This window comes from Brevundimonas sp., from assembly GCF_030682035.1.
Taxonomy (GTDB): Bacteria; Pseudomonadota; Alphaproteobacteria; order Caulobacterales; family Caulobacteraceae; genus Brevundimonas.
Map to the genome: position 1 here is coordinate 1 of NZ_JAUXQZ010000019.1, position 44,820 is coordinate 44,820.

At 67.2% G+C, this 44,820-nt stretch carries 42 protein-coding genes; 9 read left to right on the forward strand and 33 right to left on the reverse strand.

Annotation, left to right across the window (positions count from 1 at the left end):
• Positions 1 to 133: 133 nt before the first annotated feature.
• Positions 134 to 748 (reverse strand): class I SAM-dependent methyltransferase, encoded by a 615-nt coding sequence (locus tag Q8K49_RS04160; protein ID WP_305304293.1) that lies wholly within the window; start codon positions 746 to 748, stop codon positions 134 to 136.
• A 1,103-nt stretch (positions 749 to 1,851) separates the two neighbouring features.
• On the opposite strand from Q8K49_RS04160, the gene Q8K49_RS04165 reads away from it, so the two are divergent.
• Together Q8K49_RS04165 and trpE are read left to right on the forward strand one after the other, a co-directional pair.
• A complete protein-coding gene (locus tag Q8K49_RS04165) occupies positions 1,852 to 3,798 on the forward strand; it encodes a peptidyl-prolyl cis-trans isomerase (RefSeq protein WP_305304294.1) in 1,947 nt (648 codons plus the stop codon).
• A complete protein-coding gene (gene trpE, locus Q8K49_RS04170) occupies positions 3,795 to 5,306 on the forward strand; it encodes an anthranilate synthase component I (RefSeq protein ID WP_305304295.1) in 1,512 nt (503 codons plus the stop codon). Before Q8K49_RS04165 ends, trpE begins: the two co-directional genes overlap by 4 nt.
• A 9-nt stretch (positions 5,307 to 5,315) precedes the next feature.
• Here the strand turns inward: trpE and Q8K49_RS04175 are convergent, their stop codons facing one another.
• Positions 5,316 to 5,498: a peptidoglycan-binding protein gene (locus Q8K49_RS04175; RefSeq protein WP_305304297.1), complete on the reverse strand. Its 183-nt coding sequence runs from the start codon at positions 5,496 to 5,498 to the stop codon at positions 5,316 to 5,318.
• Between the two features lie 105 nt (positions 5,499 to 5,603).
• Between Q8K49_RS04175 and Q8K49_RS04180 the strand changes: the two genes are divergently transcribed.
• The 4 genes from Q8K49_RS04180 to lexA all read left to right on the forward strand — a co-directional run bounded on the left by Q8K49_RS04180 (position 5,604) and on the right by lexA (position 9,372).
• Positions 5,604 to 6,194 carry an aminodeoxychorismate/anthranilate synthase component II gene (locus Q8K49_RS04180; protein WP_305304298.1) on the forward strand — a complete coding sequence of 197 codons (591 nt, stop codon included), beginning with the start codon at positions 5,604 to 5,606 and terminating at the stop codon, positions 6,192 to 6,194.
• Positions 6,194 to 7,225: an anthranilate phosphoribosyltransferase gene (trpD, locus tag Q8K49_RS04185; RefSeq protein ID WP_305304300.1), complete on the forward strand. Its 1,032-nt coding sequence runs from the start codon at positions 6,194 to 6,196 to the stop codon at positions 7,223 to 7,225. The genes Q8K49_RS04180 and trpD overlap by 1 nt, the downstream gene beginning before the upstream one ends.
• A 196-nt stretch (positions 7,226 to 7,421) precedes the next feature.
• Complete coding sequence (gene trpC, locus Q8K49_RS04190; protein ID WP_305304302.1) at positions 7,422 to 8,219, forward strand: indole-3-glycerol phosphate synthase TrpC; 798 nt, start codon at positions 7,422 to 7,424, stop codon at positions 8,217 to 8,219.
• 460 nt (positions 8,220 to 8,679) lie between these two features.
• Complete coding sequence (gene lexA / locus Q8K49_RS04195) at positions 8,680 to 9,372, forward strand: transcriptional repressor LexA (RefSeq protein WP_305304304.1); 693 nt, start codon at positions 8,680 to 8,682, stop codon at positions 9,370 to 9,372.
• Here lexA and Q8K49_RS04200 read toward each other — a convergent pair.
• The gene (locus tag Q8K49_RS04200) at positions 9,353 to 11,503 is read right to left on the reverse strand and encodes a ComEC/Rec2 family competence protein (protein WP_305304306.1); all 2,151 of its coding nucleotides are present in this window, start codon (positions 11,501 to 11,503) and stop codon (positions 9,353 to 9,355) included. The genes lexA and Q8K49_RS04200 overlap by 20 nt on opposite strands.
• On the opposite strand from Q8K49_RS04200, the gene gltX reads away from it, so the two are divergent.
• Positions 11,502 to 12,926: a glutamate--tRNA ligase gene (gltX, locus tag Q8K49_RS04205; protein ID WP_305304307.1), complete on the forward strand. Its 1,425-nt coding sequence runs from the start codon at positions 11,502 to 11,504 to the stop codon at positions 12,924 to 12,926. The genes Q8K49_RS04200 and gltX overlap by 2 nt on opposite strands.
• A gap of 66 nt (positions 12,927 to 12,992) precedes the next feature.
• On the forward strand, positions 12,993 to 14,294 hold the full coding sequence (gltA, locus tag Q8K49_RS04210; RefSeq protein ID WP_305304308.1) for a citrate synthase: 1,302 nt from the start codon (positions 12,993 to 12,995) through the stop codon (positions 14,292 to 14,294).
• A 66-nt stretch (positions 14,295 to 14,360) separates the two neighbouring features.
• Here the strand turns inward: gltA and Q8K49_RS04215 are convergent, their stop codons facing one another.
• From Q8K49_RS04215 to Q8K49_RS04320, 22 genes are all read right to left on the reverse strand, one after another.
• Complete coding sequence (locus tag Q8K49_RS04215; protein WP_305304309.1) at positions 14,361 to 14,921, reverse strand: hypothetical protein; 561 nt, start codon at positions 14,919 to 14,921, stop codon at positions 14,361 to 14,363.
• A gap of 90 nt (positions 14,922 to 15,011) precedes the next feature.
• On the reverse strand, positions 15,012 to 16,178 hold the full coding sequence (lpxB, locus tag Q8K49_RS04220; protein ID WP_305304310.1) for a lipid-A-disaccharide synthase: 1,167 nt from the start codon (positions 16,176 to 16,178) through the stop codon (positions 15,012 to 15,014).
• Positions 16,175 to 17,005, reverse strand: a complete 831-nt coding sequence (locus Q8K49_RS04225) for an LpxI family protein (protein WP_305304312.1) — start codon at positions 17,003 to 17,005, stop codon at positions 16,175 to 16,177. The genes lpxB and Q8K49_RS04225 overlap by 4 nt, the downstream gene beginning before the upstream one ends.
• Positions 17,002 to 17,790 carry an acyl-ACP--UDP-N-acetylglucosamine O-acyltransferase gene (lpxA, locus tag Q8K49_RS04230; protein WP_305304314.1) on the reverse strand — a complete coding sequence of 263 codons (789 nt, stop codon included), beginning with the start codon at positions 17,788 to 17,790 and terminating at the stop codon, positions 17,002 to 17,004. Before lpxA ends, Q8K49_RS04225 begins: the two co-directional genes overlap by 4 nt.
• Positions 17,787 to 18,251 (reverse strand): 3-hydroxyacyl-ACP dehydratase FabZ, encoded by a 465-nt coding sequence (fabZ, locus tag Q8K49_RS04235; protein WP_305304316.1) that lies wholly within the window; start codon positions 18,249 to 18,251, stop codon positions 17,787 to 17,789. The genes lpxA and fabZ overlap by 4 nt, the downstream gene beginning before the upstream one ends.
• 25 nt (positions 18,252 to 18,276) lie before the next feature.
• Positions 18,277 to 19,278, reverse strand: coding sequence for a UDP-3-O-(3-hydroxymyristoyl)glucosamine N-acyltransferase (gene lpxD / locus Q8K49_RS04240; RefSeq protein WP_305304317.1), 1,002 nt, complete (start codon positions 19,276 to 19,278; stop codon positions 18,277 to 18,279).
• Between the two features lie 7 nt (positions 19,279 to 19,285).
• The gene (locus Q8K49_RS04245) at positions 19,286 to 19,864 is read right to left on the reverse strand and encodes an OmpH family outer membrane protein (RefSeq protein ID WP_305304318.1); all 579 of its coding nucleotides are present in this window, start codon (positions 19,862 to 19,864) and stop codon (positions 19,286 to 19,288) included.
• 32 nt (positions 19,865 to 19,896) lie between these two features.
• The gene (gene bamA, locus Q8K49_RS04250; protein WP_305304319.1) at positions 19,897 to 22,335 is read right to left on the reverse strand and encodes an outer membrane protein assembly factor BamA; all 2,439 of its coding nucleotides are present in this window, start codon (positions 22,333 to 22,335) and stop codon (positions 19,897 to 19,899) included.
• 32 nt (positions 22,336 to 22,367) lie between these two features.
• Positions 22,368 to 23,582 carry an RIP metalloprotease gene (locus Q8K49_RS04255; protein ID WP_305304320.1) on the reverse strand — a complete coding sequence of 405 codons (1,215 nt, stop codon included), beginning with the start codon at positions 23,580 to 23,582 and terminating at the stop codon, positions 22,368 to 22,370.
• A 23-nt stretch (positions 23,583 to 23,605) separates the two neighbouring features.
• Complete coding sequence (dxr, locus tag Q8K49_RS04260) at positions 23,606 to 24,802, reverse strand: 1-deoxy-D-xylulose-5-phosphate reductoisomerase (protein ID WP_305304322.1); 1,197 nt, start codon at positions 24,800 to 24,802, stop codon at positions 23,606 to 23,608.
• A complete protein-coding gene (locus Q8K49_RS04265) occupies positions 24,799 to 25,614 on the reverse strand; it encodes a phosphatidate cytidylyltransferase (RefSeq protein WP_305304323.1) in 816 nt (271 codons plus the stop codon). Before Q8K49_RS04265 ends, dxr begins: the two co-directional genes overlap by 4 nt.
• A complete protein-coding gene (uppS, locus tag Q8K49_RS04270) occupies positions 25,614 to 26,396 on the reverse strand; it encodes a polyprenyl diphosphate synthase (RefSeq protein ID WP_305304324.1) in 783 nt (260 codons plus the stop codon). The genes Q8K49_RS04265 and uppS overlap by 1 nt, the downstream gene beginning before the upstream one ends.
• Positions 26,397 to 26,426: 30 nt before the next feature.
• The gene (frr, locus tag Q8K49_RS04275; RefSeq protein WP_305304325.1) at positions 26,427 to 26,984 is read right to left on the reverse strand and encodes a ribosome recycling factor; all 558 of its coding nucleotides are present in this window, start codon (positions 26,982 to 26,984) and stop codon (positions 26,427 to 26,429) included.
• A gap of 35 nt (positions 26,985 to 27,019) precedes the next feature.
• Complete coding sequence (pyrH, locus tag Q8K49_RS04280; protein ID WP_305304327.1) at positions 27,020 to 27,760, reverse strand: UMP kinase; 741 nt, start codon at positions 27,758 to 27,760, stop codon at positions 27,020 to 27,022.
• A 74-nt stretch (positions 27,761 to 27,834) separates the two neighbouring features.
• On the reverse strand, positions 27,835 to 29,511 hold the full coding sequence (locus tag Q8K49_RS04285; RefSeq protein ID WP_305304328.1) for a ribonuclease J: 1,677 nt from the start codon (positions 29,509 to 29,511) through the stop codon (positions 27,835 to 27,837).
• 7 nt (positions 29,512 to 29,518) lie between these two features.
• Positions 29,519 to 30,286: a type III pantothenate kinase gene (locus Q8K49_RS04290; RefSeq protein WP_305304329.1), complete on the reverse strand. Its 768-nt coding sequence runs from the start codon at positions 30,284 to 30,286 to the stop codon at positions 29,519 to 29,521.
• Positions 30,286 to 31,035: a biotin--[acetyl-CoA-carboxylase] ligase gene (locus tag Q8K49_RS04295; RefSeq protein WP_305304330.1), complete on the reverse strand. Its 750-nt coding sequence runs from the start codon at positions 31,033 to 31,035 to the stop codon at positions 30,286 to 30,288. The genes Q8K49_RS04290 and Q8K49_RS04295 overlap by 1 nt, the downstream gene beginning before the upstream one ends.
• Before the next feature lie 6 nt (positions 31,036 to 31,041).
• Positions 31,042 to 32,496: an NADH-quinone oxidoreductase subunit NuoN gene (gene nuoN / locus Q8K49_RS04300; protein WP_305304353.1), complete on the reverse strand. Its 1,455-nt coding sequence runs from the start codon at positions 32,494 to 32,496 to the stop codon at positions 31,042 to 31,044.
• 7 nt (positions 32,497 to 32,503) lie between these two features.
• Positions 32,504 to 33,991 carry an NADH-quinone oxidoreductase subunit M gene (locus tag Q8K49_RS04305; RefSeq protein WP_305304331.1) on the reverse strand — a complete coding sequence of 496 codons (1,488 nt, stop codon included), beginning with the start codon at positions 33,989 to 33,991 and terminating at the stop codon, positions 32,504 to 32,506.
• Positions 33,992 to 33,993: 2 nt separating this feature from the next.
• Positions 33,994 to 36,090, reverse strand: coding sequence for an NADH-quinone oxidoreductase subunit L (gene nuoL, locus Q8K49_RS04310; protein WP_305304332.1), 2,097 nt, complete (start codon positions 36,088 to 36,090; stop codon positions 33,994 to 33,996).
• A gap of 2 nt (positions 36,091 to 36,092) precedes the next feature.
• Entirely contained in the window at positions 36,093 to 36,401 is a 309-nt protein-coding gene (nuoK, locus tag Q8K49_RS04315) for an NADH-quinone oxidoreductase subunit NuoK (RefSeq protein WP_292025854.1), read from the reverse strand.
• Positions 36,401 to 37,030, reverse strand: coding sequence for an NADH-quinone oxidoreductase subunit J (locus Q8K49_RS04320; RefSeq protein ID WP_305304335.1), 630 nt, complete (start codon positions 37,028 to 37,030; stop codon positions 36,401 to 36,403). The genes nuoK and Q8K49_RS04320 overlap by 1 nt, the downstream gene beginning before the upstream one ends.
• 237 nt (positions 37,031 to 37,267) lie before the next feature.
• On the opposite strand from Q8K49_RS04320, the gene Q8K49_RS04325 reads away from it, so the two are divergent.
• The gene (locus Q8K49_RS04325; protein ID WP_305304337.1) at positions 37,268 to 38,083 is read left to right on the forward strand and encodes a methyltransferase domain-containing protein; all 816 of its coding nucleotides are present in this window, start codon (positions 37,268 to 37,270) and stop codon (positions 38,081 to 38,083) included.
• Positions 38,084 to 38,232: 149 nt separating this feature from the next.
• On the opposite strand, the gene nuoI is transcribed toward Q8K49_RS04325, so the two are convergent.
• The 8 genes from nuoI to nuoE form a co-directional block, all read right to left on the reverse strand.
• Positions 38,233 to 38,724, reverse strand: a complete 492-nt coding sequence (gene nuoI / locus Q8K49_RS04330) for an NADH-quinone oxidoreductase subunit NuoI (RefSeq protein WP_305304338.1) — start codon at positions 38,722 to 38,724, stop codon at positions 38,233 to 38,235.
• Complete coding sequence (locus tag Q8K49_RS04335) at positions 38,724 to 38,942, reverse strand: hypothetical protein (RefSeq protein ID WP_305304340.1); 219 nt, start codon at positions 38,940 to 38,942, stop codon at positions 38,724 to 38,726. The genes nuoI and Q8K49_RS04335 overlap by 1 nt, the downstream gene beginning before the upstream one ends.
• Positions 38,939 to 40,009 carry an NADH-quinone oxidoreductase subunit NuoH gene (gene nuoH / locus Q8K49_RS04340; protein WP_305304342.1) on the reverse strand — a complete coding sequence of 357 codons (1,071 nt, stop codon included), beginning with the start codon at positions 40,007 to 40,009 and terminating at the stop codon, positions 38,939 to 38,941. Before nuoH ends, Q8K49_RS04335 begins: the two co-directional genes overlap by 4 nt.
• Positions 40,010 to 40,015: 6 nt before the next feature.
• Positions 40,016 to 42,061: an NADH-quinone oxidoreductase subunit NuoG gene (gene nuoG / locus Q8K49_RS04345; RefSeq protein WP_305304344.1), complete on the reverse strand. Its 2,046-nt coding sequence runs from the start codon at positions 42,059 to 42,061 to the stop codon at positions 40,016 to 40,018.
• A complete protein-coding gene (locus tag Q8K49_RS04350) occupies positions 42,062 to 42,445 on the reverse strand; it encodes a hypothetical protein (RefSeq protein ID WP_305304346.1) in 384 nt (127 codons plus the stop codon).
• Positions 42,446 to 42,577: 132 nt separating this feature from the next.
• Positions 42,578 to 43,885 carry an NADH-quinone oxidoreductase subunit NuoF gene (gene nuoF / locus Q8K49_RS04355; RefSeq protein ID WP_305304348.1) on the reverse strand — a complete coding sequence of 436 codons (1,308 nt, stop codon included), beginning with the start codon at positions 43,883 to 43,885 and terminating at the stop codon, positions 42,578 to 42,580.
• Between the two features lie 13 nt (positions 43,886 to 43,898).
• The gene (locus Q8K49_RS04360) at positions 43,899 to 44,069 is read right to left on the reverse strand and encodes a hypothetical protein (RefSeq protein ID WP_305304350.1); all 171 of its coding nucleotides are present in this window, start codon (positions 44,067 to 44,069) and stop codon (positions 43,899 to 43,901) included.
• A gap of 37 nt (positions 44,070 to 44,106) precedes the next feature.
• Positions 44,107 to 44,718: an NADH-quinone oxidoreductase subunit NuoE gene (gene nuoE, locus Q8K49_RS04365; RefSeq protein ID WP_305304352.1), complete on the reverse strand. Its 612-nt coding sequence runs from the start codon at positions 44,716 to 44,718 to the stop codon at positions 44,107 to 44,109.
• Between the last annotated feature and the right edge of the window lie 102 nt (positions 44,719 to 44,820).

Here is a 44,820-nt window from a genome sequence, read left to right on the forward strand (position 1 = left end):
ATCGAGCGCTGCTTCAACAGGCTCAAGCACTTCCGCCGCTTCGCAACACGCTTCGACCGGCTAGCCAGCCACTACCTGGCCTTCATCCACATCGCCGCCTCCATGCTCTGGATGCGCTGAATGTCGATTCGTCCTAGTCTATCCGGCACAGGCAATACATGAACTGCTGAGGCGTGCCCCAAGGCGTCTCGTGTAACTCTGTGGCGCTATCCAACAAGCGAAAATGCGGTCCGAACTCGCCGTGGAGACTACCGGCGTCGTACCGAACCACGTCCAGTCCGCTGCACTTCTCCGGTCCATCCAGTCCGAAGGTCGCGACAATGACATGACCCCCACGCTTGACGGTGCGGGCAACCTGACGGACGTATGCGACCCTGTCGTCCGCACTCGTCAGGAAGTGGAACACCGCCCGGTCGTGCCAAACATCGTAGCGAGCGGTTTCCAACTCGACTGCGGTAATGTCGCCCGCGACCCAGTGCACGGACGTCGCAGAGCAACCGAGGCGGGCTTTCGCCACCCCTATCGCGGCCGGCGAAATGTCGAGCACGGTCACGTCGCGGTAGTCGTGTGCAAGCAGGTCATCGACCAGGGTAGCTTCGCCGCCACCAACGTCGATGATCGCGCTTGCTCGATCCGGCGCAGCATCTTCGATCAGACGGAGTGAAACCTCGAGGTGAGGTCGATACCAACTCACCTCGTCTACCGCCTTGGTCTGGTAGACGTGTTCCCAATGCGTTTTCGCGCTCATCGTCCCCGCTCCCAGGCCTTCTCGAAGAAGCTGGGCTTGCCTCGTTTGAAATGCCAGAGGCGGCACATCGAATATCCGCCAAGGGTGGTGGGCTCAACTGATCGCCGCAGCACACTCGGCGAAGGTCTCCGCTGGCGTGCGATAGAGCAGGGTCTTTCTGGGCGTTCGTTGAGCTGGCGGGCGATGACGCTGTGCTCACAATCCACCGATTGTCAGCATATCCCGCCCCGCCAACCCGCTGATTCCGTTCCGCTTCCCGAAAATTCAGCGTCCCCAGCCCGCCATAGCAGGGCCCGCTTCCATAATCCCCGTTCCGTCGCAGGGAAGGGTGCAGGGCCTTGCGATCTTGTCGCGGCGGGAACGGGATGAGCGGGAGGGGGTCGCACCTCAACGCAGAGCGGATCGCGAGCGCCTCCGGGCCTCAAGCAGCGAGCCGCCGCGCGGCGGGGGTCAGGCTCCCACAGCCCGGCCTCAAGTCGCGAGCCCCCGTGGGGCGAGCATAGGCCAGGCGTCAAGGGCGACGGGCAGGGAACCCGCGCCGTTCCGGGGTGGAGGAACGGGCGGCGGAGCCGCCCGGACGAACGGTTCGCAAGGCTCCGACCCGCCCGCCGGAGGCCATGTCGGCAGGGCGTCAACAGCGCCGCTGGTCCTGAAAGAGCTCACCACTGCCTTTCAGGCCGACAGCTCCCGGTCAGACATTCCGTGCGGAGCGACGTCGCGAAGCCGAAACACACTCTCCCATGGTCTCCGGGCTTCGCGCCTGGCGCTCCGCCGGCCCTTCCCATCTCAACCGCTTCGCCTGAAGCGGCGATGAGTCATGCGCCAAACCTTCTCCCTCCCCTTCATGGGGAGTGGAGGATGGATTGGCGGAGCCAATCCGACGACGGGCGAGCCTCTGGCGAGCCTGGGTGGGGAACGCCCGTCCCGCACGGACCGCACCCGGCTTCGTCCTTCCCCACCCGGTCGCTTCGCGACCACCCTCCCCACGCGGGGGAGGGAGAAACGACACAGCGGCCCAACAAAGACGCCTTCGTCTTGCCGTGCTGGCCGCTGACACCCTATAGGCCAGACAGCACCCTTGCCGCTGATCGCCAGGACCGACCATGCTCACCGCCTTCCGCACCTTCGCCAAATCGAAATGGGCCATCGGCCTGCTGGTTGTCCTGGCCCTCGGCCTGCTGGTCACGGGCGGATCGCAGATGGATGTTTTGGCCAACCTGGGTCCGAAGCATGTGGTCTCGGCGGGCGACCGCAACCTGAGCCAGACCGAGTTCCGCGGCGAACTGGACCGTATCCGCGAGCAGGCCCAGCAACAGGCCGGCCGCGCGCTCGACTTCGAGGAACTGATCGGTGAAGGTGGCCTGCGTCAGTATCTGGAGCAGAAGTCGCAACAGCTCGGCTTCGTGAACTGGGCCTGGAAGGCCGGCATCCGTCCGGGCGAGGAGCTGGTCCTGCGCCAGATTCGCCAGGCTCCCGCCTTCTTCGACAACGTCACGGGTCAGTTCAGCGAGGAGCAGTACCGCTCCAAACTCGCTGAGGGCAACGCCACGCCCGAAATGTTCGAGGCGCAGCTGCGCGACCAGTATTCCACCCAGCACTACGGCGCCGCCCTCGGCGCCGGCATGCGCCTTCCGCGCGTCTATGGCGCCATCCTGGCCAGCCAGGCGCTTGAGACCCGCGACGCCCGCTGGTTCACCGTGACCCAGGCCATGGCGGGCGCGGCGGGCGTTCCGACCGACGCCCAGCTGACCGCCTTGATGAACCAGAACGCCGACCAGCTGCGTATGCCCGAATCCCGCACCGCCTCGGTGGTGCTGTTCGACGACGGCGCGGCCGCCCCGGCCGAACTGACCGAGGCCCGCATCCAGGAGCGGTTCAACTTCCGCCGCGACGCCCTGTCGCTGCCCGAGAAGCGCTCCTTCGTCACCCTGACCGCACCGAACCGCGCCGCCGCGGACCGTATCGCCAACGCCTTGCGCGGCGGCCAGTCTCCCGCCGACGTCGCCCGCGCCAACAGCATCCAGCCGGCCGAATACGTTGACACCCCGCGCAGCGCCCTGGGCGATCCGGCTGTCGCCGCCGCCGTCTTCGGCCTGGCCGCCAATCAGGTCTCCGCCCCGGTCCAGGCCGGCGTCGGCTTTGTCGTCGCTCGCGTGACCAGCATCCAGCCCGGCCGGGCCGCGACCCTGGCCGACGTCCGCGACCAGGTAATCGCCGAGCTTCGCACCGAGGACGCCCGCGCCTCCGTCTATCGCCGGGTCGAGGCCTATGAGAAGGCCCGCCAGGACGGCAAGACGCTGGACGTCGCCGTGCGCGAGGTCGGCGCCCGGGTGATCCGGATTCCGCCGATTCGTCAGGACGGCAAACTCCGCAACGGCCAGGACATCAACCCGCCCCTGCCGCCGCAACTGATCCAGACCATGTGGAGCCTGGGCAAGGGCGCCGAGAGCGAAGTGGTCGACATGGGCCAGGGCCAGTATTTCGTGGTCCGCCTCGACGACATCATGCCGGCGGCCCTGCCGCCGCTGGCCGGCATCCGCGAGCCGCTGGCCCGGCAATGGGTGCTGCGCGAGAACGCCCGCCTGCTCAGCACGCGCGCCAACGCGCTCGCCGCCCGTGTGCGCGGCGGCGAAGACCTGGCCGCCGTCGCCGCCTCGGTCGGCGCGACCCTGCAGACGGGAACCGGCCTGAACCGCCAGTCCGCCGAACAGAACGGACAGGGCGTCATCGCCGGCGTGTTCAGCAGCGGCCGCGGGGAGCCCTTCTCGCAGCAGAACACGGCCGACACCTTCGTCATCGGTCGCACGGAGCGCATCACCGGGGCGGTGCCGGCCCTGGCCGCTCCGGTCGCTGAACAGTTCCGTCAGCGCATGGCCGGCGACCACGTCAACGCCGTCGGCGAGGTGGCCATCGCCGCCGCCGCCGCCCGCAGCAAGGCCGAATACGACGAGCCCCTGGCCCGGATGTCCCTGGGCCTGCCGGCCGAAGCGCCCGCCGCCCCCGCTTCGCCCGCCGCTCCGGCATCGCCGGGCGCCCCGCCGGCGCGATGACGACCGGCGGCGAAGGCGGTTTCGCCGAATTCGAACGCGGTTGGTCGCGGGACCGCCCGCAGGTGGTCATCCGCAGGCTGGTGGACGACCTCGAGACGCCGGTCTCGGCCTTCCTCAAGGTCGGGCATGGCCGCACCCACGCCTTTCTGCTGGAATCGGTCGAAGGCGGCGCCGTCAACGGCCGCTATTCGATCATCACCCGCGAGCCGGACGTGGTCTGGCGCTGCCGGGGCGGCGCAGCTGAGCTGGCGCGGGGCGACGACATCGCCCCCGGCCGGTTCGAGCCCGAAGCCTCTGACGCCCTGACATCGCTGCGCGCCCTGATGGCGGCGTCGCGGTTCGACCTGCCCGCAGACCTGCCGCCCATGGCCGCGGGCCTGTTCGGGGTCTTCGGCTATGACATGGTGCGGCTGCTGGAGCCGCTCGGCGCGCCCAACCCCGACCCACTGGACCTGCCGGACGCAGTGCTGACCCGCCCCGCCCTGGTCGCCATCTTCGATTCGGTCAGCCACGAGATCGTGCTGGTGTCGGCCGCCTACCCCGACAGCGGGCTCGGCGGCCGGACGGCCTTCGACGCCGCTGTGGCGCGGCTCGACCGGTTCGAGGCCGACCTGCGAAGGCCGCTGCCGGCCCTGCCCGCGCCGGTCGAGACGGAAATCGCCCCGTTCCGTTCAGCCGTCGGCGACGCGGACTTCGCGGCCAAAGTCGCTCAGGCCAAGGACTATATCGCCGCCGGCGACATCTTTCAGGTCGTGCTCAGTCACCGGTTCGCCGCGCCGTGGACGACCGATCCGTTCGCCTTCTACCGCTCGCTGCGGCGGCGGAACCCGTCGCCCTATCTGTTCTACCTCGACTTCGGCGACTTTCAGCTGGCCGGGTCCAGCCCCGAGATTCTGGTCCGGCTCAAGAATGGCCGCGTCACCATCCGTCCGCTCGCCGGCACCCGGCCGCGTGGCGAGACGCCCGAGGCCGACCAGGCGCTGGAGGCCGAACTGCTGGCCGATCCGAAAGAACGGGCCGAGCATCTGATGCTGCTGGACCTCGGCCGCAACGACGTCGGCCGCGTCGCCGCCCCGGGCACGGTCGAGGTGATCGAGAGCTTCCGGGTCGAACGCTACAGCTCGGTGATGCACATCGTCTCCGAGGTCCAGGGCGACGCCCATCCCGACCTCGACGCCGTGGACACCCTGCTCGCCGCCCTGCCCGCCGGCACCCTGTCCGGCGCGCCCAAGGTGCGGGCGATGGAGATCATCGACGAGCTGGAGAGCGTCAAGCGCGGCGTCGGCTACGGCGGCGGCGTCGGCTATATCTCGGCCGGCGGCGAGGCTGACATCTGCATCGTGCTCAGGACTGCCCTGTTCGCCGACGGCAAGATCCACGTCCAGGCCGGCGCGGGCGTCGTCGCCGACAGCAATCCGGCCGCGGAATACGCGGAGACTTTCGCAAAGGCCCGCGCCCCCATGCGCGCCGCCGAGGACGCCTGGCGCTACCCGTTCGGCAATCGCTGAATTCTGGCGCTAGGGCAGGGCCGAGACCACCGGTTCGTCGAACCGCACGCCCGGCCCCAGCACCATGACACCGGCCATCAGCACCGCGGCCATCGCGGCCAGCGCTGCGGCGCCAAGGGCGGCGTAAGGGCTGGGCCGCGCGGCCGATGGCGTCAGCAGCATGCGCGCCTTGGTGATGCTTGTGTACGCCATGAAACCCCCGCGAACTTCAGCGGCAGGTTCGGGCGGGTTCGGTTAACGAAGACTTACCGTCACAGCCGCTTGGCGCGGCCTCGCGCACACCCTAGAAGCCAGACCATGATCCTCGTCGTCGACAACTACGACAGCTTCACCTGGAATCTCGTCCACTACCTCGCGGAGTTGGGCGCGGAGACGCGTGTCGTGCGCAATGACGACCTGACCGCCGCCGAGGCCTGGGCGCTGAAGCCCGAGGCCGTGCTGCTCTCGCCCGGCCCCTGCACGCCCAACGAGGCCGGCATTTGCCTCGCCATCCTTGATACCGCCCCGCTCGACATGCCGATCTTCGGCGTCTGCCTCGGCCATCAGGCCATGGGCCAGGCCTTCGGCGGCGAGGTGATCCGCGCCAAGGCCCTGATGCACGGCAAGACCTCGCCGATCGAGCATGAGGGCCGCAGCGTCTTCAAGGGGCTGCCCTCGCCCTTCACCGCCACCCGCTACCATTCGCTGGCCGTGCGCCGCGAAACCCTGCCCGACGTTCTGGAAGTGACCGCCTGGACCGCCGACGGCGAGATCATGGGCCTCGCCCACCGGACGCGTCCGATCCACGGCGTCCAGTTCCACCCCGAATCCATCGCCACCGAACACGGCCACGACCTGCTGGCGAATTTCCTCGACCTCGCCAACATCAAGCGCCGGGCCATGGTCTGATGGCCGACAACTTCAAACCCCTGCTGGCCAAGCTGGTCGACGGCCGTATCCTGTCGGCCGACGAGGCTCATGCCTTCTTCGCCGCCTGCCTGCGCGGCGAGCCGACCCCGGCCCAGGTCGCCGCCGCCGTCACCGCCCTGCGCATCCGCGGCGAGACGGTCGAGGAGATCGCCGCCTTCGCCACCGCCATGCGCGAGGCCGCCCGCACGCTCGACCATCCCTATGACGCCATCGACACCTGCGGCACCGGCGGCGACGGCCAGCACACCTTCAACATCTCGACCGCCGCCGCCCTGGTGCTGGCCGGCGCGGGCCTGAAGGTGGCCAAACACGGCAACCGGGCGATGAGTTCGAAGTCCGGGTCCTCGGACGTGCTCTCGGTGCTGGGCGTCAACCTGCAGGCCAGCCCGGCCCAGCAGCGCCGCTCGCTGGACGAGGCCGGGATCGCCTTCCTGTTCGCCCCCGCCTACCACGGCGCCATGCGCCACGTCGGGCCGGTGCGGGCCGAGATCGGCTTCCGCACCGTGTTCAACCTGCTCGGGCCGCTGTCCAACCCCGCCGGCGCCAGGCGTCAGGTCATGGGCGTCTATGATCCCCGCCTGCTTGAGCCCTTGGCCGAGGTGCTGGGCCGGCTCGGCGCGACCCGCGCCTGGACCGTCCACGGCCAGGGCCTCGACGAACTGACCACCACGGGCGAGACCGAGGTGGCGGAATGGAAGGACGGCGCCGTCCGCCGCTTCACCGTCACGCCGGAGGACGCCGGCCTGCCGCGCGCCGATCTCGCGGCTCTGCGCGGCGGGGATGCGGAAGAGAACGCCGTCGCCCTCCGCGCCCTGCTGGACGGGGCCAAGGGCGCCTATCGCGATATCGTCCTGCTCAACGCCGCCGCCGCCCTGGTCGTCGCCGACCGCGCCGCCGACCTGGCCGAGGGCGCGGCGCTGGCCGCTGCGGTCATCGACGACGGCCGCGCAGCCAAGGCCTTGGCCGATCTGGTCGAGGCTACAAATCGCGAAGTCGAGGCCTGCGAATGACGCCGCAAACACAAGCCCTTCCCCTCGAGGGGGAAGGGTTGGGATGGGGTGGAGCCGGGATTTTTCCGGTGGAGCTCCGATGGACCCCGTCGATGTCTGCAGAGCCTTTCGCGCCTCGTCCTGCAACGCCCTGCCACCGCCCCATCCCCGACCCTTCCCCGTCGAGGGGAAGGGAGCGCGCGGTGGGCGCCGTGCGATGAACGACGTCCTCGCCGAAATCGCCGCCTACAAACGCATCGACGTCGCCCACCGCAAGGCCGTGACGTCTCAGGACGCCGTCGAGGCGCTGGCGCGGCAGGCGTCCCCGCCTCGCGGCTTTCGCGCCGCGCTGGACGCGGCCCACACCCGCACCGGCCGCCCCGCCCTGATCGCCGAAATCAAGAAGGCCAGCCCGTCCAAGGGCCTGATCCGCGCCGATTTCGACCCGCCGGCCCTCGCCCGCGCCTATGAGCGCGGCGGCGCGACCTGCCTGTCGGTGCTGACCGACGGCCCCAGCTTCCAGGGCGACGACGCCTTCCTCGCCGCCGCCCGCGACGCCACCGCCCTGCCCTGTCTGCGCAAGGACTTCCTGGTCGATCCCTGGCAGGTCACCGGGAGCCGGGCCCTGGGCGCCGACTGCATCCTGATCATTCTCGCGATGGTCGACGACGCCCTCGCCGCCGACCTGCTGGCCGAGGCGGAGCGGTTCGGCATGGACGCCCTGATCGAGACCCACGACGAGGCCGAGATGGCCCGCGCCTGCAAGCTGGGCGGCGATCTGGTCGGCATCAACAACCGCTCCCTGCGCACCTTCGAGGTCGATCTCGCCGTCACCGAACGGCTGGCCGCGCTCGCCCCGCCCGGAGCCCTGCTGGTCGCCGAGAGCGGCCTCTTCACACCGGACGATGTGGCCCGCGTCTCGGACGCCCACGCCCAAGCGGTGCTCGTCGGGGAAAGCCTGATGCGTCAGGCTGACGTAGAGGCGGCGACCCGGAGACTGCTCGATTCCCACTGATTGGTTGGCCAAGACGTCCAAAGGCGCGTCTTGCCTTCGTTCCCGCAAATGATCACCTGGCTGTCAGCTTTAAAGTCATCATGCAGTTGGCGCGCAGTGGCGATTGCCAACCCAATTGCAGCGCCCCGATCTAAAGTGACGAGCGCTATCGTTGGCGGTATTTGCTGCGACGCAGAGCAAGAGGCAATTATCCAGTGTCGTTCACGCCGGACAATGGACAAGGTGGCAGCGGGGGCTTGTCGATTCATGGATCAATCTCGCTAGGAGAATAGGCGCGCTGACTGCGGGCGCGACTTGGATAACACGCTCCTGAGGCACCTTCGATACCCCCTGCCGAGACGCTGTCTTTGAGGACGCCGGGCGCCCTTGAAGCGCCACTCCGCCGTTAAGTTGACATTAGGCAAGAACACTTACAGAACATCGGCAACGGTTCACGCCTTGTTCTGGACGATTCGACGCCATGCTCACGCGCAAACAGCACGAACTCCTGATGTTCATCCACGAGCGGATCAAGGAGACCGGCGTCTCCCCCTCGTTTGACGAGATGAAGGAGGCGCTCGATCTGGCGTCCAAATCGGGCATCCACCGGTTGATCACGGCGCTGGAGGAGCGCGGCTTCATCCGCCGACTGGCGCACCGGGCGCGGGCGCTGGAGGTGGTCAAGATGCCGGATCAGGCCACGGCGGGCGCGCCGCGCGGGCGCTCGGGCTTCACCCCCGGCGTGATCCAGGGCGGCGGAAGGCCTCAGGGCGCCGAGGCCGCCAACGACACCCGCGAACTGTCCCTGATGGGCAAGATCGCCGCCGGTACGCCTATCGCCGCCATCGAGCACGAGACCGCCCGTTATCCGGTGCCCGAGGCCATGCTGGGCGCCGGCGAACACTATATGCTCGAGATCGAGGGCGACTCCATGATCGAGGCCGGCATCCTCGACGGCGATCTGGTGATCATCAAATCGGTCGATACCGCCTCGTCGGGCGAGATCGTCGTGGCCCTGGTCGAGGGCGAGGAAGCCACGCTCAAGCGGCTGCGCAAGAAGGGCGGCTCGATCGCGCTGGAGCCCGCCAACCGCAACTATGAGACGCGCATCTTCGGCCCCGATCAGGTCGAGGTCCAGGGCAAGCTGGTCGGCCTCATCCGCCGGTATCACTGACGCTCCACGGCCGGTCGCCGCGCACCTGCGCTGCCCAGACCGCGCGCCAGCGGTTCGCTGACGCAGGCCCGTCCCGCCACAGCTCGACCGCACCGCCCCGGGCGTAGTCGGCGCCGTCCAGCACCAGCCGTCCCTCGCATGAGGGCGGCAGCGCTGCGACCCTCGCCCGCACGCTGACCACCGGCGCCGAACGGCACAGGGCGTCGACCTGCTCCAGCGACGGCGCCCGACGGCCCCACCACAGCGCCAGCAGACCGGCGCCGGGTTCGGCGGGTGCACACGAAAACCGCGTGCAGGCCCAGCCCTCCGTCGCCCGTTCCGCCTGCTCGACGCCCCGCCGCCGCGACCAGACATCGACCGCGAACTGGCGCACGCCGGGCCGCACAACCACCGCCTCGCCCGCCTCGACGAAGGCCGCATTGGCGCCGCCGTCGCCGATCCAGAGGTCCGGCGTGGGATCGCGCGGCCACAGCATGACCGCCGCCGCGAACGGCAGGCCCAGCCAACGCAGCGGCCCCCGCCACAGGCAGCAGAACAACACCCCGAGGAAGGCGATGGGCAGGACGAAATCCGGGGCGCTGGCCACCGTCCTGACCGCGCCGGGCAGACCCGCCGTCCATTCTCCGATGGCCAGCATCACCCCGATCCCCTGCCCCGCCAGCCACAGGAAGGGCGCGCCCAGCCCCAGCGGCTCCAGCAAGGCCCCGAGCGCGAGAGCCGGCATGATGATGAAGTCAGACAGGGGCGCGGTCGCCAGATTGGCCCCCAATCCGTACATGGCCGTGCGGTTGAAATGCTGCAGGGCGAACGGTCCGGTCGCCGCCCCCGCCACCAGACTGGCCATCACGGCGATGCCCAGCCAGGCGCCGACCCGCTGCACCAGCAGGATTGGCCACGGCGCCGAAATCTCGCGCGGCCGCACAGGCCATGCCTCGACCAGAGCGACGAGAGCGGCGGTCGCCGCGAATGACATCTGAAAGCCGGGCGTGACGATGGCCTCAGGCCGGAGCAGCAGCACCACGAGGGCCGCCACGGCCAGGGCGTGCATGGTAATCGCCTGCCGGTCCAGCAGGATGGCCAGAAAGGCGATCGAGGCCGTGATCGCCGCCCGCTCGGCCGGCGCCGGCGAGCCGGAGATGACCAGATAGGTCGCCACCGCCCCCAAACCCGCCCAGGCCGCAACCTTCTTGCCGGAGACCCGCAACGCCAGCCACGGCCAGGCCGCGACCAGCAAACGCACCAGAAAGAAGGCGAAACCGCCGACCACCGCCATATGCAGGCCCGAGATCGACAGGATGTGCGCCAGGCCGGAATCACGCATGACATCGACCTGCGCCGGGTCCAACCACGCTTCGTGGCCCGTGGTCATGGCTGCGGCCACCCCGCCAGTCCGCATCCCCAGTCGCCCCACGATCCGCCTGGCCAGATCATAGCGCAGTCCATTGACCGCCATGGCCGCCCGGACATTCCATGGCGGCGGCGCCAAGTATGCCGGCCGGGTCTCGCCGAGCGAAAAGGCCACGCCGCCCATGCTCTGGAAATATGCGTTGCGGCCGAAGTCGTAGGCTCCGGGACTGGCCGGGGCCGGCGGCGGATTGATCAGGGCGAACAGCCGCACGGCCTGTCCCGGCTCGGGGGCCGCGCCGCGCACCGTGGCCCGCAGACGGGTCGGCGTCTCCTCCGGCGTCAGGCCGTGAATGCGGACCGGGGCAATGACCACCCGCGGCCCGGCCGCCCCCGGACTGTCGACATCGATAACCCAGCCCTCGACCACGGTCGGCTGGGCCATGGCGGGCGCGATCGGCGCCGTCACCGCATCGGTCCGCAGCTTGGCCACGGCGACGCCCAGCGCGAAACAGGCCAGCAGCATCAGCCCCAGGGTCCAGACCCGCGCCAGCGCCGTCCGCCGCGCGCCGAGCCAGAGCCCGGCCGCCAGCAGCGCGCCGGCGATCAGCGGCCATGCGGGCGGTTCGGTCTTCAGCGCGAAATAGACGGCGCAGCCGCCGCCGAACGCCACCGGAGCCGATAGCCGCCAGCGCAGCGACTGGTCGGCGACCTGTTCGCTCAGGAAGGGCCCCACCCGTTCGGCAAGGCTGGGATTTGCCGGGGCCGGCGCTATAACGCCCGCCATGACCTCCCCCTCCGACCTCAAACCCGCTGTCGTCACCCGTTTCGCCCCTTCGCCGACCGGTTCCCTGCACATAGGAGGCGCCCGGACGGCGCTTTTCAACTATTTGTATGCAAAGGGACGCAACGGGAAGTTCCTGGTGCGGGTCGAGGACACGGACCGGGAACGGTCCACGGACGCCGCCGTGACGGCCATTTTCGACGGTCTGAGCTGGCTGGAGCTGTTCGCCGACGAGGAGCCGGTGTTCCAGTTCAGCCGCGCCGACCGGCACCGCGAGGTGGTCAACGAGCTTCTGGAGCGCGGCGGCGCCTATCGCGACTTCACCTCAGCCGACGAGACCGGTCGCCTGCGGGATCTGGCCAAGGCCGAGCGCCGGACCTTTGAATCGCCGTGGCGCGACCGCGAACCGACCGTAGACGACCTGTCCCAACCCCATGTGGTCCGGTTCCGCCGTCCCCTGCCCGGCAATGTCACCGTCGAGGACGAGGTCCAGGGGACGGTCAGCTGGGCCAACGACGACCTCGACGATCTGGTCCTGCTGCGCAGCGACGGGGCGCCGACCTACAATCTGGCGGTGGTGGTCGACGACCACGACATGGGGATCACCCATGTGATCCGCGGCGACGATCACCTGAACAACGCCGCCCGCCAGAGCCTGATCTACGACGCCCTCGGCTGGACCCGGCCCAGCTTCGCCCACATCCCCCTGATCCACGGTCCGGACGGCGCCAAACTGTCCAAGCGGCACGGGGCCCAGGCCGTCCATGAGTATGCCGAGATGGGCTATCTGCCCGAGGCCATGCGCAATTATCTGGCCCGGCTCGGCTGGGCCCACGGCGATGACGAGCTATTCGGCGACGCCCAGGCGCTGGAATGGTTCGACCTGACAGGCGTCGGGAAGGCCCCGGCCCGGCTGGACTTCGACAAGCTGGCCCACGTCAACGCCCACTGGATCCGACTGGCGGACGACGACCGCCTGGCCAAGATGACGCTGGACGTCCATCTCGCGCGGGGCCACGCTCTCGGCCCCGACGACGAGGCCCGGCTGCTCCGGGCCATGCCCTACATCAAGGACCGGGCGAAGACCGCGCTCGAACTGGCCGATCAGACCACCTTCGCCCTCAAGGTCCGGCCTCTGGCCATCTACGAGAAGGCCCTGCCGATGCTGTCGGGCGAATCAGGTGAGCGGATCGGACGCCTGCGCGACCGGCTCAAACTGTTCGCCAGCTGGGACGTTTTCGCCCTCGAAGCCGAACTCAAGGTCTTCGCCGAGGAGGAGGCCGTCGGCTTCGGCAAGATTGGCCCCGCGGTGCGCGCTGCGCTGACGGGAGACGGCGTTTCGCCCGACATCGCCAGGACCATGGCCGCCCTGGGACGCGAAGAAAGCCTCGGGCGCTTGGATGATGCGCTGCAACAGACTATCTGACATTCATACACGGACCGCGACCCGACATCTCTCCGCCGGACCCCGCGCCTTCACCATGGGGCTGACATGACTGAACAAGCCAAGACCGCCGGTACCGCTACCCTGACCTACGGCGACAAGAGCGTTGAACTCCCCGTCCTTTCGGGGTCGACCGGCCCCGATGTGATCGACATCCGCAAGCTGTACGCGGCGACGGACGCCTTCACATACGATCCGGGGTTTACCTCGACCGCGGCTTGCGAAAGCGCGATCACCTTCATCGATGGCGATATCGGCACCCTGCTGCATCGCGGCTATCCGATCGATCAGCTGGCGTCGAAGTCGAACTTCATCGAGGTCTGCCACCTGCTGCTGCACGGCGAACTGCCGACGGCCGCCGAATACGAGGCTTTCGAGCGCAACATCATCATGCACACCATGCTGCATGCCCAGTTTGACCGCTTCTTCGAGGGCTTCCGCCGCGACGCCCACCCGATGTCGATCATGGTCGGGACCGTAGGGGCCCTGTCGGCCTTCTATCACGACAGCCTGGACATCCATGATCCGGTCCAGCGCAACATCTCGGCCATCCGCCTGGTCGCCAAGATGCCGACCCTGGCCGCGCGGGCGTTCAAATACTCGATCGGCCAGCCCTTTGTATCGCCGCGCAACGACCTGAACTACGCCGAGAATTTCCTGCGCATGTGTTTCGCGGTTCCGGCTGAGGACTATGTCGTCAATCCGGTGCTGGCCAGGGCCATGGACCGCATCTTCATCCTGCACGCCGACCACGAGCAGAACGCTTCGACCTCGACCGTCCGCCTGGCCGGGTCTTCGGGCGCCAACCCCTTCGCCTGTATCGCCGCCGGCATCGCCTGCCTGTGGGGCCCGTCGCACGGGGGCGCCAACGAGGAGGCGCTGAACATGCTCAAGGAGATCGGTACGCCGGACCGGATCCCGGAGTTCATTGAGGGCGTGAAGGCCAAGAAATACAAGCTGATGGGCTTCGGCCACCGCGTGTACAAAAACTACGACCCGCGCGCCCGGGTGATGAAGGAGAGCGCCGACGAGGTGCTGGCCGCCGTCGGCGATCCCAACGACCCGCTGTTCCAGGTCGCCAAGGCGCTGGAAGAGATCGCCCTGAACGACGAATATTTCATCGAGCGGAAACTGTTCCCCAACGTCGACTTCTATTCGGGCATCACCCTGTCGGCGATGGGGTTCCCGACCTCGATGTTCACCGTCCTGTTCTCGCTGGCCCGCACCGTCGGCTGGATCGCCCAGTGGCAGGAAATGATGGCCGACCCCGGCCAGAAGATCGGCCGCCCGAGGCAGCTGTATACGGGGCCGACGGAGCGGGATTACGTGCCGATCCAGAAGCGGGGCTGAGGCGCGCACGTCGCCGGAATACCGGACGCCGGGGTTCAGCCCCGGCGTTTTCGTTTGTGCCTGCCATTATCGCACCACCTGCGTCGTGAGGCGCAAGGCCAGCAGGCCGAGGATCATCAGGACGCACGCCCAGTCCCACCGTCTGGACTTGATCACCAGCATCGAGACCAGAAGGGCGAGGACTGCGGCGCGGCTCACGGTGCGGATGTCGAGGGAAATGCTGCCCGTCAGCAAAGCCACGGCCCAGGTGGAAACCTGATAAAGGGCGAAGGTCAGGATGAAGACCTTGCGATGCGCCGCATAGTGACGCCGCATGTCCCAGTCGCTGTCCGGCTCGAAATTCGGCAGGGCGCTGGCGGTGGTCACGAACAACAGGAGCGGCGGCGCCAGCACCAGTCCGAGTTCGGCTGCGGTGCGGGCCTGCCCCGATCCGTCGAGCCCGAGATAGAGCGCCCACCAGTAGTTCAGGACCAGAAGAACCATCCCCGCGACCCAGGCGAGTGCAAGCGGGTCCCAACGGACCTGGTCCCGCTTGCGGATCAGGCGCAATAGGTTGCCCAGCATCTCCGTCAGGCCCAGCCCGACGATGATCGAAATCAGCGTGATTGAATGCTCTGCGATGTCCATGGCTGGCCCCCATCCCCGGAACGCACTTTAGTTGCATCGGAATAGTCCGCACAAACCGAAGAATTCCGAGGGATATTAACGGGCCAACGACTATGTCGCCCTTGCCGCGATCACCTTCAGCACGGCCTCGGCCGCCAGCGCCGACGGATCGGCCCCGCCCCGCCCCATCAGGTCCAGCGCCGCCGTCTGGCGATCCGCCTGCGCCCGCCTCGCCTCCGGATCGGCCAGCAGCCGCCTGACCGCCCCGGCCAGCCGGTCCGGCGTGGCGTCGTTCTGGATCAGTTCGCGCGCGATCTCTTCATCCGCGGCGTGGTTGAACAGGGTCGCGTATTTCCCGGTGAAGAATGGCTTCATGATCGCATAACTGAGCGGCTGGAAGCGGTAGGCGATGACCATGGGCGCACCGGCCAGGGCCAGTTCGGTGGAGACGGTGCCGCTGGTGGCGAGGGCGACCGTGGCCGCGCGCATGGCGGCGTATTTCTGGTCCTCTCCGACCACATGGGCGCGGAACGGCCAGGTGGCGACCCGCGCCGTGACATCCGCCGCGACGGTCCCGGCGGCGACCACGGCGATCTCCAGCGTCGGATCGGAGGCCTTCAGCCGGGCGATCGCGGCCTCATAGACCGGCGTCATCAGCTGGATTTCGGACGGCCGGCTGCCCGGCAGAACGACCAGCAGGGGCGCGTCCGCCGCAATCCCGCGCGCGGCCCGGAAGGCGGCGGGGTCGGCTCCGCTCATGTCGACATGCAGGGCCTGCGACCCCACCACCGTCGTCGCCAGACCCTCGCGCTCGAACCACGGGGCGTCGAAGGCATAGAGGGCCAGCAGGTGGTCGACCGCCGCCGCCAGCGTCTTGGCCCGCCCCGGCCGCGAGGCCCAGACCTGAGGCCCGACGTATTTAATCAGCGGCACCCCCGGCAGAGCAGTCCTGAGCGCCTTGGCCACCCGGATGGTGAACCCCCAGCTGTCGATCAGCACCACCGCATCCGGCTTTTCGGCCAGGCCCAGCGCCACCGTGTCGGCCACGCGCCGCTTGACGATGCCGTAGGCCCTGAACCCCTCCACCCAGCCGTGAATGGACAGTTCGGCGATATCGAAGGGACTTTCGACCCCCTGTTCCGCCATCCGCGGCCCGCCGACGCCAACGAACATTACGTCCGCTCCAGGCCGCGCCTTCAACGCCCCGGCCAGGCCGGCCCCCAGCGCATCCCCCGAAGCCTCGGCAGCGACCAGCATGATCTTCAGCGGCCGGCTCACCGTTGCTGGCCCCAGACGAACAGGCCCAGCCGGTCGGCGGCCTCGATCAGCCCGGCCCGGTCGATCAGGATCAGCTTGCCCGCTATGCCGCCGACACCGGACAGCCCTGCGGCGGCGGCCATTTCAATGGTCCGGGCGCCGATCACCGGCATGTCGACCCGCAGGTCCTGGATCGGCTTGGGCGCCTTGCCGAGTACGCCCTTGCGGTCCGCGGCCGAGCCGCGCAGGTCGGCGGGCAGGCCCGCGACCCGGGCCAGCATGGAGTCCGTGCCCTCCTGGGCCTCGACCGCCAGCACCAGACCGTCGCAAACCACGGCACCCTGGCCGATATCCAGTTCGCCAGCCTTTTCCGCGACGTACAAGGCCTTCCTTAGGTCGGCCAGCTGGGCCTCCGTCGGCGAGACGGCGCCCAGCGCCCCGTCCGGCAGGGTCTCTCCGCCCAGGATGTCGTCAGCGCCCTCGATGGCGTAGCCCTCGGCCTCGAACACCGACAGGATTTTGCGCAGCAGGGCGTCGTCGCCCTTCGACGCCGCCGCGATGATGCCGGGCAGCAGGGTCGCGCCCTTCAGATCGGGCTTCAGGGTCTTGAAGTCCGGGCGGCTGACCGTGCCGGCGAAACATACGCCTGTGCAGCCGGCCTTCTTCAGCGCCGACAGGATCTTGCCGAACTCGGCCATGCCGGCCTCAATGCCCGGATAACGCGCCAGATGCAGATCAGCGAAGCCGGCCAGCCGCACGACGAACACCGGCCGACCTTCGGCCTCGCACCGCGCCGCCACCGATACCGGCAAGGCGCCGCCGCCAGCGATCAGGCCGAGCTTGCTCATTCGCCCGGCAGGCAAAGAGGACGTTTGCCGTCCTCTCGTATGAAGGCGACGATCTCCATGATCTCCGGCAAGTCGTCAAAACCGGCCTCCACCGCGTCCAGCCGATCGGCGAAGGTCCCTCCGCCCTCGAACAACTCATGATAGGCGGCTAGCAGACGGCGGATGGCGCTCTTGTCGTAGCCCTTGCGCTTGAGGCCGATCAGATTGAGCCCGTGCAGCTGTGCGTGGTTGCCCCAGGCCGAGCCATAGGGGATCACGTCGCGCGTCACCGCCGCCAGCCCGCCCACGATGGCCCCCTGCCCGACCCGACCGAACTGGTGAACCGCGCAAAGCCCGCCCAGGAATACCCGGCTCCCGACCCGCGAATGCCCACCGAGCGTGGCGTGGTTGGCGAAGGTGACGTGATCGCCGACGACCGCGTCGTGGCCGACATGAGCCCCGGTCATGAACAGGCAGTGGTCGCCGATGGTCGTCAGCTTGCGGTCGCCGGGCGTGCCCCGGTTGAAGGTGCAGTGCTCGCGTACCAGGTTGTCCTGGCCGATCTCGAGCCGTACGGGCTCGCCCTTGTAGCCCCCGTGCTGGGGATCGCCGCCGATGACGGAAAAGGGATGGATGACCGTGCGGGCGCCCACGGTGGTGTCCTGCTGGATCACCACATGGCTGGCCAGACGCACGTCCTCGGCCAGGATCACCCCCGGTCCGACAATGCTCCATGGGCCGATTTCGACCCCGTTCGCCAGCTGCGCGCCGGCGTCGACGACCGCGGTGGGATGGATGCGGCTCATGCGACCGGCTTGTCGACAGTGACCATCATGGCCGCGAAATCGGCCTCCGAGGCCAGCTTGCCGTCGATGAAGGTCTCACCGCGGAATTTGAAGATGTCGCCGCGCCTCTTCGTAACCACTACCTGCATCCGCAACTGATCGCCCGGCCGGGCCGGCTTGCGGAAGCGGACGCCGTCGATGGACATGAACATGATCACCTTGCCCTCGACCGTGACATCCATCGATTTGGACATCAGCAGGGCGCCGGTCTGGGCCATGGCTTCGATGATCATCACGCCGGGCATGACGGGATCGATCGGGAAATGCCCGGGGAAATAGGGCTCGTTGTGAGTGACGTTCTTGATGCCCGTGATCGAGGTGTTGGCGACGAAATCCTCGGCCTTGTCGATGAGCAGAAAGGGATAGCGGTGCGGCAGCCGCCGCATCACCTCAGCATAGTCGATCCTGCCGTCGTCGCTCATCCTGCGGCCTTCCTCGCCGACGGCGCTAGGAACGCGCCTTTCCGGACGCCTGTTTGGCGAGCCAGACCGCTTCGCGCAAGGACTGTCGGATCGGTTTGGCCGGATAGCCTGACCAGGTCTCGCCGGCCGGAATATCAGCCAGCACCCCGGCCCCGCCCGCCACGCGAGCCCCCTCGCCAATGCGGATATGATCGCCGATGCCCGCCTGGCCGCCGAAGATCACGTTGTCGCCGACGATGCAGGAGCCCGAAATACCCGTATGGGCGGCCATCAGGCAGTTGCGGCCTATGACGCAATTATGAGCGATCATGACCAGATTATCGATCTTGGTGTTCTCGCCGACGACGGTGTCGTCATAGGCCCCGCGGTCGACACAGGAGTTAGCCCCGACGGTGACCCCATCCTGCAGGATCACCCGGCCCAGCTGGGGAACATCGACCGGCCCGGTCTTCGAGCGCGCCGCGCCGAACCCCGCCTCGCCGATCCGGGCGCCGGACATCAGTCGGACGCGATCTCCGATCAGGGCGAAACCGACGCTGACATTGTAGCCGATGACGCAGTCGCGGCCGATCTGGACGCCCGGACCGATGACGCTGTTGGCGCCGATGCAGGTGCCCCGGCCGATCCGCGCGCCGGCGCCGATGACGACGCCGGCCTCGAACACGACCGTGTGGTCCTCGGCGGCTTCCTCGCGATCAGCCTCTGAGAGCGGGATGGCCCGGTGAAGGGACGCCGACGCCCGCGCCCAGGCGGCTTGCGGCTCATCGGAAACGATGATGGCGGCGTCCGCGGGCGCGGCCTCAAGCGCGGCGGCGGGCAGGATCACGCACCCGGCCCGGGTCTGGCCCAGGGCGGCGGCGAATTTGCGATCCCCCAAAAAGGCGACATCCCCGGCCCCGGCGGACCCGAGGGGGGCGACGGCGGAGACCTGTCGGTCCCCGCCCCGGATGACTTCGCCCCCGATCCGTTCGGCCAGCTCCGCGACGCTCAGCGACGGCAGGTTGTCGAAAAAACGCGGATCGGGCATGGCGGCCCTATTGCTGCTGTTGGGCGGGCACTTCGAGACGGTTGAAGGATACCGACGGCAGGCTCGTGTTCAGGCGCTGGACGACGATGTCGGTGACGTCCATGGCCGGGTTGAAGATATAGACAGCCGAACGGTCCAGCAGCAGGCCGCAGCCGCGCTCCTGATAGACGGCGACCAGGATCGGGTCGGCAGACTGGGCGATCGCCCGGATCTGCATCTGCTGGGTGTACTGTAGCTCCGCCTGACGGCGTTGCTCCAGCTGCTGGGCCTCTTCGGCGCGCTGCCGCCAGGCCCGCATGCGCGAGCCGTCCGGATCAGCCGCCTGGCCGCCCTGCTGCAAGGCTTGGGCCTCGGTCTGCAGCGTGGCGCCGTACGGGGCGAGTTCACCCTGCACTTCGGTGATCAGCCGCTGCATGCCGGCCTGGACGGACTGACCGGCCGTCGACTGGGCGAGCAGGCGGTCGTTGTGGAAGACACAGACGCCGGGCAGGACCGGACCCGGATTTGCCGGGGCCTGGGCTTGAGCCGCGGCAGAGCCGGCGGCCAGGGAGGCGAGTGCGAATGCGCCGATTGCGAACAGTTTCATCGTGAACCTTTGATGCGGGAATAGCGCCCGCGCTAGAACTGAGTGGAGGTCGAGAAGCGAAACGTTTCTGTTTTGTCGTACTGTTGCTGGCCGATGATCTGGCTCAGGTCGAAGCGGATGGGACCCATGGGTGAACGCCAGTGAATGCTGACGCCGGCGGAGGCCCGCAGGGCCAGCTCGTCGACGATATTGGGGTTCGGCAACCCGCCGGTCGTCGTTGTGTAGCGGTCATCCAGAACTCCGACCGTGCCGACGTCGGTGAAGACCGAGGTACGGATGCCATACTCTTCGGGCAGACCGTTGGGGACGGTCATTTCCAGCGTGCCGATGGCGTAGAAATTGCCCCCGAGGGCGTCCTTGTTGGTGCCGGGGGTCAGGTCACGCGGCCCGATGCCCGCGGTCTGAAAGCCGCGGAAGCTGTTGCCGCCCTTGAAGAAGCGGTCGTTGATCCGGATCGGGTCGCCGCCCCACCCCGCGATATAGCCCACCGAGGCCGTGGCGGTCACGACCCAGTTGGGGCGGATGCCCCAATAGGCCGACACGTCCGCCTCGGACTTGACGTAGTTCACATCTCCGCCGATGCCGGCGAAATCCTGTCGCAGGCTGCCGGTCCAGCCACGCGTCGGCCGAACGGGATCGTTCCGGCGGTCAACCAGCAGGGTATAGCCCGCCGAGGAGTTTATGAACGAGCCGGCCTGATCGCACAGGGCGTTGGAACCGCCGTTGCAGAAGCCCTGCGGCACGATGATCTCATCGCTCTTCAGGAAGTAACGGGTGCTCAGCAGGGTGTAGCCGTTCAGCGGATAGGACAGGCGTAAGCCCCCGCCAGTCGAGCGGTAGTCGTAGGATGAGAACTTGCTCAGGTCATAGCGCGAGTGAAAGGCGTCGAAGCCGGCGCGCAGGTCGCGGCCGAGGAATTTAGGCTCGGTGAAGCGGAAGTCCATCTGCTGACGCAGCGACCCCCATTCGACACGAGCGACGACATTCTGGCCCCGGCCGCGGAAATTGCGTTCGGTGATGCCCAGATTGACCACGAAGGAGTCGACCGAGCTGAAGCCGGCGCCGACGGACAGTTCGCCGGTCGGCTGTTCCGTGACGGTGACATTGACCACTGATCGGTCGGGCGCCGTACCGCGGGCCTCCTCGACAGTGACGTCCTTGAAGAAGCCCAGAGCCCGCAGATTGTTGCGCGAACGCTCCAGCAGGGTGCGGTTGAAGGCGTCGCCTTCGGTCAGCATCATCTCCCGGCGGATGACATTGTCCAGCGTACGGGTGTTGCCGATGACGTTGATCCTGTCGACGTAAACCCGCTGGCCTTCCTTGACGTTGAACGTGACATCGACGGTGTCGGTCTCGGGATTGGCCCGATAGGTCGGGTCAATTTCGACGAAGGCATAGCCCGCCGAACCCGCCGCGAATGTCAGGGCGTCGACCGCCGACTCGATCTTGTCGCTCTCGTACAGGTCCCCGGTGCGGATCGGCAGCAGCAGCTTCAGGAAGTCGGGATTCAGACGATCGTTCTCGGTGACGACATCGACCGTGCCGAAATTGTAGCGATCGCCCTCATCCACGGTCAGGGTGATGCCGAAGGCGCTGTCGTCCGGCGCCAGTTCGGAAATCGCCGACAGAACCCGGAAGTCGTAGTAGCCGCGGTTGGTGTAGAATTTCCGCAGCTGCTCCCGGTCGTAGTCCAGACGGTTCGGGTCGTAGTTGTCATTGGTTGTGAACAGACGGTACCAGGCCGACTGTTGCGTCACCATGACCTCGCGCAGGTCGCTGTCCGAAAAGGCGCTATTGCCCAGGAAGGTGATGGCCCGCACGCCAGTCTCGGGACCCTCGCTGATCTCGAACACCACATCGACGCGGTTCTGGTCCAGCTGGACGATCTTGGGCGTGACGGTGGCCGAGATGCGGCCTGACAGGCGGTACAGCTCGACGATCTTGCCGACGTCTTCCTGGATCCGGGCGCGGGTGTAGATGCCGCGCGGCTTCAGCGTGACTTCTTCGCGCAGCTTGTCCTCGCTGACCGCGCCGTTCCCCTCGAACACCACCTGGTTGATGATCGGGTTCTCGACGATCTCGACGATCAGATCGCCATTCGGCTGGACGCCCAGTTGGACGTCGGCGAACAGCTGGGTGCGGGTGAGTGTGCGGACGGCGACGTCCAGCACCGCGGGATCGACCGTGTCGCCCGGCTGGATCGGCAGATAGGACAGGACCGTGGTCTGGTCGATGCGCTGGTTGCCGCGCACCAGAATGCGATTGATCGTGACCCGCTGTTCCTGCGGCGCCGCCGGCTGCGCCGCCACAGGGGGACCCACCTCGACCGGCGCCGGCTGAATCACCGGTGCGGCCGGAGCCGGACTTTGGGCCATGGCCGGACCGGCCAGCCCTGCGGCGGCCGCAAGGGCCAGCAGGCTGGGGCTCAGGACCCTGGCGAAATGAAGGGCGGACACATCTTGTCGGATCATACGGGAAACCATCGGGGGCTGGCGTCGGCTCGTCATGCGAGCCCGCCGAGGAATTTGAACAGGCTCAGCTTCTGCAGGTCGTTCCAGGTCGCGAACAACATCAATCCCGCCAGCAAAGCAAGACCGACACGGTAGCCGACCTCCTGAACGCGAGCGGGGACTGGCCTGCGGGCCACAGCTTCATAAGCATAGAACAGCAGATGTCCCCCATCCAGAACCGGAATCGGCAGCAGATTAACAATGCCAATTCCGATCGAAACTATGGCGGCGAAGCCAATAAATGTCAGCGCGAGGTTGCGGGCCATCCGGCCGGGGTCGGGATTCGCCGCGACCGCCTGCTGGGTTACGCCCCCGGCGGCCTTGGCGATGCCGATCGGACCGTTGAGCAGGTCGCCCGATTCCTTGCCGGTGAAGATGCGACCGATGTAGGTGCCGGTGGTCGCCACCGTCGTGCCGATGGTCTCGACGCCCTTGCCGAAAGCCTCAACAGGATTCAGACGGCGGAAGCTGAAATCCTCGACCCGCTGATCCGGCACCAAACCTATCCGGGCGATTCGAACGCGTCCCGCGACGGGGTCGTCCTCAAGGCGCCGCTGCGGCGTGGCGGTCAGCACGACCTCGCGCCCGGCGCGATTGACCGTGAAACGCAGGGGTTCACCCGCGCTCATCACGATGGTGCGTTCGAGTTCATTGAAGTCGACAATCGGACGGTCGCCGATCCGTACGACCAGATCGCCCGGCTGAAATCCCGCCTCGGCCGCGGGGCTTCCTTGCTCGACGGTGGCCACGCGCGGCGCCAGAACCTGCTCGCCGACGACGCTGAACAGGACGGTGAACAGCACCATCGACAGGAGGAAATTGGCCGCCGGCCCTGCGGCGACGATCAACGCCCGCTGCCAGATCGGCTTGAAATGGAAATAGTCGCGCTCGGCGCCCGGGCCGTTCTCGGCGATCACCCGCTGCTTCAGTTCGGCCAGGCCCGCCTGGTCCGGCACGCTGGAGGCGTCCAGATCGCCCGAAAACTTGACGTAACCGCCCAGCGGCAGCCACGCCATCCGCCACTCGGTGCCGTGCTTGTCGGTCCGGGCCACGATGGTCTTGCCGAATCCGATGGAGAAGCGGTCGACCTTCACGCCAAAGGCGCGGGCGACGAGGAAATGGCCGAGTTCATGGATGGTGACGATGAAGGTCAGCACCAGCAGAAAGGGTACGATGGAAAGCAGCGCCTGACCGAGAAAGCCCATCATGCCGTTATCGGTCCCTCCGCCATTCAGGCTGCCGCCGCGATGCCGCGGATGATTGATTCCGCCATCCGTCGCGCCTGCGCATCCACGGCCAGGGCCGCGTCGCAGGCGTTGTCGGAACCGGAATCCACCCCCGTGGCCGTCACGCGCGACAAGGTGTCGGCGACGACTGCGGCAATATTGAGAAAGCCCAATCGACGGTCAAGGAAGGCCAGGGCCGCAACCTCGTTGGCGGCATTGAACACGATGGGCGCCGCGCCGCCTGCCTGTAACGCCTGTCGCGCGAGTTTCAAGGCCGGAAACCGCTCGTCGTTCGGGGCCTCGAACGTCAGCTGACCGAGAGCGGCGAGGTCCAGCCGCGGCGCGTTCCAGGCGATCCGGTCGGGCCAGGCGAGGGCGTAGGCGATCGGCGTCTTCATGTCCGGCGGCCCCATCTGGGCCAGGGTCGAGCCGTCGATGTATTCCACCAGGCTGTGGACGATGGACTCTGGATGCACCACCACGCCGATCCGCTCGACCGGCATGTCGAACAGATAGGCCGCCTCGATCGTCTCCAGACCCTTGTTGGCCATGGTGGCGCTGTCGACGGATATCTTGGCCCCCATACTCCAGTTGGGATGGGCCACGGCCTGTTCCGGCGTGATCGACTTCAGCGCCTCGAGCGGCGCATTGCGGAACGGCCCGCCCGAGGCGGTCAGGACCAGTCGGGCGACCCGTTCCGGCGCCTCATGCGGGAACACCTGATGGATGGCCGAATGTTCGGAATCGACCGGCAACAGCCGCCCGCCCGAGCGCCGGACCCGGTCGATCAACGCCGGGCCGCAGCAGACCAGGCTCTCCTTGTTGGCCAGAGCCAGGGTCGCGCCGGTCGCGGCGGCCGTCCAGGCCGAGCGCAGGCCCGCCGCGCCGACGATGGCGGCCATGATCCAGTCCGCGGGCCGGGCCGCCGCCTCGATCACCGCCTGATCGCCCGCGGCGACCTCCACCCCGGTTCCGGCCAAGGCCTCGCGCAGTTCGGCCAGCCGCGCGGGATCGGCCGTCACCGCCAGCTTCGGTTTCCAGCGCCGCGCCTGTTCGGCCAGCCGGGCGACATTGGCCCCGCCAGTCAGGGCCTCGACCTCGAACGCGCCGGTCCCGGCGGTCTCGGCCTGAGCCATCAGATCCAGAGTCGAACAGCCGACCGAGCCTGTCGCGCCCAGCACCGTCACCCGCCGCCGGATCATGCAGCGCCGCCGGTCAGGCCGACGATCAGCCGCGCGCAGGCGACCACCACGACGGCGAACATCAGTCCGTCCACCCGATCGAGCAGACCTCCATGACCGGGGATGAGCTTGCCCGCGTCCTTGACGCCATAGCGTCTCTTCAGCGCCGACTCCCACAGGTCGCCGCCCATGGTGGCGAGGGCCGCCGCCAGCCCCAGAGCCGCGCCCCACCCGGCGCCGATGCCCATGTCGAGAAACGTCCCCAAGGCGGCGCCCGCGACCGTGCCGGCGCCCAGACCGCCGATGAAACCCGACCAGGTCTTGTTCGGCGAGAAGCGCGGCCACAGCTTGGGTCCGCCGACCAGACTGCCGACCACATAGGCCATGATGTCCGACGCCCAGGCGATGACGAAGGCGGAGACCGTCCAGGCCAGGCCGCTCTGGGTATCGACATCCCGCAGCCAGATCAGCAGCACCGCCGGCCAGCCGAGATAGAGCACGCCATAGGCCGCATCCAGCGCCTCCTGCCCCCGATTGCGCGCGAACAGCCCGGCGGCCACCGCGCCGAACACCAGCATGACGAGGGCCAGCGAAAGCTGTCCGGCGTGCGCCGCCACCACGCCGGCGACGAGGCCGAAGGCCACCGCCCCCGCCATCACGCGCCAGGCCTTGGCCGCGCTCATCGTCGCCCATTCCACGGCCAGCAGCGAGCATGCCGCCAGCATTAGCCCGAGGAACCAAAGACCGCCGGCCCAGATGGCCAGAACCGCGGCGGGCGCCAGGATGATGGCCGAGGCGGCCCTCAGGCCTATGTCGCTGGCCTTGACCGCCATCAGCCGGCCGCAAGCGCGGGCGCGGCGGCCTCGGCGGGCGCAGCCCGGCCGCCGAAGCGGCGGTCCCGGTTGCGGTATTGCTCGACCACGTCGGCCAGTCCATCGGCGCCATAATCGGGCCAGAGGACATTCTGATAGACCAATTCGGCGTAGGCGGCCTCCCACAGAAGGAAGTTCGACAGCCGCTGCTCGCCCGAGGTCCGCACGATCACATCGACAGGCGGCGCGCCTGCGGTGGACAGGCCCAGACCCAGCGACTCCTCGTCCAGCGGACCCGTCGCCTGTCCGGCCAGCATAGCGTCGACATGGCGCTGGGCCGCGTCGACGATGTCGGCCCGACCGCCGTAGTTGAAGGCGACCTGAAGCAGGAATTTGTCGTTGTGGGCCGTCGTCGCCTCGGCCCGGTCGATGATCGCGATGATGTCGGCGGGCAGTCCGGCGCGGCGCCCAAGAACCCGGACCCGCACGCCCGCGCGCTCCAGCCGTTTCAGATCGCTGGCGACATAGGAGCGGACCAGACCCATCAGGTCCGAGACCTCATCAGCGGGTCGGCTCCAGTTCTCGGTCGAGAACCCGAACACCGTCAGGCATCGGATGCCGAACCGGGGCGCGGCCTCGATCGTGCGTTTCAAGGCCTGCACGCCTTCACGGTGGCCCATGGCGCGCGGCAGGCCACGCGCCTCGGCCCAGCGGCCGTTGCCGTCCATGATCAGGGCGACGTGCCGGGGATCGCCGGGGCGCGGTCCGTCAGTCAGCGCGGGATGAAGGGGTTCGGCGGGCATACGACGCGTTTCCTACGGCAATTCGCGCCGTCAAACCTGCATGATCTCAACTTCCTTGGTCCTCAAGGCCTCGTCGATGCGCTTGATGGCCGCGTCGGTGTCCTTCTGGACCTCGGTTTCCATCTTCTTCTGCTCGTCCTGGCTTATCTCACCGGCTTTTTCGGCCTTCTTGAGGTCCTCATTGGCGTCGCGGCGGACGTTGCGGACGGAAATCTTCTGCTGCTCCGTGTATTTGCCGGCCAGTTTGGCCAGGTCCTTGCGACGTTCCTCGGTCAGCGGCGGTACGGGGATGCGCAGGGTCTGGCCGTCGACGATCGGGTTCAGGCCCAGGCCGGCGGCGCGGATAGCCTTCTCGACCGGACCGACCATGGTCTTGTCCCAGACATTGACCGAGATCATCCGCGGCTCGGGCACGCTGATCGCGGCGACCGAATTCAGCGGGGCGTTGGAGCCGTAGGCTTGCACCTGCACGGGATCCAGCAGGCCGACGTTGGCGCGCCCCGTGCGAAGGCCGTTGAACTCTTCCTTCAGGGCGGACACGGATTTGTCCATGCGCTCGCGGTAGGTCTTCAGGTCAGGCTTGGCCATAGTCGTGTCTCTCGCGGTTTCTTGTCTTTGGCGGTTCAGGAGGCCTTTTTCGAGGAGATGACCGTAAAGGTCCCCTCCCCCGTCAGCGTCCGGCGCAGCGAATTGTTCTCCCGGATCGAGAAGACCACGATCGGAATGCCCGAGTCACGCATGAGGGCGATGGCCGATGCGTCCATAACCTTCAGGTCCTTGGCCAGCACATCGTGATAGGTCAGGGTCTCGTAGCGGGTCGCGCTCGAGTCCTTCTTGGGGTCCGCTGTATAGACGCCGTCCACGCTGGTGCCCTTCAGCAAGGCGTCGCAGCCCATTTCGGCCGCCCGCAGCGCGGCGCCCGAATCGGTGGTGAAGAAGGGCGCGCCGACGCCGGCGGCGAAGATCACCACCCGGCCCTTTTCGAGATGACGCAGGGCCCGGCGGCGCACATAGGGCTCCGCCACGGCGTTCATGGTCAAGGCGCTCTGCACCCGGGTCTGGACGCCGATCTTCTCGAGCGCCGACTGCATGGCCAAGGCGTTCATCACCGTCGCCAGCATGCCCATATAGTCGGCCGTGGCGCGCTCCATGTCGCCGGCGGCCTTGCTCAGTCCCCGAAAGATGTTGCCGCCTCCAATGACGAGGCAGATTTCGACGCCTTCGCGAGCCACGTCGGCCACGGCCTGGGCCACGCCGGCGACGGTCTTCATATCGATGCCGTAGGACTGATCGCCCATCAGCACCTCGCCCGAGACCTTCAGCAGGATGCGCTTGTACAGAAACTCGGGCGGGGCGTCGGGCATGGGGCGGTCCTGGGCGGCGGATTCGGCTCCTTATAGAAAGCGAACCCGCCGGTTCAAAGGCCTGACTGCCGCGATTACATCCGCAGGATGATGGTCTCGACGATGGGCCGCCGGTTCCAGATCTGCTGGCTCGCCTTCTTCAGGACCCGCGAAACGGCCTGTTCGATGACCATCTCGTCCTCCAGCGCCGCGCCCTTCAGCTTCATCACCGCCTGTTCGGCGCGTTCCGCCAGATCATCCAGGGCGTCGCCCAACGGGGAAATCGCATCGCCGGGCAGGCCGATGGCGCGGACGTCGATATCGCTGACGATCTTGCCGCGCTTGTCCATGGCGAAGCTGACGATCAGGACGCCGTTGGTCGAGGCGTGACGACGCTCATGCAGCGCCTCGCCCTGTTCAGTGACCAGACGTCCGCCGTCCACATAAAGCCGGCCGCTGGGCACTTCATCGATGATGGCCGCGAGGCCCGGCGCCAACCGCACCATATCGCCATTGCGCGGCGTGACCTGCTCCGCGACGCCGAGATCCTTGGCCATGTTGGCGTGCTCGGCCAGGTGCCGGCGCATGCCGTGTGTCGGCACAGCGATGCGCGGGCGAGCCCATGCGTACATCTGCTTCATCTCGTCCCGGCACGGGTGGCCGGAGACGTGGACGTGCGGATGGTCCTTCTCGGTGTAGAGGCGGACACCCCGGTCGGCGAGCCGGTCCTGCAGGGCCGCGATCGAGAGCTCATTCCCCGGGATCACCCGGGACGAGAAGATGCAGTGGTCGCCAAGCCCCAGCTTGATGAACGGGTGGGTGCCCTGCGACGCGCGCGACAGGGCCGCGCGGTCCTCGCCCTGACTGCCGGTGCAGAGGTACAGTATCTGGTCGGCCGGCCAGACGCGGGCCTCCTCTTCGGACAGGATGCGCTGGGTCTCGTCGAACAGGCCGACGTGTTTCGCCGCGGCCGTGATCCGGTGCATCGACCGCCCCGCCAGCGCCACGCGCCGCCCGGCCAGATGCGCGGCCTTCATCACGCTGACCATCCGGGCCACGTTCGAGGCGAAACAGCCGACCGCGATGCGGCCGGTTTTCAGGCTGCCGATCAGTTCGATCAAGCCGGCCTGGGCGTCCGTTTCGGATCCCGCCTGCCCCTCAACGAAGACGTTGGTCGAGTCGCAGACCATGGCCAACAGGCCCTCGTCGCCCAGCTTCTTGATGGCGGCGATGTCGGTCGGCTTGCCGATGACCGGGCTGGGGTCCAGTTTCCAGTCGCCGGTGTGGAACACGGTCCCCAAGGGCGTCTTGATCGCGAGCGAGTTCGGCTCAGCGATGGAGTGGGTCATGGTGATCATGGTCACCTCGAACGGCCCGAGGTCGATCGTACCGCCCAACGGCACTTCGACGATCTTGACCTCGTTCAGAATGCCGGCCTCGCGCAGCTTCTCGCGGATCAGGAACGCCGTGAACGGTGTGGCGTAGATCGGCGCCTTGATGCGGTGCCACAGCCAGCCCAAGGCGCCGATATGGTCCTCGTGGGCGTGGGTCAGGACGATGCCGCGGATGTTCTCGCCGTCGAGGAAAGACGGGTCGGGCACGATCACATCGACGCCGGGCGTCGACAGGTCACCGAAGGTCACGCCGACATCGACGATCATCCACTCGCGATTGGCTTCGGGCCCGTAACCGTAGCAGTTCAGATTCATACCGATCTCGCCCGACCCGCCGAGCGGGACGAAAACGAGTTCGACGTTGCTGTTCTTTTTCATGCGTCCTTTAGTTGGTGTTCCGCCGCCAGATTTCGAGCAGGCCGCGGATAGTCAGGTCCGGATCGAACCGGTCGATTGATGTTGTAGCGCCTTCAAACAGGCTGGCGACGCCGCCGGTGCCGATGACGGTCATCGGCTTGCCCCACTCCGCCTTGATGCGCGAAACCATGCCTTCGATCAGGGCGACATAGCCCCAGAAGACGCCGGACTGCATGTTGGAGACGGTGTCCTTGCCGATCACCCGGTCCGGTCGCTGAATGGCGATGCGCGGCAGCATGGCCGCCGCCTCGTGAAGCGCCTGAAGGCTCAGATTGATCCCCGGCGCGATGGCCCCGCCCTCGAATGCTCCGTCGGCGGCGATGACGTCAAAGGTGGTGGCCGTGCCGCTGTCGATGACGATCAGGTCGCCCGGATAGACCAGATGGGCCCCGATGGCGTTGACCAGTCGGTCGGCGCCCGCCTCGCTCGGCTTGGTGATCCGCGCCGTCATGCCCAGATCGACATTGTCGCCGATCACCAGCGGCTCGACCGACAGATAGCGCCGCGACAGGTTGCGCAGGTTGAAGATCGACTGCGGCACGACACTGGAGATGATGCAGCCGTCCAGCTGACCGATCGACAGGCCGCGCATGGCCAGCAGCTGGCTCAGCCAGACGGCGTATTCGTCGGCCGTTCGACTGCTCTCCGTGGCGGTGCGCCACTGGGCGATCCAGTCGGTCCCGTCGTGGACCGCGAACAGCGTGTTCGTATTGCCCTGCTCGATCGCCAGCAGCATTACGCGGCCTCCCCGAAGAAGACGTCGCCGGCGGAGATCAGCCGCAGGCTCCCGTCCGCCAGCCTCAGTTTCAGTGCGCCGTCGGCCGCCACCCCCTCAGCTATTCCCGCAACGGTCTCCCGGCCCAACCGGGCCACCGCGGGCCCGTCCAGCCCCGGGGTGCGCGCCCGCCAGGCGTCGAGGATCGGCTGGAAGCCCAGCGTCTCCCACCGGTCCATCCAGACATCGAAGGCATCGGCCAGCCGGGCCGCGGCGGCCTCAACCGTGGGCGGCGCGGTCACGTCGCCGCGCAGATGGTGAACCAGCGCCGTCGCGGGCCGCTCGATCCCCTCCGGCGCATGGGCCAGATTGACCCCGACGCCGACGGCCAGCCACAGGCCGCCGCTTTCATGCGCTCCGGACTCGACCAGTACGCCGGAAGCCTTCTCGCCCGCCAGCATCACATCATTGGGCCATTTGATCGTCACCAGCGACGGCGGCGCATACGCATCCAGCAGGTCGGCGATGGCGAGGGCGGCCACGAACGTCACCTGCGCCGCCTCGGCGGGGGATTTTCGGGTCAATTGCAGCAGGGTGGAAAACAGGTTTCCGTCCTGGCTTTCCCATTGCCGCCCACGGCGTCCGCGGCCCTCGGTCTGGCGCCGGGCGACGATCCACAGCGGGCCGGTCTCGCCCGCGTCCGCGCGCCGGCGGGCGTCCGCATTGGTCGAGTCGGTCTGATCGAGCAGCAGGATCGGCGCGGCGGACATCCGCCCCTACCCGGCTCCGAAGCCGGTCGCGGCGATGCCGGCGAAATGGTCGATCCAGCCGATGGCGACGATGACCAACGGGAAGGCGAAGGCCGCCGAGGCCCAGGCGATGGTCTTCGCCTCGATCGGCGACGCATCCGTCGGCCCCACGCCCTCGGGCGTCGGATCGAACCACATCAGTTTGATGATCCGCAGATAGTAGAAGCCGGCGACGACCGAGGCCACCAGACCGGCGACGGCGGCCACGAGCATCCAGTTTCCGCCGGCGTCCGCAGCGGCGCCGAACACGGCCCACTTGGCCCAGAACCCCGCCAGCGGCGGCATGCCCAGCACCGACAGCGACAGCACCGTCAGCGCAATGGCTGTTAGAGGCTTGTCCTTCCGCAGACCCGCCAGATCGGCGATCTTGCGGATCGGCCGGCCTCCGCGCGACAGAGACAGCAGGATGGCGAAGAAGCCGAACTGATCGATGACGTACAGGGTCATGAACACCAACATGGCCTGAACGCCCGCCGTGGTCCCGGCGGCGATGCCCAGCAGGGCGTAGCCGATGTTGGCGATCGAGGAATAGGCCAGCAGCCGTTGCAGATCCTTCTGCGCCAGACCGCCGAACGCGCCGACGGCGAAGCTGATCAGCGAAATCAGGATCAGCACCTGCGCCCACTGGTCGTGCGAGCCGGCGAAGGCGCCTTCCAGCGTGCGCGCGATCAGCACCATGGCCGCAACCTTGGGGGCGGTGGCGAACAGCGCCACGACCGGCGTGGGGGCGCCCTCATAGACGTCCGGCGTCCACATGTGGAACGGCGCCGCCGAGACCTTGAAGGCCAGGCCGCAGATCAGGAACACCAGACCGAAGATCAGACCCGTGGACTGGTTTGCGGCGGCGTAGGCGGCGATCTCGTCGAACCGCATCGAGCCGGTGAAGCCGTAGATCAGACTGGCGCCGTACAGCAGCAGGCCGGACGACAGGGCGCCCAGCACGAAATACTTCAGCCCCGCTTCCGACGCCTTCAGGTCATCGCGGTGGAAGGTCGCCAGCACATAGAGGGCCAGAGAGTGCAGCTCGATGCCGACGTAGAGCGAGATCAGGTCGCCCGATGAGGCCATCATCCCCATGCCGGCCGAGGCCAGAACAATCAGGATCGGATATTCGAACCGGGCGATCTTCGCGCGGTGCATCCAGCCGTCGCCCAGCACGATGGCGACGGCGCTCGAGAGGAAGATCAGGGCCTTGCCGTAGACGGCCAGCGGATCGGCCACATAGGCGCCATTGAAGGCCTGTCCCAGCGGGCCGGTCACGGTAACGGCCGCCGCGGCGACCAGCAGGCCGACCGACAGGATCGAGATGAGGCGCGCGCTCTTCTCGCCCATGAAGGCGCCGAGCATCAACAGCACCAGGCCGCCGACCGCGAGCGTGCTCTCGGGGGCGGACAGGCGCAGGGCGAAATCAAGATCTGGCATCATCGTCTCACCCGCCGATCGCGGCGCGATAGGTGGTCGTCAGGGCCTCGACCGAGGCAGCGGTGTAGTCCAGCACCAGACCGGGTTGAACGCCCAGCCACAGGGTGCCGATGATCAACGGGGCGAAGATCAGCAGTTCACGCTTGTCGACATCGGTGATCGCCTTCATCGCCGGATTGGTGATCTCGCCGAACATGACGTTGCGGTACAGCGTCAGGGCATAGACCGCCGAGAAGATCACGCCCGAGGCCGCGAACAGGGCGGTCCAGGTCGAGACCTCATAGATGCCGACCATGGTCAGTATCTCGCCGATGAAGCCCGAGGTGCCCGGCAGGCCGACATTGGCCATGGTGAACAGCATGAAGAGGGCCGCGAACCACGGCATCCGCGCGGTCAGCCCGCCGTAGAGGGCGATCTCGCGGGTGTGCATACGATCGTAGACCACGCCGACGCAGAGGAAGAGCGCGCCCGAGATCAGGCCGTGGCTCAGCATCTGGAACACCGCGCCCTGCACGCCCTGATCATTGCCGGCGAAGATGCCCATGGTCACGAAGCCCATGTGGGCCACCGACGAATAGGCGATCAGCTTTTTCATGTCCGTCTGCCGGAAGGCGACCAGCGAGGTGTAGACGATGGCGATGGCCGACAAGGTGAACACCAGCGGCGCGAACATCTTCGACGCGTCGGGGAACATGGGCAGGTTGAACAGCAGGAAGCCGTAACCGCCCAGCTTCAGCAGGATTCCGGCCAGGATGACCGAGCCCGCCGTCGGCGCCTGGACGTGGGCGTCGGGCAGCCAGGTGTGGACCGGCCACATCGGCATCTTGACCGCGAACGAGGCGAAGAAGGCCAGCCATAGCAGCGGCTGCGCCTCGGCGGAGAAGGCGTATTCCTTGAGCGCCGGGATGCTGGTGGTGCCCGTCTCGGCCGCCATCCACAGCATGGCCAGCAACATCAGCACCGAGCCCAGCAGGGTGTAGAGGAAGAATTTGTACGAGGCGTAGATCCGGTTCGCCCCGCCCCACACGCCGATGATGATGAACATCGGCACCAGGGTGCCTTCGAAGAAGATGTAGAACAGGAACAGGTCCAGCGAGGTGAACACCCCGATGACCAGCGTCTCCAGCACCAGGAAGGCGATCATATAGTCGACCACCCGGTCCTTGATCGTGGTCCAGCTGGCGAGGATGCAGATCGGCATCAGGAAGGCGGTCAGCAACACGAACAGGATCGAAATGCCGTCCACGCCCATGTGGTACTGGGCGCCGACGAACCAGACGTAGCGTTCGACGAACTGATAGGCGGCGCTGGACGGATCGAAGGTCGCGACCAGCACGGCCGAGACGGCCAGGGTGACGACCGTCGTTAGCAGGGCGATCCAGCGCGCCGCGCCATCGGCCCCGGCCTTGTTGAACAGGCGCGCCAGCAGGATCAGGCCCGCGCCGACCAGCGGCAGGAAGGTGACGACACTGAGGATGTAGGGGATCTGGGGCATGATCAGCCTCCCCACGCATAGATGGCGAAGGCGAGGAAGCCGGCCAGGCCGAGCAACATCACGAAGGCGTAGAAATAGACATAGCCGGACTGGAAACGCGCCAGCCCGCCCGCGAATTTCCGCGACAGCCAGGCCATGCCGTTCGGCCCGCCGCCGTCGATGATCTTCACATCGCCGATCTTCCAGAACAGGTCGCCGACCGCCCGTGCGCCCTTCACGAACACGACCTCATACAGCTCGTCGAAATACCATTTGTTGTACAGGAAGGCGTGCACGACCCCGCCCCGCTCGGCCATCCGGCGCGCCATGCCTTCCTTCAGCACATAGAGCCAGAAGGCGGCCAGGGTCCCGATCAGCGTCAGGATCAGCGGCGACCACTTCACCCATGTCGGGACGGCGTGGCTGTCGTGCAGGACATGGTTGGACTCGGCCACAAAGATCGCGCCGCGCCAGAAATCATGTTCGTGATCGCCGATAAACCACGGCGCAAAGATGAAGCCCGCGGCGACGGCCCCGACTGACAAGAGGAGGAGCGGCACCAGCATCACCCAGGGGCTTTCGTGCGGCTTCAGCGGGCCGTGATGCGCATGGTCATCGTGCGCATGCCCATTTTCAGCGCGGCCGTCGGCGATCGGCTCTGAATGGGTTTCGAGCTGGGCATGCGAAGCATGGTCGTCATGCGCGTGGTCAATGTGATGCGCGTCTTTCCACACCGGCTTGTTGTGGAAGGTCATGAACACCAGCCGCCATGAATAGTAGGACGTCAGGCCGGCCGCGAGGATGCCGACGAAGAAGGCGAACAGACCCATGGCCGAATGGCCGTTGGCGAACGAGGCGAAGGCGCTCTCGATGATCGAATCCTTGGAGTAGAAGCCCGCGAAACCGCCGACGCCGGGGATGCCCAGGCCGGTGATGGCGATGGTGCCGATGGTCATCACCGCATAGGTCACCGGCAGCAGCTTCCACAGCCCGCCCATCCTTCGCATGTCCTGCTCGTGGTGCATGCCGTGGATGACCGAGCCGGCGCCGAGGAACAGCAGGGCCTTGAAGAAGGCGTGGGTGAACAGGTGGAACATGGCCGCCTGATAGGCGCCGACGCCTGCCGCGAAGAACATGTAGCCGAGCTGCGAACAGGTCGAATAGGCGATGACCCGTTTGATGTCGTTCTGGGCCAGACCGACCGTCGCCGCGAACAGGGCCGTCACAGCGCCGGTCAGGGCGACGATGGCCGAGGCGACCGGGGCATACTCATAGATCGGCGACAGCAGGCAGACCATATAGACGCCGGCGGTGACCATGGTCGCCGCGTGGATCAGGGCCGAGACCGGGGTCGGGCCCTCCATGGCGTCGGGCAGCCAGGTGTGCAGGAAGAACTGGGCCGACTTGCCCATGGCGCCGACGAACAGCAGGGCGCCGGCGAGGTCGAGCGCCGACCAGGTGTGGCCGAGGAAGTCCCAGCCCGTGCCGGCTTTCGAGGCGATCATGGGGAACAGTTCGGCGAACTGGATCGTGCCGAACATCCAGAACACCGTCAGGATGCCGAGGGCGAAGCCGAAATCGCCGACCCGGTTGACCACGAAAGCCTTGATGGCGGCGGCGCTGGCGGTCGACTTCTTGTACCAGAAGCCGATCAGCAGATAGGAGGCCAGCCCCACCCCTTCCCAGCCGAAGAACAGCTGCATGAAGTCGGCGGCGGTGACCAGAGCCAGCATGGCGAAGGTGAACAGCGACAGATAGGCGAAGAAGCGCGGCTTGTCGGGGTCCTCGGCCATATACCCCCACGAATAGAGGTGGACGAGCGAGGACACGCTGGTGACCACGACCAGCATGACCGCCGACAGGGCGTCGATGCGGATCGACCAGACCGACTGGAAATCGCTGACGTTGATGAAGGGGAACAGCTCGACCGTGAAGGCTTCGAGCCCGCCCCAGGTCCACTGGCTGAACACGATCCAGGCGACGGCGCAGGAGAAGAACAGCAGGCCGGTGGTGATGGATTTGGACGCCAGATCGCCGAGCCGGCGACCGCTCAGGCCGACGATGGCCGCGCCGAGCAGCGGGGCGAAGACGCCGAGGGTGACGAGAAGCACGAGATCCACGATCAGCCCTTCATTACGCTGGCATCATCCACCGCGATGTCGCCGCGGTTGCGGAAGAAGGTCACCAGAATGGCCAGGCCGACGGCGGCCTCGGCGGCGGCGACGGTCAGGACGAACATGGCCATGATCTGCCCCTGAACGTCGTTCAGATAGGCCGAGAAGGCGACAAAATTGATGTTCACGGCCAGCAGGATCAGCTCGATCGACATCAGGATGATGATGACGTTCTTGCGGTTCACGAAGATGCCGAAGACGCCGATGGTGAACAGGATCGCGCCCACCGCCAGATAGTGCTGCAGGGTGATTTCCATCAGACCAGATCCTCGGGGGTGACGCCGGCGCCGGTGGTCACGGACCTGACCTCCATGGCCGTCTTGGCGTCGCGGCCGACCTGGCGGGCGACGTTCTGGCGCTTGATGTTGGGCTTGTGGCGCAGGGTCAGGACGATGGCGCCGATCATGGCGATCAGCAGCACGATCCCCGCCGCCTGGAAGATGTAGACATAGTCCGTATACAGAACGCGCCCGATCGCCTCGACATTGGACATATCCGCTGTGGCCGCGACCGGCCCGGTCGCATCGGCGGCGGCGCCGCCGCTGACCACGGCCAGCGAGATCATGATCATCTCGGCCAGCAAGATGCCCGCGACGATCATCGCCATTGGCAGATAGCGGGCATAGCCCTCGCGCAACTTCACGAAGTCGACGTCCAGCATCATGACCACGAACAGGAACAACACCGCGACCGCGCCGACATAGACGACGACCAGCAGCATGGCGAGGAACTCGGCGCCCAGCAGAACGAACAGTCCCGCCGACGAGAAGAAGGCGAGAATCAGCCAGAGCACGCTGTGCACGGGGTTCTTCGCCGTCACGACCATCAGGCCGCCCAGCACGGCCACAGCCGACAGAAGATAGAAGGCCAGGCCTTGCAAGAGCATCGCGCGATCGGCTCCTAACGCCTTGCCGGCGAGCGAAGCGGCGGCCAGCGGATCGTTCAGACAAAAACCGAAACCCGGTGGCGCGAATCCCGCACCGGAAAGCCTCGGAAAGCGCGCGACTTCTAACCGCCGCCGGGAGCTTTGCAAAGGCCGAATGCGACGACCGATTGCCGCTCGGCGACGCCTTGTCCATCGGCCTTCGAGCGCCCAGTTTGGACGGGAGCCGAAGGGACCGTCATGAGCGAAGAGCGCGACTATCTGCTGGGCACCCACGACGCGGAGGTGGAACGCCTCGGCCTGCAGCATCGGGTCTGGCGGCCGAAGGTGCTGGACGCCTGGCGCCGGGCTGGAATCACGGTCGGCTCCACTGTCGTCGACGCCGGCGCCGGCCCGGGCTGGGCCAGCCTCGACCTGGCCGAAATCGTCGGACCCGGGGGCCGCGTGCATGCTCTTGAGCGGTCGGCCCGGTTCGTCGATGTGCTGAACCGGTCGGCGGCCGCGCGCGGTCTGCGGAACATCGACGCCGCGACGGTGGACCTCGTCACCGATCCCCTGCCCGCTTCAGGCGCCGACGCCTTCTGGATCCGCTGGGTGCTGGCCTTCGTCAGCGACCCGGCCGCTGTCCTGGCCAAGCTGCACGCCGCCCTGCGCCCCGGCGGCGTGGCCGTGATCCACGAATATCTGGACTATGGGACCTTCGCCATCCTGCCCGACAATCCGGCCATCGAGGACTTCAAGCGACTGGTGGTCGACGACTGGCGGGCCACGGGCGGCGAGCCGGACATCGGCCGCTTCCTGCCCGCCCTGCTGCCCGCCTCGGGTTTCCGCATCCGCTCGATGCAGCCGATCGTCGAGACGGTGCGCAGGGGCGATCTGGTCTGGCAGTGGCCCGCCACCTGGGTCCGCAACTATCCGCGCCATCTGGTCGAGGCCGGCAAGGTCGATCAGGCCTGGGCCGATCATGTCACCAGTGTCCTCGACGCCGCCGAGGCTGATCCGAACGCGGTGATTGTCACCCCGATGGTGCTGGAAGTGATCGCGGAGAAGGTTTGAGTGTCTCCGCCCCATGAAATGGGGAGGGGGACCATGCGAAGCATGGTGGAGGGGCCGTCAGGTCCGGCGCAGTAAGGGATTGTGGCGGCCGGCGCCCCCCCACCGCCCTTCGGGCGGTCCCCCTCCCCGCAAGGCGGGGAGGAGAGGCTTCACCGATACGGCGCGTCGAGTTCCAGATTCTTCGCGATCAGTCGTTCCCAGCGGTCGCCGTTGGCGAGCAGCCGATCCTTGTCGTAGAGCAACTCTTCCCGCGTCTCGACGGTGAACTCCGAGTTCGGGCCCTCGACGATGGCGTCCACCGGGCAGGCCTCGGCGCACAGGCCGCAGTAGATGCATTTGACCATGTCGATGTCGTAGCGGGTCGTGCGCCGGCTGCCGTCGGCGCGCGGTTCGGCCTCGATGGTGATGGCCTGGGCCGGGCAGATGGCCTCGCACAGCTTGCAGGCGATGCAGCGTTCCTCGCCGTTCGCATAGCGGCGCAGGGCGTGCTCGCCCCGGAACCGCGGCGACTGCGGATTGCGCTCGAACGGATAGTTCACCGTGGCCTTGGGCCGGGCCATGTATTTCAGCGACAGGCCGATGGCGCCGACGACGTCGATCAGAAGCGCGCCCTTCGCGGCCTGGACGAGACGGTTGAACATTACTGGCTGGCTCCGGTGCGCGGGCACTCGCGGGCGTAACGCTCGCTCTGTTGGTCCATGGTCTCGCAGCGACGCAGGCGCTCGGCCTCCTGCCGCTGGATGCGCTCCTGCCGCTGCTGCCACTGGTAGGGAGAAACCGGCTCCGGCTCATAGGGAGCGCAGGCCGACAGCGTCGCGGCAGCCAGCGCCACGCAGGAGAGGATCAGGGCCCGGCTCACAGCAGGCCCGCCTTCGTGGCCACGAGCCAGCCCGAAACAACGACAACGCAGACCAGCGACGTCGGCAGGAATATCTTCCAGCCCAGACGCATCAGCTGATCGTAGCGGTAACGGGGCACGAAGGCCTTCACGAGCGCGATCATGCAGAACCAGAACACGGTCTTGCCGAGGAAGGTGACCAGATAGATCGTCTGCTCCAGCCAGCCCGGCAGGGCGTCCAGCCAGTCCTGCGGCACCCCGGGATTCCACCCGCCGAAGAACAGCAGGGTGATCATGGCGCACATAAAGACGATGTTGGCGTACTCGCCGATCATGAACAGCAGGTACGGCGTCGAGCTGTATTCGACCTGATAGCCGGCCACCAGCTCGGACTCGGCCTCGGGCAGGTCGAACGGCGGGCGGTTGGTCTCGGCCAGGGCGGAGACGAAGAAGATGATCGCCATCGGCCACATCACCACGATGGTCGGCCAGGTCCCGGCCCCGCCGCCGAAGGCGAACCAGTTCCAGAACATGCCCTGCTGCTGCATCACGATCGACGACAGGTTCATCGTTCCGGCCAGCAGGATGACGTTGATGATCACCAGGCCGATGGAGACCTCATAGGACACCATCTGCGCCGCGGAGCGCAACGAGCCGAGGAACGGGTATTTCGAGTTCGAAGCCCAGCCGCCCATGATGATGCCGTACACGCCCAGCGAACTGATCGCGAAGATGTAGAGGATGCCGACGTTGAGGTCGGAGATGACCCAGCCCGGCGCGAACGGAATCGCCGCCCAGGCGACGAAGGCCAGGACGAAGGTCAACAGCGGCGCCAGCAGGAAGACGACCTTGTCGGCGCCGGCCGGGACGATGATCTCCTTCAGCACGAATTTGAAAAAGTCGGCGAACGACTGCAGCAGGCCGAACGGCCCGACCACGTTCGGTCCCTTGCGCATCTGCACGCCGGCCCAGATCTTCCGGTCGGCCAGCAGCAGGAAGGCCAGCGAGATCAGGATCCCGACGGTGACCAGCAGGATGCCGCCGGCGGTGGCGAGCGTCCAGCCGAGAGGTGTGGTCCAGAAGTCCATCGCGCCTTACTCCGCCGCCATCGCGACCGGAGCGATCCGCAGGGCGGACAGCTCGGCCATGGTCACGCTGGCGCGCGTGATCGGATTGTTCAGATAGGGGTCGCGCACGGCCGAAACGAAGGCGCTGTCGCCCAGGTCGCCCTTCTTGCCCAGCGAACCGACGTCGAACGAGGCAGGGGCCGGCAGATAGTCAATTCGACCAAAGGTCGGATGGTCGGTCATCAAATTCTGACGAAGTTGATCAAGCGTGTCGTACGGCAAGGTCTGGCCGACCAGGGCCGACAGGGCGCGCAGCACGGCCCAGTCCTCTTTCGCCTGGCCCTTGGGGAAGACGACCCGCTCGGCCATCTGCACCCGGCCCTCGGTATTGACGTACAGGCCCGCCTTCTCGGTATAGGCCGCGCCCGGCAGGATCACGTCCGCGCCGTGCGCGCCGCGGTCGCCATGGCTGCCCAGATAGATGCGGAAGGCCTTGGACTTCGACAGATCGATCTCATCGGCGCCGAGCAGGAACAGCACGTCCAGCGCGCCCTTGGCCGCCATCTGCGCCGCCGTCTTGCCGCCCTCGCCCGGGACGAAGCCCATGTCGAGGCCCGCCACGCGCGAGGCCGCGCTGTGCAGCACATTGAAGCCGTTCCAGCCGTCCTTGACCACGCCGACCTTCTTGGCCAGCCCGCCCAGCGCATTCAGCACGGCCGGGCCATCACCCCCTGACACGGCGCCCGAACCGACGATGATCGCCGGCCGCTCGGCCTTGGTCAAAAAGTCCATCGCCGCCTTGGGCAGCTTGGCCAGGGTCTTCGAGCCGGCGCCGAGCCAGCTGTAGTCATAGGTCAGGGCCGCGTGCTCGCCGATCAGGCCGATCTCGGTCTTTCCGGCCAGCCATGCCTTGCGCAGCCGGGTGTTCAGCAGCGGCGCCTCAGTGCGCGGATTGGCGCCGACGATCAGCACGGCGTCGGCGTTCTCGATCCCGGCCAGCCCGGAGTTGAACAGCCAGCCCTCGCGCGGCCCATACCCCAGCGCCGAGCCGTCCTGACGGCAGTCGGTATTGGCCGAGCCCAGCGCGCGGAACAGGTCCAGCGCCGCCTTCATCGATTCCGCGTCCTGCAGGTCGCCGGCGATGACGCCGATCCGGTCGGTCGGGGCGGCGTTCAGCTTGGCCGCCACAACGCCCAGCGCCTCGTCCCACGACGCCGCGCGCAGCTTGTCGTCCTCGCGCACATACGGCTTGTCCAGCCGCTGGCGCTGCAGGCCGTCGACGGCGTAGCGGCTGATGTCCGACAGCCACTCCTCGTTGATGCCCTCGTTGACGCGCGGCAGGATACGCATCACCTCGGCGCCCTTCGCATCCGCGCGGATATTCGAGCCCAGGGCGTCCATGACGTCGATGGTCTCGGTCTTCTTCAGCTCCCACGGACGGTAGTGGTACTGCCACGGCCGGTGGGTCAGGGCGCCGACGGGGCACAGGTCGTTGACGTTGCCCGACAGTTCACTGTCGACCGCCTTCTCGAGATAGGTGGTGATCTCGGCGTCCTCGCCGCGCGAGATCATGCCGATGTCGGGCACGCCCGCCACCTCCGTCACGAACCGCACACAGCGGGTGCACTGGATGCACCGCGTCATGAAGGTCTTGATGGTCGGACCCATGTTCTTTTCTTCGACGGCGCGCTTGTTCTCCGCATAGCGGGAGCCGTCACGGCCATAGCCGATCGACTGGTCCTGCAGGTCGCACTCGCCGCCCTGGTCGCAGATCGGGCAGTCGAGCGGGTGGTTGATGAGCAGGAACTCCATCACCCCTTCGCGGGCCTTCTTGACCATCGGCGTGTCGGTGAAGATCTCCTGACCCTCGGCGGCCGGCAGGGCGCAGCTGGCCTGCGGCTTCGGCGGTCCGGGCTTCACCTCGACCAGACACATGCGGCAGTTGCCGGCGATCGACAGCCGCTCGTGGTAGCAGAAGCGCGGAATCTCATGCCCGGCGCGCTCGGCGACCTGAAGCACGGTCATGCCGGGCTCGAACTCGACTTCTACGCCGTTGACCTTGGCGACGGGCATCTAGCGGGCCTCTTGTTTGGCGGGGGTCGCCGGAGCGGCGGACAGGCCCACGGCCATCTGCCGCCCGTTGGACGACAGCTCCACCCGGCCGGCGCCGGCGTTGCAATTCATGCTCAGGCGTCCGCCGTCGACGGGCGCGGGCCACGAGACGGTGGCCTTGTCGGAGCCTTGCTTCTCGAACCGGACGGTTTCGCCGGTCTGGCCGGCGAGACGGGAGACCGCCTCGCGGCAAGCGGTTTCGAGATCGGCGACCGGGGCCGTGACGGCCGCAGACGGGCTCGCGACGACCGGGGCCGCGGCCTTCTCAGGCGGCGGTGCGGTCGTTTCGGCCGGTTGGCCGCAAGCGGTCAGCGTCAGGGCCGCCAACACCCCCAACCCCGTCATCCTCGGGCTTGTCCCGAGGACCCATTTGTCCGTCGCACGCGCGTGCGAACCCGCCGACGCCCGTGCCGGAGCGCCATGGGTCCTCGGGACAAGCCCGAGGATGACGGAAAAGATGGGGTGGTTCGGCATCCCCTACTCCGCCGCGATCGCGTGGCCGGCGAAATTCGCGCGGCGGCTGCGGTAGGACGAGATTCGCTCCTCGATCTCGTGGCGGAAGTGGCGGATCAGGCCCTGCACCGGCCAGGCGGCGGCGTCGCCGAGGGCGCAAATGGTGTGGCCCTCGATCTGGGTCGAGACCTCCAGCAGCAGGTCGATCTCGGACGGGTCGGCCTCGCCGATCGCCATCCGCTCCAGCACGCGCCACATCCAGCCGGTGCCCTCGCGGCACGGCGTGCACTGGCCGCAGCTCTCGTGCTTGTAGAAATAGGAAATCCGCGCAATCGCCCGGATCAGGTCGGTCGATTTGTCCATCACGATGACGGCGGCGGTGCCGAGACCGGAGCGAAGCTTGCCGAGACTGTCGAAATCCATCGGGGTATCGATGATCTGGTCGGCCGGCACCATGCGCACCGACGAGCCGCCCGGAATCACCGCCTTGAGATTGTCCCAGCCGCCGCGGATGCCGCCGCAATGGCGCTCGATCAGTTCGCGGAACGGAATCCCCATGGCTTCTTCGACGTTGCAGGGCCGCTCGACATGGCCGGAGATGCAGAACAGTTTCGTTCCGACATTGTTGGGCCGGCCGATGGCGGCAAACCACGCCGCGCCGCGGCGCAGGATATCCGGCGCCACCGCGATCGACTCGACGTTGTTGACCGTGGTCGGGCAACCGTAGAGACCGACATTGGCCGGGAATGGCGGCTTCAGCCGCGGCATGCCCTTCTTGCCTTCGAGGCTTTCCAGCAAGGCGGTCTCTTCGCCGCAGATATAGGCCCCGGCGCCGTGGCTGACGTAAATGTCGAACGGCCAGCCGTTGATGTTGTCCTTGCCGACCAGCTTCGCCTCGTAGGCCTGATCGATCGCGGCTTGCAGATGCTCGCGCTCGCGGATGAATTCGCCGCGGACGTAGATGTAGCAGACATGCGCATTCATCGCGAAGCTGGCGAGCAGGCAGCCCTCGACCAGGAGATGCGGATCGTGCCGCATGATTTCGCGGTCCTTGCAGGTGCCGGGCTCGGACTCGTCGGCATTGACCACGAGATAGCTCGGCCGCCCGTCGGTCGACTCCTTCGGCATGAACGACCATTTCAGCCCGGTCGGGAAACCGGCCCCGCCGCGTCCGCGCAGGCCGGACGCCTTCATCTCGTTGATGATCCAGTCGCGGCCCTTGTCGATGATCGCCTTGGTGCCGTCCCAGGCGCCACGGCGGCGCGCACCCTCGAGGCCCCAGTCGTGGAGACCGTAGAGGTTCTTGAAGATGCGGTCCTTGTCGTCGAGCATGACGTGAAACTTCCTAAGAGGAGCGTTTGGACTGCATGTAGGCGAGACCCGCGGCGCATCCGCCGAAGGTCAGCGCCCAGAGCAGGCTTGAATCGAGCGACGCGTTCAGCGCATAGCGCTGCAATAGAAAAATGAACACGGCCGCCGTGACCGTATGCAGCGCGATGTAAAGCCAGCTATTCATCGCACGGGCACCCCCCGCCCGGCCGCGCGAACCCTGTTCATGTCGTTTCCTTCAGCGTGGTCAATCCGCCCACGGGGGCGGAAAACTGACGGTCGATCTGCGGACCCGGCTTCGGCGGATTGCCCGAGGCAAAGCCGTCCAGCACCTTGCCGAAGCTTTCCTTGGTCAGATCCTCGTAGGTGTCCTTCCAGATCAGCACCATCGGCGCGTTCACGCAGGCACCCAGACACTCGACCTCTTCCCAGCTGAAATTGCCGTCCTTGGACAGATGGAAGGGATCGTGATGGATGCGGCTCTGGCACACTTCGATGATGTCGCCGGCGCCGCGCAGCCGGCATGGCGTGGTGCCGCAGACCTGCACATGGGCCTTCTTGCCGACCGGCTGCAGCTGAAACATCGTGTAGAAGGTCGCAATCTCCAGCGCCCGGATATAGGGCATGCCGAGCAAATCCGCGACCGCGCGGATCGCCGCCTCGGAAACCCACCCCTCATGCTGTTCCTGGACCCGCCACAGGATCGGTATGACCGCCGAAGCCTGGCGGCCTTCCGGATATTTGGCGATCTGTTGCTTCGCCCAAGCGAGGTTTTCCGCAGAGAACGTGAAGTTCGCGGGTTGAAATTCCTTAGGTGCAAGGCGGCGGACGGACATTGTCTCTCAGTCTCTCATTGCGCGCGGCGCGCGGCGTTCAGGGCGCTGATCCGGTCCTGCCAGAAAGCGCTTGCCGTGCCGAACACGTTATAGCCGACGTTG

Excerpts from the sequence above, each read along its gene's own strand:
- Q8K49_RS04160 (WP_305304293.1), bottom strand. The coding sequence starts at position 748 with ATGAGCGCGAAAACGCATTGGGAACACGTCTACCAGACCAAGGCGGTA.
- Q8K49_RS04165 (WP_305304294.1), top strand. The coding sequence starts at position 1,852 with ATGCTCACCGCCTTCCGCACCTTCGCCAAATCGAAATGGGCCATCGGC.
- trpE (WP_305304295.1), top strand. The coding sequence starts at position 3,795 with ATGACGACCGGCGGCGAAGGCGGTTTCGCCGAATTCGAACGCGGTTGG.
- Q8K49_RS04175 (WP_305304297.1), bottom strand. The coding sequence starts at position 5,498 with ATGGCGTACACAAGCATCACCAAGGCGCGCATGCTGCTGACGCCATCG.
- Q8K49_RS04180 (WP_305304298.1), top strand. The coding sequence starts at position 5,604 with ATGATCCTCGTCGTCGACAACTACGACAGCTTCACCTGGAATCTCGTC.
- trpD (WP_305304300.1), top strand. The coding sequence starts at position 6,194 with ATGGCCGACAACTTCAAACCCCTGCTGGCCAAGCTGGTCGACGGCCGT.
- trpC (WP_305304302.1), top strand. The coding sequence starts at position 7,422 with ATGAACGACGTCCTCGCCGAAATCGCCGCCTACAAACGCATCGACGTC.
- lexA (WP_305304304.1), top strand. The coding sequence starts at position 8,680 with ATGCTCACGCGCAAACAGCACGAACTCCTGATGTTCATCCACGAGCGG.
- gltX (WP_305304307.1), top strand. The coding sequence starts at position 11,502 with ATGACCTCCCCCTCCGACCTCAAACCCGCTGTCGTCACCCGTTTCGCC.
- Q8K49_RS04200 (WP_305304306.1), bottom strand. The coding sequence starts at position 11,503 with ATGGCGGGCGTTATAGCGCCGGCCCCGGCAAATCCCAGCCTTGCCGAA.
- gltA (WP_305304308.1), top strand. The coding sequence starts at position 12,993 with ATGACTGAACAAGCCAAGACCGCCGGTACCGCTACCCTGACCTACGGC.
- Q8K49_RS04215 (WP_305304309.1), bottom strand. The coding sequence starts at position 14,921 with ATGGACATCGCAGAGCATTCAATCACGCTGATTTCGATCATCGTCGGG.
- Q8K49_RS04225 (WP_305304312.1), bottom strand. The coding sequence starts at position 17,005 with ATGAGCAAGCTCGGCCTGATCGCTGGCGGCGGCGCCTTGCCGGTATCG.
- lpxA (WP_305304314.1), bottom strand. The coding sequence starts at position 17,790 with ATGAGCCGCATCCATCCCACCGCGGTCGTCGACGCCGGCGCGCAGCTG.
- fabZ (WP_305304316.1), bottom strand. The coding sequence starts at position 18,251 with ATGAGCGACGACGGCAGGATCGACTATGCTGAGGTGATGCGGCGGCTG.
- lpxD (WP_305304317.1), bottom strand. The coding sequence starts at position 19,278 with ATGCCCGATCCGCGTTTTTTCGACAACCTGCCGTCGCTGAGCGTCGCG.
- Q8K49_RS04245 (WP_305304318.1), bottom strand. The coding sequence starts at position 19,864 with ATGAAACTGTTCGCAATCGGCGCATTCGCACTCGCCTCCCTGGCCGCC.
- bamA (WP_305304319.1), bottom strand. The coding sequence starts at position 22,335 with ATGATCCGACAAGATGTGTCCGCCCTTCATTTCGCCAGGGTCCTGAGC.
- Q8K49_RS04255 (WP_305304320.1), bottom strand. The coding sequence starts at position 23,582 with ATGATGGGCTTTCTCGGTCAGGCGCTGCTTTCCATCGTACCCTTTCTG.
- dxr (WP_305304322.1), bottom strand. The coding sequence starts at position 24,802 with ATGATCCGGCGGCGGGTGACGGTGCTGGGCGCGACAGGCTCGGTCGGC.
- Q8K49_RS04265 (WP_305304323.1), bottom strand. The coding sequence starts at position 25,614 with ATGGCGGTCAAGGCCAGCGACATAGGCCTGAGGGCCGCCTCGGCCATC.
- uppS (WP_305304324.1), bottom strand. The coding sequence starts at position 26,396 with ATGCCCGCCGAACCCCTTCATCCCGCGCTGACTGACGGACCGCGCCCC.
- frr (WP_305304325.1), bottom strand. The coding sequence starts at position 26,984 with ATGGCCAAGCCTGACCTGAAGACCTACCGCGAGCGCATGGACAAATCC.
- pyrH (WP_305304327.1), bottom strand. The coding sequence starts at position 27,760 with ATGCCCGACGCCCCGCCCGAGTTTCTGTACAAGCGCATCCTGCTGAAG.
- Q8K49_RS04285 (WP_305304328.1), bottom strand. The coding sequence starts at position 29,511 with ATGAAAAAGAACAGCAACGTCGAACTCGTTTTCGTCCCGCTCGGCGGG.
- Q8K49_RS04290 (WP_305304329.1), bottom strand. The coding sequence starts at position 30,286 with ATGCTGCTGGCGATCGAGCAGGGCAATACGAACACGCTGTTCGCGGTC.
- Q8K49_RS04295 (WP_305304330.1), bottom strand. The coding sequence starts at position 31,035 with ATGTCCGCCGCGCCGATCCTGCTGCTCGATCAGACCGACTCGACCAAT.
- nuoN (WP_305304353.1), bottom strand. The coding sequence starts at position 32,496 with ATGCCAGATCTTGATTTCGCCCTGCGCCTGTCCGCCCCCGAGAGCACG.
- Q8K49_RS04305 (WP_305304331.1), bottom strand. The coding sequence starts at position 33,991 with ATGCCCCAGATCCCCTACATCCTCAGTGTCGTCACCTTCCTGCCGCTG.
- nuoK (WP_292025854.1), bottom strand. The coding sequence starts at position 36,401 with ATGGAAATCACCCTGCAGCACTATCTGGCGGTGGGCGCGATCCTGTTC.
- Q8K49_RS04320 (WP_305304335.1), bottom strand. The coding sequence starts at position 37,030 with ATGCTCTTGCAAGGCCTGGCCTTCTATCTTCTGTCGGCTGTGGCCGTG.
- Q8K49_RS04325 (WP_305304337.1), top strand. The coding sequence starts at position 37,268 with ATGAGCGAAGAGCGCGACTATCTGCTGGGCACCCACGACGCGGAGGTG.
- nuoI (WP_305304338.1), bottom strand. The coding sequence starts at position 38,724 with ATGTTCAACCGTCTCGTCCAGGCCGCGAAGGGCGCGCTTCTGATCGAC.
- nuoH (WP_305304342.1), bottom strand. The coding sequence starts at position 40,009 with ATGGACTTCTGGACCACACCTCTCGGCTGGACGCTCGCCACCGCCGGC.
- nuoG (WP_305304344.1), bottom strand. The coding sequence starts at position 42,061 with ATGCCCGTCGCCAAGGTCAACGGCGTAGAAGTCGAGTTCGAGCCCGGC.
- Q8K49_RS04350 (WP_305304346.1), bottom strand. The coding sequence starts at position 42,445 with ATGACGGGGTTGGGGGTGTTGGCGGCCCTGACGCTGACCGCTTGCGGC.
- nuoF (WP_305304348.1), bottom strand. The coding sequence starts at position 43,885 with ATGCTCGACGACAAGGACCGCATCTTCAAGAACCTCTACGGTCTCCAC.
- Q8K49_RS04360 (WP_305304350.1), bottom strand. The coding sequence starts at position 44,069 with ATGAATAGCTGGCTTTACATCGCGCTGCATACGGTCACGGCGGCCGTG.
- nuoE (WP_305304352.1), bottom strand. The coding sequence starts at position 44,718 with ATGTCCGTCCGCCGCCTTGCACCTAAGGAATTTCAACCCGCGAACTTC.